Here is a 57,671-nt window from a genome sequence, read left to right as displayed (position 1 = left end):
AAAATCAGAGTGGATAGTGAAAGGGGAATCGTTGCCCATAAAAATCCTGTAAGAGTGAAAGTTATTCGAACTTTTTCTTTCTGTATGATAAATAACCTCTGCCATGTAGCACTATCGATTAAAGCTTGGCCTATCCCAATAAGGATAGCGGAAAGAAAAAACCAAATGGCATCATAATTTTTAAAATATAACAAATAGGGATGATATAGCTTAATCCCATCGTAGACAGGGTAGACACCCTCTTGGATGAAAAAATAGACGGGAATAACAATGACAGCGCCGAACACAAGGGTTATTGTCACACCGGAAAGCCGATGGAGCCACAGCATTCCACCTACACCGCTAAATAAAAAACAAATAAATAAAAAGATAAGCAGTCCGATGAAAATAGGAAAGGGAAAGAGAAGATTTAGGAGGATCCCTGCCCCCAATGCCTGGATAAAAATTGAATAGAGGCTTGTGATAAGTAATACTGCCATCATAATCCAAAAGCCGGTTGGAGATAGTTTCGATTGTAATACATCGCCAATCGTTTGATGTTCTCTATAATCGGCACAAATTTTGGGGGCAAGAAATCCGAAAAAAATAAGTGCAAAAGCACCCATTAACGAATAAACGATTACTCCGGAGAGCCCGTATTTCATCAATGATTCTGGTGAAGATAAAATCGTATTCCCTGTTACCCAACGAGCGAGCAGACTTACAATCCCAAAGCCAACACCAAGTTTGACTGTACCTGCAATATATATATGATATTTTACTTTATTCAATACTTAAATCTCCTTTAAACGATAATCACGTGGTGATTTCCCCGTCATTTTACGAAACATTTGGCTAAAGTAATGCTGACTATTAAATCCGCATTTCTCTGATATTCCATTAATACTCATATCAGGACAGTCAATTAACATTTTTTGTGCCGCTTTTAAACGAACTTCATTCAAATATTCTGAAAATCCCATTCCAACTTCTTCTTGAAACTTGCGGCTTAAATAGGCAGGATTTATATGGATTTTTGAAGCTAAATAATTTAACGTCAGTTTCTCATTAAATTCGCTTTGAATAATTTGAACAGCTTGATAAATAGGGTCGGAATAACTGCCAATTCTCTCGTATTTTATAAGAATTTTATAAAGCTCATCCTCAATTACAGGTTTTGTAATATAATCAACGACACCGAGTCTAATAGATGTCCGGGCATATTCGAAATCTTGGAAAGCCGTTACGATGATAATATCGAGCGTATAAGTTTTGGATAATTCTTCTGCTAACTCCAACCCATTTTTCCCTGGCAGGTGAATATCCAGAAATGCAAGGGTTATATTATTTGAATGCATAATTTGGATGGCTTGAGATGCATCTTGTGCTTTGAATAGATTCCATGAGGGAAACTTATTACTAATTAAATATTCTAATTGCTCTAATTCCAACGGTTCATCGTCTACGAGTAAAACATTCATGGGATTTTCCTCCGTTTTCTTACGTTTCCTCCAGGGTCTTAAAAGGGAATAAGGCAGTAACGGTTGTACCGTCGCCAGTATTTGATAACTGAATTGCTGTATGTTCGTTAGGAAATAACAAATTTATCCTTTTTTCAATATTCCCTAATCCCAATCCACCTTCATTTTTCTGAAATTGTTGAGCAAGGTTAGTGGAGTTGTTCCATACTGATACGAGAACATTCTGTTCCTTTTGAACAATATCGATTTTTAAAATAGCTTCTCCGGGAATTTTCTCGAAAGAGTGTTTAAATGCATTTTCCACAAAGGTTTGAATCATAAAAGGAATCATTACTGCCTGTTTTACATTCGGTTCAATGGAAATATGAAATTTTAATCTGTCTCTGAAACGGACTTTTTGAATTTCCAAATAATATCCTGTATAAATTAATTCCTCTTCGATTGTAATGATTGATTCATTCTTTTGGTATTTGTATTTTAGTAATTTTGAAAGGGTTTCAATCGAGTTGATTAATTCCGTCTTTCGATCAAGCCTTGCTAAACTTAAAATGGAATTCAGTGTATTAAAAAAGAAATGCGGCTGTATTTCTTGATTTAATTGATTATAGAGCGCAGTTTGCAGCTCTCGTTCAAGAGCAATTTCTCTTGTTTGTTTTTCTAAAAGATCAATTCGTTTTTCAAAAATAATTAAAAAGAGTAATGTGAAGGCACCTAATAATGGTGCTAATATACACAACATAATATAGATGGAGAAAGCATCTATGGTTAGCATTTACAACATTCTCCTTTAGAGAATACAAAAAGAGAGCAAGAACTCTCTTTTTTAATTTTAATATTATTTTATAAAATAAAAACCTTCTTGCAAATAAGGTGAATCTATTTAATGATGGAATTCCTCCGCGAAATGACAGCTGACGTAATGGTTTTTTTTCATTTCCCTAAGGGCTGGTTCCTCTGTTTTACATTTACTTGTAGCAAACGGACAGCGTGTATGAAAACGGCACCCTGTTGGAGGGTTAATAGGTGACGGAACATCTCCCTTTAGAAAAATCCTTTCCTTTTTGATCACCGGGTTTGGGACAGGAATAGCTGATAATAATGCATTTGTGTAGGGGTGCAGTGGTGAATCGAATAAATCTTTTTTCTCTGCAATTTCTACGACTTTTCCTAAATACATAACCATTACCCGGTCCGAAATATGTCTTACAACACTTAAATCGTGTGAAATAAACAAAAAGGTAAGATGGAATTCCTTTTGCAATTTTTTTAACAAATTTAGAATTTGCGCCTGGATAGAAACATCTAGAGCTGAAACTGCTTCATCACAAATGATTAATTTAGGGTTTACCGCAAGGGCTCTTGCTATGCCAATCCGCTGGCGCTGTCCACCGCTGAATTCATGCGGATAACGATCAAGTGCTTCAGGAGGCAGTCCGACATAATTTAACAATTCGAGCATCCGTTCCATTCTTTTTTCTTTAGGCACTACTTGTTGAATCGCCATTGCTTCATTCAGTATTTGCTTGATGGTTTGGCGCGGGTTAAGCGATGCGAACGGATCTTGGAAAATAACCTGCAGATCGCCGCGTAATTTTCGCATTTGGCTTTTATTTAACTCCAGGACGTTACGGTCTTCAAAGTAGACTTTTCCCGCTGTTGGTTCATCCAATCGAAGGATCGCCCTGCCAGTAGTCGATTTGCCGCATCCAGATTCACCGACAATACTTAAAGTTTCCCCTTCAAATAAATGAAAGGAGATATCATCAACAGCCTTTACATAAGATTTTGGTTTGAACAGTGAGTCTGTTTTAACCGGAAAATATTGCTTTAAATGCTCCACTTGTAAAAGAAGTTTTTTGTCCGCAGTTGCCGCCATTATTACATAACCTCCTCTTCTTGGGGCTGATCGATCCATTGATCTGTAAATTTCCAGCAACGAACTTTCACATTGTCTTCCAGTTCAATCAAATCAGGAAGTTTTGTTTCACAAAGGGGCTGCCTGAATGGACAACGTGATGCAAAACGGCAGCCTTCCGGCATATTGTATGGACTTGGTACCGTACCCTCAATGGTTTTCAATTCATCCCGATCCTCATGAATTTTTGGCAGGGAGTCCAGTAATCCCTGTGTATATGGATGTTGTGGACTAGAAAAAATCTTTTCCGTTGGCGCATGTTCGACAATATTCCCTGCATACATGACGGCAACTGTATCACATGTTTCCGCGACAACACCCAAATCGTGTGTAATCATAATAACACCCATACCGAGTTTTGTTTGAAGTTCCTTTATTAGCTCCAAAATTTGCGCTTGAATGGTTACATCCAATGCAGTTGTCGGCTCGTCAGCGATTAAAACTTCTGGTGTACAGGCAAGCGCCATCGCGATCATGACCCGCTGACGCATTCCTCCACTTAGTTGAAACGGTTCTTGTTTTGCGCGTTTTTCGGGAGAGGGGATACCAACCAATTTAAGCATCTCAACAGCCTTATTCCAGGCCTCTTTTTTCCCCATTTTTTGATGAACCCTGATTGCTTCGGCTATTTGTTCCCCAACACTAATGACCGGATTAAGGGATGTCATTGGTTCCTGGAAAATCATCGAAATTTCGTTGCCGCGAATCTTACGCATTTCCGATTCTGAAATACTTACTAAATCTTTTCCTTTAAAAAGGATAGAGCCGCCGGCAATTTTTCCTGGAGGAGAGGGAATAAGCCTTAATAGTGAAAGGGAGGTCATACTTTTTCCGCATCCAGATTCACCGACTATTCCTAATGTCTCTCCTTTATGAAGGGTAAAATCAATTCCATTCACAGCTTTACTTATTCCTCGTTTTGTATGGAAATGAGTTTTAAGCCCTTTAACTTCTAAAATTACATCCTTTTTTCCTTTCAAATCGATTCACCACCTATTAATTTAGTTCAATCCGTTTATTAAAAAAGCGATAGAAAACATCGACGAATAAATTGACAATTACAAAGATCATAGAGGCAAATAGGACTCCGCCCTGAACCATTGGTAAATCTCTCATTCTGATCGCATCCACAATCATTCTTCCCAGGCCGTTTATGGCAAAAATGGATTCTACTAGGACTGTCCCTCCCAGTAATGAACCAAACTGCAGACCAACAACGGTGATGACGGGAATGAGTGCATTTCTTAATGCATGTTTATAAATAATGACTCGTTCCCGTAAGCCTTTGGCACGAGCAGTTCTGACATAATCTTGACGGATAACCTCAAGCATACTGGATCTTGTCATCCTTGCTACGATAGCAGCTCCGCCTGCTCCTAGAGTAACAGCTGGGAGGATAATATTTTGCCAGCTTTCCCAGCCGGCAACGGGCAAGATTTGCAGCTTAACAGAAAAGAAATACATGAGCATTAACCCTAACCAGAAGCTGGGTAATGATATTCCAAGTAAAGCAACAATCATTACACTGACATCTGTCAGCGTATATTGTTTAATAGCAGAAATAATTCCGGAAATCATTCCTAAAACGATCGTAATGACGATACTATAAAAAGCAAGTTCCATTGTAATAGGTAGTCTTACTAAAATTTCATCCAGCACTGGACGGCTGTTTTTTAATGAAACACCAAAGTCTCCATGGAAAATATTAATCAAGTAATCAAAATATTGAATATATAAAGGCCTATTTAAACCTAGTGATTCACGAATCCCCGCAATAGTTGCTTTGGAAGCACCCTCTCCTGCGAGTAATACGGCAGGATCTCCTGGAACCATCTGCATGATTAAAAAGACAACAAGGGTTACTCCGATCATGACAGGTATGGTCTGAAATAATCGGCGGATTATAAACATTAACATGTATTTGTCAGTCCCCTCTTAAAGGATTTTTTATTTTTTCATCCGTGGATCAAATGCGTCTCGTAATCCATCTCCAAAAATATTAAAGCCCATTACTAGAATTGAAATAGCGAGGCCAGGGAAAAGAGCCATAAAAGGTGCAGAAAAAATGAAATCTCGTCCATTACTGAGCATTGTTCCCCATTCGGGTGAAGGAGGCTGAGCGCCAAGTCCTAAGAAAGATAGACCTGCAGCTGAAAGAATAGCTGTTGCAAGCCTTAAAGTTCCTTGAACAATAATTGGCGACAAAATATTCGGGAAAATGTGTTTGGTGATAATGGTAAAATCATTTGCTCCTAAGGAACGGATCGCATCAATATACTCTAAGCGTTTAACTTCAAGTGTCGAACCACGAACGATTCTTGCAAATAGAGGTACAGAGAAAACTCCAACTGCGATTGTAACATTGATTAAACTAGGTCCGAGGGCACTAATGATGGCAAGAGCGAGTAAGATTCCAGGGAATGCTAGCATTACGTCCATGATGCGCATAATAATCGTATCCACCCACTTGCCATAATACCCTGCAATAAGTCCAAGAATAATTCCAAAGAATGCACCGAAAAGAACAGCAGCAAAACCCACACCCATTGATAAACGAGAGCCATAAATAATTCTGCTTAATATATCTCTGCCTTTATCATCTGTTCCCATCCAGTGATGCTCGGAAGGAGGTAGAAGCTTATGTGGTAAATCAACTTTATATGGATCAAACGGTGCAAGTAATGGAGCAAACAAAGCTACCAAAATATAGAAGATAATAATGAATGCTCCGACCATAGCCGCTTTATTATCCATTAACAAGGAAAGTGAGTCCTTCCATTTCGATGATTTCTGATAGGCAACGGTTTGTTTCAAGTTAACGGTTTGTCCGGTTTTAACTTCAACTGACATAAAATTCCCCCCTGAAATTCATTTTTATATTAATAATGTGTTTTACCACTGATTGCCTCCTCTCAGCCTCCTTCTTTTTTGTAAAAGAATTATTTTCAAATTATCAAAGTTTTAACGAATGTAAAATATTTTTTAAAACAGTTGTCAAAATATTTTAAAAACAAGTAAAAATTCTGTAAATATTCAATTTATTATTCTTCTATAATTCAGTTAAGCGCTAAGAAGGATTGGTAGAAAAGTTACTTGCATGAAACATTCAGATTCTTACAAAAAGGGGAGAAGGAAATGGAGAAGAAAAAATCTATTTTTAAAAGTGGTATGTTACTCGTTTTAATAGGATTAGTCCTATTGTTTACACAGGCATGTTCAACAAAATCAAACACTGAGAATAAGGCCGGAAATAAGTCCGAAGCAGCAAAAGAAGGAGGGACTTTAACGATTGTTCGTCTTTCCGATGCGACAAAGCTGGATCCGCAGTTTATTACCGATATCCCATCGAATAATGTTATCTATCAAAAGGTGTATGAAACATTGGTTGTACCCGATAAGGACATGAACATTCAGCCATTACTGGCGGAATCTTGGAAAGTTATAAATGATAAGACGTGGGAGTTCAAGCTGAGAAAAGGCGTAAACTTTCATGATGGTACACCATTTAATGCAGAGGCAGTAAAGGCAACTTTTGATCGATTGCTTGATCCAAAGGTTGGATCGCCTTCCCGTGCAAAATTCGAAATGATTAAAGAAGTAAAGATTGTAGATGATTATACCGTTCAGTTAGTGCTTAAGTATCCATACGCACCATTATTGCCCATTCTTGCAAGTAGTGAGGGAAGTATTATCAGTCCGAAAGCGATAAAAGAAAATCCGGAAAAGCTGTCAGAACACCCAGTGGGTACAGGTCCATTTGTTTTTGAAGATTGGAAATCCGGTCAGGAAATATCTCTAAAGAAAAATGATAAATATTGGGGTACAAAACCAAAGATTGATCGTGTAGTCTTTAAGGTTGTTCCTGAAGATTCAACACGTTTAGCGATGATTGAGACAGGTGAGGCGCAAATTAATGACCAAGTTCCTGTTACGGAGATTGAACGAATCGAAGCGTCTAATACAATGGGCTTGTATCGTACAGATGGACTTGCAGTTGAATATCTTGGTTTTAACGTAAAGAAAAAACCGCTAGACAATGTCAAGGTTCGTAAGGCGATCAGTCATGCGATTGAGAGAGAAGCGATCATTAAAGGGGTTTACAACAATGTAGGGACCCTTGCCAACTCCGCAATGAGCCCAAAAGTGTTCGGGTATAGTAAGAATGTAAAGCCATATGATTATGATATTAATGAAGCGAAAAAATTATTGAAGGAAGCTGGATATGAAAAAGGGTTAAAGTTAACCTTGCTAACAAGTGACCGGAAAGAGCGGATTAATATGGCAGAGGTCATTCAATCCCAGTTAAAAGGAATTGGGGTTGATGTAAAAATTCAGGTTATGGAATATGGTGCTTATATTGACGTTATAGAAAAAGGTACATTTGATATGGCGATTGGCGGCTGGGGAAATGCTACCGGCGATGGAGACTATAATCAGTACAATCTATTCCATTCTTCATCGCAAGGCCCTGCTGGAAATACTTTTTATTATAGCAATCCCGAAGCAGACAAGCTTATCGTAGCAGCGCGCCAAGAAATGAATGAAACAAAACGGAAGGCTCTTTACGAGAAAGTTATGAAAATAGAATTAGATGACGCAGTCTATGTACCAATCCGCAACTATGAGCACATTGCTGCTTATAGCAAAAATATCAATGGTTTCTGGATGAATCCAGCAAGCTATTTAATGATTAATGATGTGACCGTGAAGTAATCTATCATCTGAGGCACTTACCATATTGATAAGTGCCTCTATTAGTATTTTTAAGAGAAGATATAAAAATAGGAGGAATGGAAATGAAGGCTTATTGGTTAAAGAATGTTCGTCTCGAAAAAGGATTTATTTTTGAAGAAGGACGAATTGCTGGAACAGAAACGGAAATTTGTCACTTGAAAATTGAAGACGGAAAAATAGCTGAAATCAGCTATACAGCGCCTCTCCCTGAGGAAAATCAGGTTGATGCTAAAGAAAATCTTCTATTACCCTCATTAAGGGATATGCATATTCACATCGATAAGACTTATTATGGCGGCCCTTGGAAGGCTTGTACCCCGTTAACGAAAGGAATTTTTACGAGATTAGAAGAAGAGAAGGAACTGCTGCCGAAATTATTGCCAACTGCCGGGGAGCGGGCCGAAAAAATGATTGAGCTGCTCCTTCAAAACGGTCATACACATATCCGAACGCACTGCAATGTAGACCCGGTCATAGGGTTGAAAAACTTAGAGGCAACTGTCAATGCCCTTGAAAAATATAAAGATGTTTTAACCTATGAAATTGTTGCCTTTCCTCAGCACGGATTGTTAAAGAGTAATTCTGTTCAATTAATTCGTGATGCCATGCGAAATGGTGCTACCCTAGTTGGCGGAGTTGATCCTGCAACGGTAGACAGAAATATTGAAAAATCACTTGAAACTATTTTTGATATTGCTGTAGAAGCGGATGCAGGTGTGGATATTCATTTGCATGATCCTAATAGTTTAGGCGCGTTTACCTTTGAAAGAATGGCTCATTATACGAAGGAAGCTGGAAAGAAAGGAAGAGCGACCATCAGTCACGGTATCGCCTTAGGTGATTTACAGGGAAATGCACTTGAAGAAATGAATGCAATGTTAAAAGAACAGGAAATAGATGTAACCACAACAGTTCCCGTAAATCGTCCGACGATTCCGATTCCAACTCTAGATAAATTAGGTATAAAGGTTTCTGTCGGACATGACAGCATTACCGATCACTGGTCGCCATTTGGAACAGGGAATACCATTCAAAAAATTAGTATCCTCGCAGAAAGATTCCGAATGATTGAAGAGTATTCATTATCATCTTCCTTAAAATATGCAACAGGAGGAGTTACTCCATTAAACGAAAAAGGCGAACGGGTTTGGCCAAAAATTGGGGATGATGCAACGATGATGTTGGTAAAGGCATCCTGTTCAGCTGAGGCCGTTGCACGAAGAGCGGAAGTTGAATCTTTATTTTTTAAAGGGAAAAAGGTGGAAAGTAAACTAGAAAAATCAAAATCTGTATTAGCTTAATGGACTGAGGAGGGTGAAAAATGGCATTACCATATTGGTTAACCAATGTTAGGCTTGAAACCGGTTTTGTTAAAGATGAAAAGGGAGCTGACGAAACAAGGACAGAGCTTTTTCATTTAAAAATAGAGAATGGAAAGATCGTAGAAAAGCAGAAGCATAGCTTTAAAATACCTGCCGAAGAAAAAGTAGTGGATGGAAAAGAGCTTCTAGCGATTCCGACATTTAAAGAAATGCATAACCATTTAGATAAAACCTATCTTTCTCTTGATTGGAAGGCATGTAAACCGTCAAAAAATTTAGCTGACCGCTTGCGTTTGGAAGCATTGGAACTTGAAAAATTAGAACCAACAACAAAACAACGGGCAAGCAAAATGATTGAATTACTTTTATCAAATGGGGCAACGCATATCCGTACGCATGTGAATATTGATCCATATATCGGGTTGAAAAACTTGGAGGGGGTAAAAGCAGCGCTTGAAGAGTACTCGGATAAATTGACTTATGAAATTGTTGCTTTTCCACAGCACGGTTTGTTACGAGAAAATGTCATTCCGCTGATGAAAGAAGCTATGAGATCTGGGGCTCAGCTTGTCGGTGGGCTTGACCCAGCGGGTATTGACCATAATATCGAAAAATCTCTGTTTGAGGTAATGAATTTAGCTACCGAATTCGATGCCGATGTAGATATTCATTTACATGATGGGGGACATGTTGGATATTATACTGTTGACAAATTAACTGAGTTGGTATCGGAAGCAAATTGGCATAATCGTGTGGCAGTTAGCCATGCATTTAGCTTAGGGGATGTACCAATCCCTCAACAAGAGGAGATTGCTGATAAATTAAGTGCATTAGGAATGTCCATTATGTCGACCATCCCAATTACCAGAACATTGCCTCCAATTGATATTCTGGATCAAAAAGGAGTAAATGTGTTTTTAGGGTGTGATGGATTTTATGACTCTTGGGGGCCATTTGGAACAGGGGATGTATTAGAAAAGGTTACAAACTTCTGTGAACTTTATAGAAAAAGCGATGAAAAATCTCTTGCTTCATCTTTAAAATGGGCCACAGGTGGAACGACATCACTATCAAAAGATGGTAAGGTTACTTGGCCGCTGGAAGGTGATGAGGCCAATCTCATTTTAGTAAATGCCTCTTGTTCAGCAGAAACAGTTGCTAGGAGGCCAAAGCGCGAGGCTGTTATTTTTAAGGGGAAAGTAGTATCCGGAGAAATTTAATCTTCCAATAATGAAAAGAAGAGACAATCGTGTCTCCTCTTTTTGTTTTATTATTGTTGCTGTTCCTGTTGCTTCACCTTTAACCTTTCCTCTAATACACGCACCATATGAAGGAAATGGTCCGCCTCTCTAACGACATGGTCGGCCAATAACGGATCAATTACATTTCTGATTTGACAATTTTTAATAAAATCTAATCCTGCCTGCTTAAAATTGCGAATTTCTTGTGCAGCGTTTTCGCTGTCTTTATTCAACTTTCCGATAATCGGGTAGGTTGGTTGTTTCTTATAGAGCATTGATTCAACATCTCTTGCCTGATTGAGAAGAACTTCAAAGTCATCCCCAAATTTCAATGCCGCTCTTACTAAATTTCGTTCCGATTGATCTAATAGTGAAGCAATAAACCGGGAATGCTCCATCATAATCCGTAACCAAAACACATTTTCCTTAATAATCGCATCTTGAATGGGATCTAGAATTCCTTCATTGAATTTTTTTAACGTCCGCATAAAATATTCAGCTTCCCTGGCAATATGGTCGACCAGAAGTGGAAAGTTAAATCCCATTACCTTACAATTGATGATTAAGATTAGAAGATTTCTTTTAAAATTCCGTAAACCTAAAACTAAGTTAATCGTGTCTTCGTTTAATTTACGGACAGCGGTAACGTTATTGGGAGTATTATAGGCCCTTTTTTCCTGTTCCTGAAAATAATGATAAAAGCGGTCTGTCTGTTGAATCAGATGTTTGTCATGGCGGCTAAAACCTTCGCCCAAAAAATAAGAATGCTCTTTCATAATGCGCAACCAAAATTTATTTTCTTCTAAGGAGCGTTCGATAAATAGTTGTTCCGTTAATGATTCTGGCTGTGCGGCAAATGTTTCCGGGGCAATTAACATTTGATTGTTTGAATCTATAAATCCCTGATTTACCATCATTAGTCCCCCTTCTAAAAACACACATACATTCTATATGTATTAGCGTTCAATTCTAGTTATGTTTCATTGAAAAATAAATTTGGGTAAAAATAGATGTAAGAAAGATAACTGGAGGAAAAAGATGAAAGCTTCGGATTTATTGGTAAATTGCTTAGAAAACGAAGATGTTGAATATATTTTTGGAATTATTGGTAGTGAAGTCATTGATTTGGCCGATTCTTTATCAAAATCAGAAAAAATAAAATACATACCAGTCCGACATGAGCAGGGAGCCGCCTTTATGGCCGATGTATACGGCCGTCTTAGTGGAAAGCCTGGTGTATGTCTGGCAACACTCGGACCAGGAGCGACAAATCTATTAACCGGTATTGCAAGTGCCAATCTAGATCACTCTCCGGTTGTAGCAATAACAGGTCAAAAAAACCTTAATGTCCAACATAAAAATGCGCATCAGTACGTTGAAATCGTTAAAGTTTTTGAACCGGCAGCAAAGTGGTCGGTACAAATAAAGGATGCCAATACAATGCCGGAAATCATCAGAAAATCTTTTCGGGTTGCTACTAGCGAAAAACCGGGTGCTGTCGCAATTGAATTACCGGAGAATATCGCAAAAGCCAATACTACAACCAAACCTTTATCCACTACGCAATTGCCAATGAGTGTGCCTGCAGAAGAATTTTTAAGAGAAGGCGCTCGATTGCTAAATCAATGTAAAAAGCCGTTTATTATTTTGGGAAACGGGGTAATTCGGCAAAATGCTGTAAAGGAAGTGCAAACATTTATTGAGCGGTTAGGTTGCCCGGCTACCAATAGTTTTATGGCAAAAGGGATTTTATCAAAAGAGCATTCACAAAATTATTATTCATTTGGTTTCAATGAAAAGGATTATGTACTCCGGGGGATGGAGGAATCCGATTTACTTGTGGTAATTGGTTTTGATTTTAATGAAAAACTACCATCGGAATGGAATAAGAAAAAAGTATCGGTTCTCCATATCGACCCTTTACCTGCTGAGGTGGAGGAGGGCTATCCGGTTGTGGGAGAATTAGTAGGCAATTTAAAGGAAACGCTTCGTTTATTCTTAAAGGAAAAGATTATGTCCAAACCTTGGGTGCCGATTGGGGAACTAAAGAAACGAATAGAAGACGCCTGCTTTATTAGTAAAAATGCGTCAACACCTACACATTTAACTATCGAGAACCTTCTACATGTAATCGAAAGACTTTCATCTGAACAAACTGTGGTTATTTCTGATGTCGGAGCACATAAGGTAGCGGTAGCAAGAACCCTTCAACCGATACATGGAAACCAACTAGTGATTTCCAATGGATTAGCTTCAATGGGAATATCGATACCAGGTGCGATTGGGGCGAAATTGGCGGCACCTGAAAAAACGGTAATTGTGTTAACGGGGGATGGGGGAGCATTAATGAATTTCGCCGAGCTTGAAACGGCCAAACGTTTAAGGCTGACTTTTATCATTATTTTATTAAATGATTCTATGTTAAAGCTTGAAGTAGAGGCCATGAACAAAGCGTTTGGTGAAAATTATGGGGTAACTTTTTCAAACCCTGATTTCGTACAATTGGCGCAAAGTTTCGGGGCAAAAGGCATGAGAGCAACTCAAATTACCGAGTTTGAAGAAATACTGGCAGCGGCAATGAATAATTCGCAAGAGATTTTTTTAATAGATACGATTTTGCAGGAATAAGTTTAAGTGATTGACGCCAAGACGGATTTAAAATTGTCTCCAAAAAAGAGGGGGCAGTGAACAAAAGTTCACCGCCCTTCTTTAACCCTAAAATCCAATCATCATCAGTACATCATAAAGGATGCACCAACAATGATTAAGAGGATGAATAGAACAACAATTAGCGCAAAGTTGTTTCCGTGTCCATCAGACATTGTAGAATCACCTCCTACTTCTATTCATAATAATTTATGCTTGTTTTTCTCCCGCGTAATGGACAAAGGTTGATTTTTTGAAAAATGTTGAAAAATATCTAACTATGAGGAAAAATAAAAAACGGACCCAGAACATCTGAGTCCGTAAAGTTTTATAAAAAATTAACTATATTGCGGACGAAGTTTAGTCCGTTTATTAACGTGCTGTTCCGCCCCTAATGCCGCAATCGCGCCATCCGCTGCCGAAATGACCGCTTGTTTGATCGGAGTTCTTCTCGCATCGCCACCGGCAAAGACACCATCCGCACTTGTCTGAAGAAGTTCATCAACACTCACATAGCCTTCCTCGTCTCTCATTACGGCGCCTTTTAAGAAATCAGTTCCCGGTTTCATCCCGCCAAGATATAAGAAGACACCATCAACCTCCCATACTTCTTCTTCTTTTTTATCATTTAAAATCACAATTTTCTCTACACTATCGGTTCCAATAATTTCCCTTAAACGATGACGGCGATAAATTTCAACCTTTGGATTGTTTTCAAGCCCGGAAAGGTCTGCATCCCCTTTTAAATTCTCAATTGGAATTAACAATTTGACCGTTTTACAATATTTTGCAAGTGTTGCAGCCTCATGAATAGCTTCTTCGTTATCTCCAACAACTGCAACAACCTGGTCCTGATAGAAAGCGGCATCGCAAGTTGAACAGTAGCTGACACCGCGTCCGGTAAATTCCTCTTCTCCCTGTATCTTATTTGATGGAGCCTTTGCACCAACCGCAATAAAGACACTTCTCGCTTGAACCGTTCCCTCTGCCAATTTAATCTTCTTAATTTCATTCGTGAAATCCACAGATAATACAGTAGAACGAACAAATTCCGCCCCAAAATCCTTTGCTTGAGCCTGCATTCTAGTTAAAAGCTCGAGACCAGTCAGTTCTTCACGTACTCCTGGATAGTTCGCGATTTTATGGGTAATAGCTAAGGTTCCCGCCTTAGGCGCCTTATCAATGACAAGAGTTTTTAATTTTCCGCGTGCTGCATAAACAGCTGCAGATGCTCCGGCAGGTCCTCCTCCGATTGTAACAAAATCATAAATTTCTTCGAGAACTTGAGGGGTTACAGGTTGAAAAATAGAAGTTTCCTCACTCTTCACTTGTTCCGTAGTTGGTTTTTCTTTGTTGGACGAACCATCAGCATCTTCAGGAATATCAAGAAGCTTCCTAAACTTTTTCTCTTGAAAACCTAATACAAGCTTGCCATTAATAAAGGTTGCAGGTGTACCAAAAATTTTCCGTTCCTTTAGCTGATCGAAATACTCTTTATGTATGGAAGCATTCCGTTCTTCGAATTCAATTCCCCAATCCTTTAAAGCAGATTTAACCTTTTCGCAATAAGGGCAGCCAGTACTGCTGTAAACAATTACTTCTAATTTTTCTGTCATAATTGCAGCCTCCTAAATAAATCCTTTTCTGTTACTATTATAATAATATTAATATTAGTTAAAAGTCAATCCTTTTTAATAATTATTATAATTTAAATGAATGCAAAAAACAGAGCCCAATCATCATGCTGGACTCTATAACAGGTTTAAATTGTTTTTCCAAGGAAGGCTTGGAGCATCCAAATATGTTTTTCTAAGCCAGAGTGGATGGCTAGAAGCATATCGCCGGTCGTTTCATCATTCAGTTCCCCGGCTAAGTTCATTCCCTCTTTTAATTCCCCGGTGATAATTGAGAAATCGTTAATAATGGATTGAACCATGGCCTCAGCGGCTTCGTTGCCGCTTGCTTCTTGGATGGATGAAAGCTCCAAACATTCTTTCATGGTTGCGACAGGGTTTCCACCAATGGATAAGAGTCGTTCGGCAAGTTCGTCCACGTGAACACCTGCTTCATTATAAAATTCCTCGAATTTAGTATGTAACGTAAAAAATTGGTTTCCCTTTACATACCAATGATAATTATGAAGCTTCATATACAGTACAGACCAATTGGCAATTTGCTTATTTAATACATTCACTAGTTGATTATCCATTAATAAAACCTCCTCATTTTCTATTTCTTCTATATTATTTCTAAAAAGGTAGGAAAGATTCCTTTTTGATTGTCAGTTGAATGATGTCAATTTGGTGAAGATTTCCGATTTATGTTACAGGAGCGAAACATCTTGTAAAAAAACATCCTAAACCATCCAATTTAGCTGAAGTTTGGAAAAAAATGATTTTTGGTTAGTAATTCCATTTGCTGAATAAATGCTTTTATAGCAGTGGCTAAATGAGTTTATTTATACCTTCCACTTTTTGGGTGCTGAATAAGAATGTTACAACTGATAGCCTTATAGATAGACAAACGAGCGAAATGATTAGGAGGTTTTAAGATATGAAATTAAATAAACTTAAGAAACTAGTAATTGCTGCGGGTATGATGGTATCTTTATCAGCATTTACTTTAACAACAAAATCAGAAGCGGCAACAGGAACAGCACATAAAGTACAATATGGTGAAAGCTATTGGAAAATTGCAAAAGGATTCGGAATACCTGTAAATAGCTTAATGGCAGCAAACCATAATGCGCCTCTTTATGCAGGTGAAACTATAACATTACCATATTCTTCAATCTCAATGTCTGATAAAGATCTTATGGCAAGACTTGTTCATGCAGAAGCAATTGGAGAACCATATGCGGGAAAAGTGGCAGTCGCTACTGTAATCCTGAACAGAGTTTCAAGTCCTGATTTTCCTAATTCTATTAGAAAAGTGATTTATCAAATCTCAAACGGACACTATGCATTCACTCCTGTCCAAGATGGGCGAATTAACCAACCTGCCGATGCAGCTTCAAAGAGGGCTGTTAATGAAGCTATAGCCTTCAAAGGCCAAGGTAATGGCTCACTATTTTTCTACAATCCAAGAACAGCTCAAAGTAAATGGATTTTCTCACGACCGGTTACGGTTACAATCGGAAATCATCGATTTGCAAAATAGGTGCCTGGCACCACCCGAATTTTCTTGTTTCACATAATTGTTTCACATCCATAAAAAGCAGTGGATTCCGTTTTTTGGAATGCCACTGCTTTTTATTATCTTTAATTAGTGAAGAAAGTACTCAAAGAATGTCGAAATTTCTGGTGACAAATTTTATTTACTATGGAATAATGTATGCGTGGATGCATAATTCTGAAAATTATAAATCAACTGCATCATTGAACTAACTACCGATAGTAAGCAATCTTTTTTATTATTATGATAGTGAAATGATTGGCATAAAAATTGCAGTTAAGTATATTGAATTTTCTAAAAGAAGAGGAGGAGTGAAAAATTAGTATTAATAAAAGAGGTATTTACCCATTGCAAGCGGTTTAATTATTTAATTTTTGGGGGAATGATATGTGGAAAATACTGTACATTTAAAAAGGTCGCTCAAGTTATGGCAAATTGTCGTTATGGGGCTCTCTTATATGGCTCCCATGGCTGTTTTTGACACCTTTGGAATTGTATCTGGGGAAACAAATGGGCATGTTCCAACAGCTTATATCATTGCATTACTTGGAATGCTATTTACAGCGATAAGTTACGGAAAACTCGTTCGGGTCTTTCCAGAAGCTGGATCGGCATATACCTACACACAAAAAGCGATTAACAGCCACTTGGGATTTCTTGTAGGCTGGTCATCTCTGCTGGATTACTTGTTCTTGCCCATGGTCAATGCACTTTTAACAAAACTTTATTTAAATTCTTTATTCCCTTCCGTTCCTGATTTCATTTGGGTATTGATTTTTGTTGGAATCGTTACTTTTTTAAACTTGCGAAGTGTTAATATTCTTGCAAACTTCAATGCATTTTTTGTATTTGTTCAAATAGCGATTATTATTGTATTTATCGTCCTTGTTATAAATGGATTAAATCACGGTGAGGGCCAGGGGACTGTGTTTAATTTACAGCCGTTTTTTAAAGAAGGAATGAATGCCTCCCTTCTAATTACAGGTGCAACGATTCTTTGCTTTTCTTTTTTGGGGTTTGATGCGGTTACGACTCTTTCGGAGGAAACACCCGACCCGAAAAAAACAATCCCTAAAGCCATTTTGCTTACTGCATTATGTGGTGGCATAATCTTTATCGTCACTTCCTTTTTTATTCAATTATTTTTCCCAGATATTTCGAGGTTCAAAAATCCGGATGCAGCACTTCCGGAAATTGCCCTTTATGTTGGTGGGAAACTGTTCCAATCGATTTTCTTGTGCACCACTTTGGTAAATACTCTCGCTTCCGGCCTTGCATCTCAAGCTAGTATTTCACGGTTATTGTACGTAATGGGGCGTGACAATGTATTTCCTGAAAAGTGGTTTGGATATATTCATCCAAAATATAGGACACCGGTCTTTAACGTGATCCTGGTAGGAATCATTTCTCTTTCAGCGTGGTTCTTCGATTTAGTAACGGCTACCTCTTTAATTAATTTTGGTGCGTTAATGGCCTTTACATTTGTTAACCTTTCCGTCATAAGCCATTATGCATTCCGGAAGAAAATGCATCGAACACCGAAAGGATTTTTCAATTATGTGATCATGCCATTAATCGGTGCCGGGACGGTCGGGGTTCTTTGGTTCAATCTTGAAGCAAGCTCTCTGATTATGGGACTTGCGTGGTTTGCCATTGGGTTTACATATCTACTCTATTTAACGAAAGCTTTCCGTAATGCTCCGCCACAATTTAAGGCTGAAGAAGCCTAATATATGGTAGCTGAAAACGCATTCTAGTTGATTAGAATGCGTTTTTTTATTTTTCTGAAAAAATTATGCGAATTTGCATAACTTCAATCATTTTTTCATAATTTTCAAAAGCTCATAGCTCCTATGTATTAAAAAAACTCAATAAAACAGCGGTTTTTTCAAGTTGGCACGGAACTTGCTAATACCATTTATAAGAATAAAAAATGAGGTGTTAAAATGACAGTCAGTACACAGAAAAATGATACTAATTTAAAGGAACAGGATAATTCGCTTAATGAATTTCAAGAAACATTAAAGGAAGCGGCAAGCGTCCTAAATTATCCATCTCAAGTATTTGAATTCTTAAGTAGACCAATGCGATTTTTAGAGGTTAGTATTCCAATAACCATGGATAATGGGCAAACAAAGATATTCCAAGGATACCGCGCTCAGCATAATGATGCACCAGGACCAACTAAAGGCGGGATTCGTTTTCATCCAGATGTTACCCCTGAGGAGGTAAAGGCATTGGCCGGATGGATGAGTTTAAAATGCGGAATCACCGATCTTCCTTATGGAGGGGCAAAAGGTGGAATTATTTGCGATCCGCGTGAGATGAGTTTAAATGAGTTGGAAAAATTGAGCCGAGGCTATGTAAGAGCAGTAAGTCAACTTGTCGGGCCAACAAAAGATATTCCGGCACCTGATATGTATACAAACTCTCAAATTATGGCCTGGATGCTGGACGAATATGACCATATCCGTGAATTTGACTCACCAGGATTTATTACCGGTAAGCCAATTGCCTTGGGCGGGTCCAAAGGCCGCGAAACAGCTACCTCTAAAGGTGTTTTATATACTTTACAAATGGTAAGTGAATTGAAAAATATGCCGTTAAAAGACATGCGCGTTATTATTCAAGGTTTTGGTAATGTCGGAAGCTATCTAGCTAACTATTTATATGAATTGGGAGCAAAGGTAATCGGGATTGGAGACCTGCTTGGCGGGGTATATGATGAGAATGGTTTAGATATCCCTCATTTAATTGACAGTCGGGATTCATTTGGAATCGTCAGCAACCGTTTTAATCAAGCGATTACAAACCAAGAATTATTAGAAAAAGAGTGCGATGTTTTAATTCCGGCAGCGATTTCTGGTGTCATTAATAAACAAAATGCCCACAAGATTAATTGTAATATTGTCATTGAAGCAGCGAACGGACCGACTACAAAAGAAGCGTTGAACATTCTTGATGAACGGGATATTCTTGTTGTCCCTGATATCCTTGCAAATTCCGGCGGAGTCATTGTTTCCTATTTTGAATGGTGTCAAAACAATCAAGGCTACTACTGGAAAGAGGAAGAGGTAGACAGCCGTCTTAAGGAGAAAATCACTGATAGTTTTAAAAATGTATATAACACTTCAAAAAGATACAACGTCAATATGAAAATTGCTGCCTATATCGAAGGAATTCAACGATTAGCAGAGGCTTCAAGATTAAGAGGCTGGCTTAAATATTAAGAGGCTGGCTTAAATATTAAGCAATCTTAAAGAACAAGGTTGATTGGAGCGGAAGGCACGAAGACTCCTGTGGGAGTACGGGACAGGGGAGACCCCACAGGAGCGAAGCGACGAGGAGGCTCCCCGAACCGCCCACGAACCGCTTGTGCCTGGAGTGGAAATCAACAACTAGTTTCACAGGTCAAATATTAAAAAAGGGGGATTTTTTGAATGAAATTAGAATTCTTATCTGAACAAAAAGAACAGCAGCTTCTCCATTATTTTTGTCTTATATCCAATAACCATCGTTACGATTTAACGATTGGGTATTCCGAGCATTTTTTCGGAAAAGCAATGGTCACCTCCTTGCAGACTGGAAACATGGTATTACTTTGCCAGGAAGATACCCCTAACGATGAATTTTGGGCAAACAAATTAGGAATTGAACAAGAAGACATTCCTGAATTCTATGAATTTTTTGATCTTGTCTTACACACGCAATCTTTTCAGGAGCAATATGAACATTAGGAGGTTAGAAGGCATGGATTTTGATGTGGTTCTTAGCCCTGTATACGGAAAGATTGAAAAAGTTTCCATAAAGGGAGAATCCAGAATTTATGAGTGGGAACCATTATTTACAATCAAAACTGCAGATGGTATCGTCGAAACGATTCAAACGGGAATAAGCGGAGAAATTCATTCATTGGAGGTTCAAGAAGGGGATCAAGTCATTCCCGGAATGGTCCTGGCATATGTTAAAGAAGATTTGTTCTTTACAGGAAGCGACTAACTTTTTAAAAAAGGAAGATGGAGATTACATCTTCCTTTTAAGCATTTTTTTCTATTTGAAATTTTCTGTATTACGTGTAGTATAAGATTGACAAGGCTTTAAGGGGGATGTAATAGATGTTTTCCGTGGCAAAGGAAAAAATTAAGCCAATAATAGCAGTTGAAATCAGCGAGAATCAAGAAATAGTTGGATCTTCCATTAAAAACATCAAGGAACCCTTTTTATTCCTGAAAAAACAGGACAAATTATTTGCCTATGCGATAATGAATACACCATTACTTGAAAAGCTGGAAAGGCAAAATTTCGAGTTAGCGGTTTTACTTGAGCATACAAAGTCAATTGAAAATGTCTGTTATTTAGGGGAACATATTTCATTACCCGTCCTATTTCAAATTGTCGGGGAACCATTTGCAATCATAAGAGGAGAGGATGGAATTCCGAGCGGCTACATTCTCAGGGAAGACATCCTGGCAGAGCTTTTTAAACAAGAAAATAAAAGTGTGGATTTATTAAAAATCATGCTTACCTCGATACCAATGGGGATGTTTGTTTTAGATAAAGAAAAACGAATCATCAATTGTAATGATGCTGGCTTAAAAATGATTAAATCAACCTCCGATCAGGTTTTAAATCTTCCGGCAGAAAATATTTTTAGCGGAGAGCACATTCAGAATGTTTTTGAAACCGGAAAAACGCTTCTAAATCATCTCGAAATTACCAACGGAACAGGGGTCCTCGTTGATTATAGTCCTATATTAAACTATGACCATGAAGTAGATGGAATCATCATCGTGGTACAAGATTTACCAATGGTTGAAGAAATGGCGATGGAAATTGAGCATATCAAGGATTTAAATAAAGACTTAAATGCCATTCTTTCGAGCATTTATGATGAGATACTAGTAGTAAATGCGAAAGGTGAATTAATCAGGTACAGCGAAAACATCATCCAGGACTTTTGGAAGGTAGATTTAAAAGAGTTGATTGGGAAAAATATGTTCCAGCTTGAGGACCAAGGGTTGTTCACACCTTCTGTGACAAGGCTGGTTATGGAACGAAAGAAAAAGGTTTCTGTTGTTCAGGAAACGAAAAATGGAAGACGGATTCTTGCGGTTGGAAATCCTATTTTTAATGATAAAAATGAACTAGACCGTATCATTATTGCTTCCCGGGATATTACAGAAACAACGAAGCTAAAAAGCGAATTAAAAGAAATGAAGAAAATCTCAGAGCAGTATAAGAAGGAATTGGATACGTTTAAAAGTAAGGACCGCTTTTTAAAAAAGTTAATTTATTGCAGCCCGAAAATGGAAAAGATTATGAGTCAAGTAAAGAAAATTGCTGATTTTTCTTCCACTGTCCTGCTCAATGGGGAGTCCGGTGTCGGAAAGGAAGTTATTGCTCAAGCAATTCATCAGCTAGGAAAACGAGCGGAATATCCATTTCTAAAATTGAATTGTGGTGCCATCCCGGAAAATTTATTGGAAAGTGAATTATTTGGATACGTGAAGGGTGCTTTTACTGGTGCCGATAAGAACGGAAAAGACGGATATTTCAAACAAGCGGATGGGGGAATCCTGTTTCTAGATGAAATTGGTGAGATGCCGATGCATCTACAAGTAAAACTGCTGCGAGTTCTACAGGAGCAGGAAGTTATTCCTGTCGGCAGTACCACTCCGTTTAAGATCAATGTCCAAATCATTGCCGCTACAAATAAGAAATTAGAGAAGATGGTGGAGGAAGGCACTTTCCGAGAGGATTTATTTTACCGCCTGAATGTCATTCCAATTCATATTCCGCCTTTAAGAGAACGGGTTGAGGACATTTCACTGCTTGCATTTCATTTTCTTCAGCAGTTAAATGAAAAATATGAGCGGAACTATCATTTAACACCAGATGCGATTAATGTGATGGAGTTTTATCCATGGCCCGGTAATGTAAGGGAATTGCAAAATATTATTGAAAGATTAGTTGTTTCTGCGGATGAGCAGGCTATTGATGCGGAATTTGTCAGCCAGTTTTTATCATTAGGCTATGAATATAAAAAAATGAAGCCTGTAATTACGAGAGTCATTCCTCTGCAGGAGGCAATCGATCAGGTGGAGGAACAGTTGATTGTCCTCGCTATGAAGCAATATAAAACAACAACCAAAGCAGCAAAGGCATTAGGAATCAGCCAGTCCTCCGTCAGCAGGAAATATCAAAAAATTGTAAGTGAGAAAAATCTAAATACCGAAAAATTATCCACATAATCACCAAAAGCTGCATCAGACCTAAAATCTGATGCAGCTTTTTTTATATTCATAATGATTTATGCAAAAAATAATAGGTTTATGCAAAAATGAATAGCTTTCTATAAAGTAACTCGATAAATCCTTTTATTAATAGCTTTTTAGAGTTGGCACGCTTCTTGCATTAATAGATAGTGAGGATTAATTAAGGAGGAAATTTCACATGGTCGAAATAAAAAACCGAGTTGCAAATCTAAAAATGTTTATTGATGGCGAATGGAAAGATTCTGAAAATCAAGAAACACGCCCAGTCATTAATCCAGCCAATGGGGAAGTGATTACCCATGCACCTGAGGGAACAGTCGCAGATGCACGCGCGGCAATCTTTGCTGCCCGCAGAGCCTTTGAAGAGGGAGTATGGTCCGGTTTATCAGCACAGGAAAGAGCCTCCTATTTATTTAAAATTGCTGACAAAATTGATGAGTATGCGGACGAATTAACTCAGCTTGAAACAATGGACAACGGTAAAACCTTAAGAGAAGCTGGGGGCGATATTGGTGACGCAGCTGCTTGTTTCCGTTACTATGCAGGGTTGATTACTAAACCTGATGGCTTTACCTACCATGTAGCAGATCCAATGCAGGCGATGGTAGTCCGTGAACCTGTCGGCGTTTGCGGATTAATAGTTCCGTGGAATTATCCATTACTAATGAGTGTTTGGAAAATTGCCCCAGCATTAGCTGCAGGAAATACAATCGTCTTTAAACCATCTGAAGTGACTCCGGTAACACCGAAAAAATTATTTGAAATTTTTGAAGAAATCGGATTGCCTAAAGGTGTTGCCAATATGGTCATGGGTGCCGGCGCAGTTGTAGGAAATGAAATAGCCTCTCATCCTGAAGTAGACATGGTTTCGTTTACCGGCGGCACGAAAACAGGAAAACATATCATGAAAACTGCGGCAGATACCATGAAAAAGGTTTCTTTGGAGCTAGGCGGTAAATCACCAAATATTATTTTTGCAGATGCTGACTTTGAAACCGCGGTAGATTGGGCATTATTTGGAATTTATTGTGGTACAGGTCAGGTGTGTTCATCTGGATCAAGAATTCTTGTCGAAGAAAGCATTTATGATAAGTTTGTTGACCGTTTTGTCGAAAGAGCGAAGCAAATTAAAGTTGGTCCAGGGAATAATCCTGAATCAGAAATGGGACCACTTGTCAGCCAGCAACACATGGAAAAAGTTCTTCATTATATTGACCTTGGAAAACAAGAAGGTGCCAAGATTGCATGTGGCGGTAACAGAATTGTAGATAATGGTCTAGAAAATGGCTATTTTGTTGAACCAACTGTTTTTGTTGATGTAAACAATGATATGAGAATTGTTCAAGAGGAAATCTTTGGTCCCGTTGTTTGTATTCAAAAATTCAAGGATGAAGCTGAAGCGATCCAACTTGCTAATAGCACTGTTTACGGCCTTGCTGGTGCTGTATTCTCAACCGATGGAGCAAAGGCTTTACGAGTGATTAAAAAGGTTCGTTCCGGAATTACCTGGATTAACGCTTACCACCCAACTTACAACGAAGCACCGTGGGGCGGTTATAAACAAAGCGGTATCGGAAGAAGTCTTGGAACTTTCGGTCTTGAAGAATTCCAAGAGATTAAACAAATTAATATTAACCTCCAGGTTGAACCAATCGGCTGGTTCTCAAACTAATTTCTAAAAGTGAAAGCGCCCGATTAAGGGCGCCGGAACTTGAAATATATATAAACAAAATTCAAATATTTATAACTAACAAGGAGAGATAAACATGAGTATCGATTTTAAAAGTGAAGTAAAAAGTGAAAAGAATCAAAATGTAACCGAATATATTAACAAGGTTTTAAATTTAATAGAAAAAGAAGATATTACGAAAGAAGATGCAGCTTGGATTACAAAAGAAACCCTTGATGGTTTCCGTGAAAATGTTAACCCTGGATTCCTTGAATACCGCAAAACCGTTACTGAAGGCGGTCAATTCGCTGCAGTAGAATGGTCTGATAGCGGTGCAGGCTTTAAAGATGTTAATGGTAAAGAATATATTGACTGTCTTGGCGGTTTTGGAATTTATAATGTTGGTCACCGTAATCCAAAGGTTGTCAAGGCTGTTACGGACCAATTAAAACGCCAAGCTCTTCATAGCCAGGACCTTCTTGATCCGCTTCGTGCGATGCTGGCAAAAATTTTAGGCGAAATCACACCAGGTGATTTGAAATATGCATTCTTTACAAATAGTGGTACTGAAAGTGTCGAAGCAGCTCTTAAACTTGCAAAAATGTACGGTGAAAGAACAACCTTCATCTCTACCACTCGTGCTTTCCATGGTAAAAGTCTTGGGTCATTATCCGGAACGGCAAAAGGAATGTTCCGTAAACCATTCCTTCCATTAATTCCAGGTTTCCGCCATGTTCCATTTGGCGATATCGACATGATGAGAAAAACGTTTGAAGTTTGTGCTTCAGTCGGTGAAGATGTTGCAGCGGTTATTCTTGAACCAATCCAAGGTGAAGGCGGAATTATCCTTCCTCCAGAAGGCTATTTAAAACAAGTAAGAGAGCTTTGTGACCAATATGGTGCCTTACTCATTTTTGATGAAGTACAAACAGGTATGGGTCGTACAGGTAAAATGTTTGCTGCAGAATTATATGATGTAGTACCGGATATCATCTGTCTTGCAAAAGCGTTTGGCGGCGGTGTAATGCCTGCTGGTGCTATTGTGGCTAAAGAAGAAGTATTTAAAAGCTGGTTCGAAAATCCATTTATGCATACAACAACATTTGGAGGAAACCCACTTGCTTGTGCAGCAGCCATTGCAACTATTGGTGTGTTAATTGAGGAGAATTTGCCACAGCGTGCTGCCGAGGCTGGGGAATATTTCCTTGCAGAGTTGAAGAAAGCAGCGGAAGGTCACGAAGATAAAGTTCAAGAAATCCGTGGTCAAGGTCTAATGATCGGAATCGAATTCCATAAGGATGAAATCGGTTATGAGGTATCCAAAGGTATGTTCGATAATGGAATCCTTGTTGCAGGAACATTGATTAACTCAAAAACCATTCGTATTGAGCCTGCTTTAACAATCAGCTACGAAGAAATTGATAAAGTAGTCAGCACCTTTAAGCAAGTGCTAGCTCAAGTGAAAGAATAACATCTATTAGATAGAGGTATATGCAAATAAGGGGGAGCAAAAAGACGTGGAAAAGAAATATGTAAAGCTCCAAACATCCATTCCAGGCCCAAAATCGCAGGAACTATTAGAGCGCCGAAACCAATATGTTCCTAAAGCAATCAGCAACAATATTCAATCCTTTGTGAAAAAAGCGCAGGGCGCAATCGTGGAGGATGTTGATGGAAATATTTATATTGATTTTGCCGGGGCAATCGGAACCTTGAATGTTGGTCATTCCCATCCCAGGGTGGTAAGAGCCCTTCAGGAACAAGCCAGTCAATTTATTCATACAGGCTTTAATGTCATGATGTACGAATCCTATATCAAGCTTGCGGAGAGACTCTGCAAGCTTGCCCCTGGCAATTTTGCGAAGCAAGCAGCCTTTTTTAACAGCGGTGCAGAAGCCGTTGAAAATGCGGTTAAAATTGCAAGAAAATACACGAAACGCCAAGGAATTATCTCTTTTACAAGGGGTTTCCATGGTAGAACGTTAATGACGATGACCATGACAAGTAAGGTGAAGCCGTATAAATTTGGGTTTGGCCCATTTGCACCGGAGGTTTACAAGGCACCATATCCATATGTTTACCGCCGCCCTGATGGGATGAACGAAGAACAATACAGCAAAATGATTATTGAACAATTTGAACAGTTTTTAGTTTCTGAGGTGGCACCTGAAACCATTGCAGCAGTCGTGATGGAACCGGTCCAAGGTGAAGGTGGATTTATCGTTCCGGACATTGCCTTTGTCGGGCGTGTCCGAGAGATTTGCGATCAATATGGCATTTTATTTGTAGCTGACGAAATACAAACCGGTTTTGCCCGAACAGGTAAATATTTTGCCATTGAACACTTTGGCGTTGAACCGGATCTAATTACCATCTCTAAATCGATGGGAGCAGGGGTGCCAATCAGTGGTGTGATCGGTCGTGCAGAAATTATGGATGCTGCTGAAGTTGGTGAAATTGGCGGTACATATTCAGGCAGTCCGCTTGGATGCCGTGCTGCACTAACCGTTTTAGATATTATTGAAAGTGAAAATCTTAATGAACGTGCGGAGAAGCTAGGAAATAGAGTTGTAGAGAAAATGCAAATCCTTGCTGAGCGCTTTGACTGTATTGGCGATGTCCGGGGTCTTGGTGCCATGTGTGCAATGGAAATTGTGAAGGACAAGCAGCTAAAAACTCCTGATAAGGAAACGGTTGGGAAAATCGTCAAAGCTGCAGGAGAAAGAGGGCTTTTATTATTAAGCGCGGGAATTTTTTCTAACGTTATTCGTATCCTAATGCCGTTAACCATTACGGATGAACAGCTTGAAGAGGGTCTCAAAATTCTTGAGGAATCCATGGAATCGGTGTTTGCCATTGATCCGGCCCTGTAAAAATCGGAGGTAAATGAATGGAAAGAGTAGAAAAGAAGTATCAAATCTATCCGATGTATATAGATGGAAATTGGATCGGTAATGATTCTGAGATTTTTACTGAAATCGTGAATCCGGCAACAAAGGAAGTTGTCGGTGCTGTCCCAACAGGCGGAGCCTATGAAGCAATTAAAGCAGTTGATGCAGCTCATACCGCGTTTCAAACCTGGTCAAAAAAGACAGCCGATGAGCGTTATCAGATATTAATGAAATGGCATTATTTAATCGAAGAAAATAAACATGAGATTGCTAGAATTATGACAATTGAGCAAGGAAAACCTCTTAAAGAAGCTTTGGGAGAAGTGGTTTACGCCAATGGATTTATCTCTTGGTATGCTGAAGAGGGAAAAAGAATTTACGGGGAAACGATTCCTGCCTCACATCCAAATAAGCGGATCCTTGTTCGAAAAGAACCTGTTGGGGTCATAGCGGCCATTACGCCTTGGAATTTCCCGGCTGCGATGATTACCAGAAAAGTCGGTCCTGCGCTAGCTGCAGGCTGTACAGCCGTTGTAAAACCGGCCAATCAAACACCGCTTACAGCATTAAAACTGGCTGAGCTCGCCCATGAAGCAGGGGTGCCTAAGGGAGTTATAAATGTCGTAACCGGAAGATCTTCAGAGATTGGTGATGTTTGGTTAAAGGATTCCCGCGTAACGAAAATTACCTTTACCGGTTCGACAGAGGTTGGGAAAACATTGATGCGTGGGGCTGCAGACACCGTTAAAAAGGTGTCACTTGAACTTGGCGGAAATGCTCCATTTATCGTTATGGATGATGCCGACTTAAGAAAAGCGGCTGCGGGTCTCGTGCAATCCAAATTCCGTAATGCCGGACAAACCTGTATATGTACGAACCGTGTCTATGTTCAAGAATCAGTCGCAAATCAATTTGTTGATTTGTTCCAAAATGAATTAGAAAAATTAAAGGTCGGTAATGGTTTAAATGAAGGAATCGATGTTGGTCCATTAATTGATCAAGCTGCTTTATCAAAGGTGGAAACACTTGTTGAGGACGCAGTAAATAAGGGTGGAAAAATTGCGTTTAGCGGTGTAAAGCCAGCTGAAGTAAACGGATATTTCTACGCTCCAACCATCATAACGAATATTAATGATGAAATGGAATGTATGCGGGATGAAATTTTTGGGCCGCTTGCCCCTATTGCAACCTTCAAAACGGAAGAGGAAGTTATTTCTCGTGCAAATGATTCCATTTATGGGCTGGCTGCGTATGTCTATACACAAAATTTAAGCCGTTCCTTTAGAATAACGGAACAGCTTGAATATGGAATTATTGGTTTGAATGATGCCTTACCATCGACGGTCCAAGCGCCATTTGGCGGATTTAAGGAAAGCGGCCTTGGCCGAGAAGGCGGTCATTACGGGATTGATGAGTATTTAGAAGTTAAATATATATCAATTGGCATAGATTAAGTTTATTATAGTTTAATATTTTATAGGAACTGCCTAATTTATTTAAACCTCCTTTTCAAAGGACTCCAAATAAAAGCCAGTAAAACCTTCAGTGATGATTTTGTCATTGATTGTTTTGTTGGCTTTTTTTATCGAATTTAGGAGGAAAATGCCGAAGTTTTGTTTAATATAATAGGAAAAGAAATAAAGAGATGGGTGAAATTATGGCGGGCTTAAATACTTATTTTTTAGCAGGGCACTCTCGTTTGCCTCAAGGAATGGCGGCACAAAATGTGTTTGAATCTTTAACGATCACGGTGGAAATCGATAAAAAATACGGAGTGATTATTGAAGCCTCCTGTACGCTAGCTACAGAACATGGCAGGCATTATGTCCAGCAAATATTAAAAGGGCATAGTCTTCAGGACGGAATTGAGGAAATAGTTGAGATTTTCAAGAATGATTATCGCGGAAAAGCTGCAAATGCGTTAATTGCTGCTATTAAAGATTTGTATAATCAATATATTAGTCATGATAACTCATTGCCTATTTAAATGGGCAAAGTCCATGCTGCTTAATTTAGCACATGGCTTTTTTTTGCTTTAAAAAATATGGACTGCTGTGGTACGATAAAGGGTAAAAGCAGAGGAAGAAGAGGGACAGTAAATGGTAAAAACAATTCTTTTTGATGTCGATGGGGTTCTATTAAGCGAGGAGCATTATTTTGATGCCTCAGCACTGACGGTTTGGGAACTGTTAATCAGCAAAAATTATTTAGCTTTAGCACCTGAGTTGTTTAAAACAAGCTATACTGAATCTGAGATTCAACATATTCGCACACAGGTGTTTGAGAATGATCAAGTATTAAAGCTTCAAAAATCACGAGGTCTAAATGCAAACTGGGATATGATTTATTTAACCTTTTGCTGCCAGCTCATTCATCTGTTTGAACAAATTATCGATAGTGAACGTGAAAAAATTAATCAGTGGCTCAAATCCCCAATTTCAAGGGATGCTTTAGTAGAAATGGGACAGGTTTTAAGCCAATACCAGGTTCAAATGAATTTCCCTTTATTTATTGAAGAGTTTGAACGCTCACATGCCGTTAAACAAGAGCTTTTAGGTTACCTAAATGTACTAGCAAAAGAAAAGCTAGGGATCGAAACGTCTATATTTGATAAGGACCGGACGCTTTGGTCCGTTTGTGAACATGTATCCCAGGAATGGTACGTTGGTGATGAAAATGTATTAGAATCTACGGGGAGACCATCCGTTCAGCTAGGTAAAGAAGGATTTTTAGCAAATGAAACAACGTTGGCACCAAAAGAGGATATTGCCGAGTTTTTTAGTCTCCTAAAAAATTCTGGATACAAGATTGGAATTGGGACTGGCAGGCCTGCCCTAGAAACGATATTGCCTTTTCAGCATTTAGATTGGCTAAAATCCTTTGATGAAAAGCATATTGTTACAGCCGATGACGTGTTGATCGCGGAGAAGGAGTTCCCTCAAGAAGGGTCCTTGTCTAAGCCGCATCCATACACCTATATATTGGCTGAACAGGGGAAAGGGGCTTCTCTAATTGATTATTTGAATACCCCGCTGCCACTTGAAAACAGGGAAGAGCTTTTGGTTGTGGGCGATTCGTTAGCAGATCTTTTAGCGGCAAGAACCATCGGCTGCAAATTCGCTGCCGTTTTAACAGGATTATCTGGAAAAGATGCCAGAAGTGAATTTGAAAAGCATGAGGCAGATTATATTTTAGATTCGGTGCTGGATGTAAGGAGTATATTATAATAAAAAAGGGATGGCAGCTATGCCATCCCTATTCTAATATTACAATAAGCTTTCTACTTTCTGCGGGTCTACCTGCCCTGGTTCAGATGGAACGAAATTCTCTAACTCTAGCAATTGCACCTCTTCAATGCCCACGGTTAGGTTCAAGGCTTGCAGAACATTAGTATTCAGGGTTTTATCAAGGGTTAGGACCATGATGGCCTCGCCTCCAACGGCAGCTCTACCTACCTGCATCGTGCCGATATTGATTTCATAGTCGCCAAGAAGAGAACCTACTTTACCAATCATACCAGGAACGTCCTTATGTTTAATATATAATAGATGTTCCTCCGGCTTCACATCAATCCGATATTGGTTAATCTTCACAATTCTTGCACCGTAGCCATTTAGGACCGTTGCACCAATTTTAGCCGTTTCATCACCTTGAGAAATTGTCAGCTCCATATAATTAGCGAACCCTTTATTAGTAGCATTTTTTTGCACATTATAGGAAACACCTTGTTCCTTTAGAAGGTGTAGGGCATTAATTAGATTGACAGAATCGCTTAAATGATAGGAAAGAATTCCTTTTATCATGATACGATTTAATAATTCTGTATCTTCTTCAATTAGGTCCCCGTAATAATTGATTTCAATTTTAGCAGGAGCTTTTTTTAATAATTGAACAACAAGCTGGCCAATTTGATCCCCAAGCGCTAAATATGGCTGCATTTTTGCCTGAGTTTCCCCTGACATTTGCGGCATGTTTACGGCATGATGGATCGACTGCGATTCAAAAATTTCAATGATTTCAGCGCTGACCTCTTGAGCAACCTTTTCCTGTGCTTCTACTGTAGAAGCTCCTAAATGCGGTGTCACGATAATATTTGGATTTTGCAATAATTCAGGGTCTGCCACTGGTTCTTTTTCAAAAACATCCAGTGCCGCTCCCGCCACATGACCTGATTGAACCGCACGAACCAGCGCCTTTTCATCAATAATTCCACCGCGAGCGCAATTGATCAAGCGGACGCCTTTTTTGGTCTTTTGTAAATATTCCTCATTAATAAGTCCTTTTGTATCGTTTGTCAAAGGGGTATGGATGGTAATAAAGTCTGATTCCCTTGCAATTAGGTCAAGGCTGGCTTTCGTAATCCCTAATTTTTTCGCTCGATCATCAGTTAAATAGGGATCAAAACCCAAAATGTTCATTCCAAAGCTTTTAGCCCGTTTTGCCACTTCTGCTCCGATTTTACCCATTCCGATTACACCAAGGGTTTTCTTATACAATTCAACCCCTTTAAACGAGTTGCGATCCCATTCACCGGAAGATGTTTTCTTGTGAGCCTGAGGGATTTTTCTTGCTAAAGAAAGCATCATCGCTAAGGTATGTTCTGTAGCGGCAATGGTATTGGCGCCGGGTGCGTTAATAACAATAATCCCTTTGCGGGTGGCGGCATTCACATCGATATTATCTACACCGACACCTGCCCTTGCTATAACCCGTAGCCCGCTAGCTTCTTGAAGCAATTCTTCGGTAACCTTTGTTTGACTGCGGACAATCAAGGCATCATACATACCAATAATCTTTTTTAATTCTTCCGTTGGCAGTGTTGGCTGTCTGTCCACAATAAAATGGGGATGATCAAATAATGCCTTTAAGCCTGTATCGCTAATTCCATCGGTAACCAGTACTTTATACATTTCCATTCATTCCTCCCAGTTTAAAATAAAAAATCCCTCATAACAGACAGTTGTGTCGTGTTATGAGGGACGTGATCAACCGTGGTGCCACCCTCTTTTGCTGCATAGATTCCATACAGCCTCAACATGTTAACGGTTTTTACCGGGCAGGCCTACATACTATTTCGGCGTGCCAGTTCAGAAGTGCTGGGTATGTTAAGTAAGGACACCGGTTCACAGCAGCCACCGGCTCTCTGAAGTCCCTTATTAATACCGTCTTCATCATTACTATTTTAAATTGAATGCAATTTTTTTGTATGAATTTATTGAATATTCTACATCCATATGTTTAGAATTGTAAAGGGCTAATGAAATTATTTTCTGAATAATCTTATTAAAATTTTTCCAAGGAGTTGCTATGCCTTGTGGGATAAGGCGGAGAGCGATTACAATTATATTTAAACAGAATACATCTATTGTAAAAAGATTTAGAGAATTATATAATGTCTACTATACAAATACATTTGTGCATTTAGGGTGGACTTTTAGGAGGGAAAGATAATGAAAGCTATCTCAATTGGATTATTAGGTTTAGGAACAGTGGGATCTGGCGTGGTACAAATCATCAAAAATCATCAAGACAAATTAATGCATCAGGTTGGATGTCCTGTTGAAATAAAAAAAATACTTGTAAACGACTTACATAAAACGAGGTCTGCGGAGATTAATACGCAAGTTTTAACAAATAACCCTGACGATATCCTACAAGATCCGGAAATTGATGTGGTAATTGAGGTAATGGGTGGAGTAGAAGAAACGAAAAAATATTTGCAAAGTGCACTTCAAAGTGGAAAGCATGTGGTCACTGCAAATAAAGATTTGATGGCTCTTCACGGTTCTGAATTATTAAAGCTAGCCTCGGAAAATGGCTGCGATTTGTTTTACGAAGCCAGTGTTGCAGGGGGAATCCCAATTTTAAGAGGTTTAGTTGACGGGCTTGCTTCCGACCGAATTACTCAATTAATGGGGATTGTTAATGGTACAACGAATTTTATTTTAACAAAAATGAGCTCTGAAGGACTTGCCTATGAAGATGTCTTAAAAGAAGCCCAAGAGCTTGGATTTGCGGAAGCAGATCCAACTTCAGATGTTGAAGGATTAGATGCTGCACGTAAAATGACCATCCTTGCAACATTAGGTTTCTCTATGCATATTGACCTTGAGGATGTAAAAGTCAGCGGAATTACTCAAATTACTGAAGAAGATCTACGGTATGGTAAGCAGATGGGCTATACAATGAAACTAATTGGGAATGCTCATCGCGAGGGTGAAAAAGTAGAAGTGAGCGTTCAGCCAACCTTTTTATCTAATAATCATCCGCTTGCATCTGTGCAAAATGAGTACAATGCGGTATATGTTTACGGAGAGGCTGTCGGTGAGACGATGTTCTACGGACCTGGGGCAGGAAGCTTGCCAACAGCAACAGCGGTTGTTTCCGATTTAGTGGGTGTAATTAAAAACTTAAGACTTGGTGTTAACGGAAGAAGTGCGGTGGCACCACAATATCCGAAACGACTGAAGGATGACTCGGAAAAGTATTCGAAATACTTCCTACGTATTCATGTGCAGGACGAAGTTGGCGTATTTGCTGAGATTACCTCGATTTTTGCTAAATATGGTGTTAGTTTTGAAAAAATCCTTCAGATGCCGGTAACAAAAAATGAAACCGCAGAAATTGTTTTAGTAACGCATCAGGCTTCTTTAACCGATATTGAGGATATTTTAGTAGAGTTAAAGGATTTATCCGCAGTTAAGGAAGTTAAGAGTTCGTATAAAGTGGTTAGAAAATAGAGATTAAGGAGCTGTCTGTGGATGACCCTCGATAACAGAGTACAAATCAAAGTTCCAGCAAGTTCTGCCAACTTGGGTCCAGGATTTGATTCCATTGGAATTGCTGTCGATTTATATTTAACATTAGAAGTAGAACAAAGTAATCATTGGGAATTTATTGCGGAAACTGAGGAATTAAGTCAATTCCCCAATAATGAGGAGAATATCATGTGTCAAGTGGCTCTTAAGGTTGCTTCGAAATATGGAAAGACCCTGACGCCATGTAAAGTGAAAATTAATAGCGAAATTCCATTAGCCCGTGGACTTGGTTCAAGTGCTTCGGCGATTGTTGCAGCGATTGAATTAGCTGACTTTGTTGGAAATCTTGGGTTGAGTATCTGTGAGAAGCTATTGCTTGCAACTGAGATGGAGGGGCATCCAGATAATGTTGGAGCATCGCTATATGGGGGATTGGTTGTGGGATGCTATCACCATAATGAAGTGGACCTTGTGTCATTTCCCAATCTGGCGTTTGAGATGATCGCTGTTATTCCAAATGAGGAATTATTAACAGTGGATTCGCGTGGAGTTTTACCGGAAGTGCTTCCTTATTCGGAGGCAGTTCAAGCCTCTGCTACCGCAAATGTATTAGTTGGTGCCCTTCTTAGTCAAAATTGGGAGCTAGCGGGAAAAATGATGGATTCCGATTTATTCCATCAGCCATACCGAAAACAGCTGATTCCTTTTTATACTGAGATTGAGGTAGCAGCCAAAGCAAATGGTGCCTTTGGAGTGGCTTTAAGTGGCGCAGGCCCAACAATGCTTTGTTTTGCAGAAAAAGGGAAAGGCAGAAAAGTTGCCGAATCACTTCAACAAACCTTTTCAGCCATGTCCGTGAAACTTTTAAACATCGATGATACCGGGAGCAGTGTTTATAATTTAGAATGTGCAAAATAAAAGGGCAGCCTAGCTGCCCTTTTTATTTGCTCTCTTTAATAATTCACCGTGTTAATTTGTAATATTATTAGAGTTTAGTCTGTGCAACAGGCCCTTTGGCAAGGACAATCAATATATTGGCATTTAGAATGTGCAAAATAAAGGGCAGCCCTAGCTGCCCTTTTCTAGTTATTCAGAAAATCCTCGAATGCTTCTTTACTAAGTGGTTTACTAAACAAATACCCCTGCATCTGAATACAGTCTTTTGATCGTAAAAATTCCTTTTGGTAATCCGTTTCTACACCTTCGGCAATTACATCAAGATGAAGCCCTCGGGCCATATTAATAATCGCCTCCGGAATCTCTGTATTGGCAAGATTCTCGGTAATATTTTGAATAAAAGATTTATCAATTTTTAACGTGTTAATCGGCAAGTTTTTTAAATAACTTAGGGATGAGTACCCTGTACCAAAATCATCAATGGAAACAGAAATACCCATGTTTTGGAGTGATTGCAGCGATTGAACAAGTTCCTTTGAATTTGTAAGAAGAATACTTTCCGTAATTTCGATTTCGAAATTCTTTGGATCTAATTTACTGTCCTGCAAGATTTCCTTTACCTGTTTCACCATATTACAAGGCTCTTGAAACTGCCTTGCTGAGAAATTTACTGAAATGTTTAATGACTGATGATATTTCGTATTCCATTCACTTACTTGGTGACATGCTTTCTTCATGACGATTTCCCACAAAGGTTGAATTAATCCCGTTTCCTCTGCAATCGGAATAAAAACTTCCGGAGAGACAAAGCCCAATTCTTCATCCGTCCATCTTAATAATGCTTCTGCACCGTAAATAGTTTCGGTATTAACATTCATTTTTGGCTGATAGTGAACATCTATTTTTTGATTCTCGATTGCTTTTCTTAGCCGTGACTCCAATCTTGGCCGTTCCTGACTTAATTTACTAATACGCTCATTATAGATAACGACTCGATTGCCGCCCATATTTTTTGCAGAGTACATTGCCATATCTGCATAGATGATTAATGTGTCCAGGTTACTTGTGTGCTCTGGGTACATACTGATTCCACAGCTGGCACTTAGGTAAAGTTCAATTCCGTCAATTGAGTATGGTTTTTTTAAGGTATTAATGATAGTCTCTGCAACTGCTTTTGAAGCCTTCACATCTAGATTATTCATCAAAATGATAAATTCATCGCCGCCTTGTCTTGTAATGATGTGATTATCCTCGGGCAGGCATTTTTGGATTCGATTTGCTACGATTTTCAGTAACTCATCACCTTTGTTATGTCCGAAGGAGTCATTAACATGTTTGAAACGATCCAAATCAATAAATAAAACCGATACGGTTTCGCCTTTTTCATTTGCTTGATCAATAATAGGTTGCAGCTTTTCTTGAAAGTATCTTCGATTGGTCAAACCAGTAAGCGGATCGTGATACGCTTGGTATTCAATTAGTTTTTTACTCTGGTTTAAATCATTTACATAATGTTGTAAATGATTTGATAAAGCGTTCACGTTTTCTGTCAGAAATCCAAGCTCATCTTTACGATTTAGATGTAATTTTTTTCCGAAATTACCTTGGGCAATTTCATTCACTTGCTCAACGATGTAACCAATTGGCTTGGTAATGGACCTGGAAAAAATAAAACTAAAAATTAAAACGACAATCATAATTACAATGGAGAGCATAATATGAACTTTTAGCTCGTGTAACAATTCATTCTGGATAAGGCCATAATCATAAACAAGGCAAATTACATAGAGTTGATCATGTTTGCTTTTCACTGGAACGAATGTTTTCATGATGTATTTGTCTTTGATCGTGTCTTTATAGGATTGGAGTTTATTGGTTTCTGCCGCCTTTTTTACTAGTTTAGAATCCACGGCAATATTTGAATATTCTTTATAGGAACCATACCAAATAGGCTCGGCGGAAATACGGGTATAATAATTACCGTTTAAATGGACAACTTCCTCTTTTTTGCCAAAGCTTTTAGGATTCAATACAGACATTTCCAGAACACCGGGTTCCTTTGTAAAGTTCTTAATTACTTTCCCGGGACCAAATCGATCTTCATATCCAAGAACTGTATTGTCACGAAAATAGGGATCAATTATATAATTGGTTGAGCCATCGTAGTAATAGCCCCATTTATCAATGTGATCTGGATTGGATGAGGCTTTTTCCATTGGTCCGGACCAATAGAAGGGCAAAGCTAAACCTTTTTTTACAGTGACAGGCTTTAATGCTAAAAGCTGAAGGTAGGCATCATACCAATAGCCCCAACCCTTTGTTCCCATATTTATTTCTTTTGGATCAGAGGAGCGGACTCCTACTACGTCATCCTTTGTCTTGGCTAAAAGTGTAATATGGGAAACTCTTAATTCTTTTGCAAGTACTTTTAGCTGTTCATTTGTTACATCCTGGTATCGAGGGGGAAGTGCTTTTTTTATAGCAATTGAGGCAATTCGTAACTCTCTTGCAAGGATGTTTTCCACATATTCTGATCCCTGTTTAGTATTTTCAACCTGAACAGAAACCTCTTTGGTAATCATGGCGATTTCCTTTTCATTATAGTCAAGTAGTTGATTTTTTGACCGAATATAATGAAAGGCATTATTCGCAACTAAGATCATAAATACAATGAGACAAAATATTAATGGAAGTTTCTTTTTAATCGACAATGAAGCAACACTCCAATTATATAAACATTTTGAAGGATTTTGGAATTTAGTATTTTCCCCGTGGGAAACATATTTTAATTTTGCTTAAAGAATATCATAATCACATCGTAAAAGTAATGAGAAAAAACTGGAGAATGAGGCTGGGGAACATAATGGGGGAGCAACTTACAAAATAATAATTCAGCAGCGAGGCTGCTGAATTATTAACCATTTAATCCTTGTAACCACTCTTGGTAGCATTCATGACAAAGTTTTTCATCCCGTTCAACATTGGAGGTCACGAAGGTTACGTTGTGGTGCTGATTTTGATCAATATCATTTGTACAATAAAAACATTTTTCACTCATTTTTTCCACCTCTTTAATTTTGAATGAGTTTAGTTTTTACATTTTTTACGTTTTCTTACGTTGAAAATTTCACCAGGTTTTTCGTTCGAGTTTCGTTTGAAAGATTCCCTCAATTCTTACTATTTTTGATATGATTGATTAGAGCATAAATCTACTATGACTGGTGAGCCAAATGAAATTTACTTTTAGGAATAAAGCAGCAGGAATTAAATTTCTTTTTTATCGCAGTATCCGCACGAAAATGGTTGTATTTTTTCTAATGGTAGCGCTCATTCCATTGGCCATCTTTGGTCTGTTGTCCTATCAAAAGTCCTCGACGATTGTGAATAAACAATACAATGATTATGAACGATTTGCTGTTTCACAATTGGATAAACAAATTGAAAATACGATACAGCAGATGTATGTGGTTTCAAAGGATATTAATCACTATCTATCGGATCCAACTTTAATTATTTTAAAAGAAGAAATACCACGGACCTATTCGGCATTTATTGAAAATAAAAACTTTGAACGCTATTTAGAAGCACATAAAACCTATAATACAAAAGGAATCTACCTCATTACAAATACAGGCTACTATTATGGAAATAATCAAGTGAATATCCACCGGCTTTTCCAGAAGCCTTTTTGGAAGGAAATTAATAATTTACAGGAAGGGCAGCTTTGGATTGGTTTCTATAATGCTGACCATTACTATACAGGGAATAAAAAGGAAAAATTAATTGGGATGGTTCTTCCAATTGAAAGCCAATTTGGGGTATTAAAAGGCAGTAAGCTTTTGATTGAAACAAACGCTGATGAATTGCTCTCGCATATTAAGTTTTTAGAGAAATCGTTGCATTCTTCGATTACACTAAGAAATGGAAACCATCAGATTGTATATAAAACAAATTATGCTCCTGAAAATTTATCATCCGATATTGTCTTTAATAATCATATCGAAACCTATGGATGGGATATTATTGTTCGGATCCCGCAAAAGTATTTTTATAAATCATCCAATGTAATTTTTCATTATACTGTTTTGGCTATTTTATTTTCTATCATCCTTGCCTGCATTTTAGCAGTTGTATTTTCGGTTCCGCTCTCAAAACGAATTAAGAGCCTTAAAGCCTCCATGGAAAGTGTAAGTAAAGGGGATTTAAATACCCAGATAGCGGTTACTTCGGAAGATGAATTAGCAATCTTGGGGCGAAGCTTTAATGATATGGTCAATCAAATTAAGGGATTAATTGAAAAAATTAGTCAAACAGAACGTTTAAAAAGACAAGCAGAGTTAAAGGCATTTCACTATCAAATTAACCCACACTTATTATTTAACACGTTAAACTCAATCCAATGGAAGGCAAGACTTTTAGGGGCAAAAGAAGTTCAAGAAATGATCTATCATCTAACAGAGGTTCTTCATGAGAACTTAAATTTTGCCGATGAATTAATTCCTTTGAAAAAAGAACTACAAACCATCCAGCATTATTTAAAGGTTCAGGAGGTACGTTTCGGCCATACTTTTGAATATGTTGAAACCCTACAAGAAAATTGTTTAGAATGTTTAATTCCAAGGATGACACTTCAGCCTTTATTCGAAAATATCTTTTTTCATGCATTTGAAGATGGACAAGGGAGAATTGAGCTCAACGTGGAAGAAAAAAATGATTATATTGAGCTTACATTAGAGGATAACGGAAAAGGAATGAATGAAGGTACCATTAGGAAACTGCTTGAACCGAGGCAACATGATGAAGGAGGAAAAGGGATTGGTGTATATAATGTTGACCAACGCATTAAACTTCATTTTGGAACGGAGTATGGTTTATCAATCGAATCAGTTGTAGGTTTAAAGACAATTTTTAGAATGAGATGGCCGAGAAGGAGAAAACTCAAATGATAAAGGTACTGATTGCAGACGATGAACTAATTGTACGAAAAGGATTAATGGCAACCGTCGAATGGGAAAAATATAATATGAAGGTGATTGCTGATGCCCCTAACGGACAAAAGGCCTGGGAGTTGTTCGAGGAGCACCGTCCTGAAATTGTGATAACGGATATTGTTATGCCGGAAGTGAACGGGATTGAATTGGCCAGAAAAATTAAACAATCATCCCCTGCTACAAAAATATTATTATTAAGCTGTCATCGGGATTTTACCTATGCGCAAGAAGGCATGAATATTGGAGCCTCAGGTTATATATTGAAAACAGCTTTTCAGGATCAGCAATTTGAAGAATATCTAAAGCGTTTTGAAGGGGAAATTAATTCGGTTCGTCATGACAAAAAAACTTTTGATTCGTCATCATTGGCAAAGGAGTTTTATGAGTGGTTATGTGACTTCGATAATTCATTTCCAATAATTTTGGAAGAGTTATTTTTAAATGAGTGGAATTGGATGCAGAAGCCCTATTATATTTATTTATTAAATCGATTAAAAGATAGTGAGTTTCTGCTTACCAAGTTACAATCTGAGGAAAAACTAGTTGCAAAAATTTCTTGCGGTCAGGATCAAGCATTTATTTTTATTCCCGAAAATTCACAGCGGCAATTTGAGCGATTGCTTGTGGAGGCTAGAGGGGGTGAGCCAGCCGTTCGTTGGAAGATAAATGGTCCAAATCAAGGAATCAAGGAATGGATGGACGGGGTTTCCACCCTATATAGACAGCTGCAATTTGAAAAACAATTTAATTATTCGATGGAAAATTGGCCATTACCAATTCAAAAGGCGGTACAAAAGATTATTTTACATTTGGACGAACCTCTTTCTTCTACAGATATTGCAAGTGATGTTGGTTTAAGCCGCAGCCATTTTAGTACAATGTTTAAAAAGGCAGTTGGTGAAAGCTTTATTGCCTTTACGGAAAGAATAAGAGTACAAATTGCATGTGATCTTCTTGAAAAAACATCCTTAACATCACAGGAAATTAGTGAAAAAGTAGGGATTCAGGATGGTAAATACTTCAGTAAATGGTTTAAAAAATGCATCGGGGTCACACCTTCAGATTACCGGCAAAACAAAAAGAAGAATATCATCTAACAAAATTCCTAATCATTCTGTATTTTGGGAAATTTCAAACAATATTACAAAAAGAATAAGATGAATTTAAGTTTAAGACCGCTTTCATTAAGGTTACAATGAAAGCGGTTTCTGTTATGTATAAGGAAAAAAAGGGGGAATTAAATATGAAGAAAATTACAGTTGCTTTTTTAGTATTCCTTTTGCTTTTTGCAATGGCCGCATGTTCAAACAGTAAATCAAGTGGTACAGAAGACGCAAAAGGTAATGACAGCAGCGGAAAAACCACGCTTCGATTTGCAACATGGGATTCTGGGGAAACATTAAAAATTCAACAATTGATTGCGGAAAAGTTTGAAGAAAAAAACCCAAATGTAAAGGTTCAAGTAGAAGCTTACGGAGATGGATTTGACCAAAAACTGGCTGCGGCGTTTGGTGCAAAAAACCCGCCAGATGTTATGTATATGTGGAATTTCCCAGCTTACTTTCAATCGTTAGAGCCGCTGGATAATTTGATTAAAAATGATTCTGAAATGGATATGAATGATTATTATCAGGGGTTATTTAATTACTCCAGCATGTACGGCAAAGTATACGGAATGCCAGCCGGGTTCACCACAAGGGTTGTTTATTTTAACAAGGATTTATTTGATGCAGCAAAGATTCCTTATCCAAAGGATGGCTGGACATGGGATGACTTTAAAAATATCGCCAAGAAATTATCAGACCCATCCAAAAAACAGTATGGATTTGGGGTAAGGCCTGAACCCGATACTTATGATCTACAAGGCTTTGTTTGGAGCAACGGCTCAAGCTTCATTAGTGAAGACGGAAAGAAAATCAAAGGATATATGAACAGTCCTGAAACCGTTCAATCACTGCAAATGTTTGCCGATATGGTTAAGGATAAAAGTGCTGTTCTTGTCGGTGGAAAAAATCAACAGAGCGGTGATGATATTTTCAAGGCAGGCAAGCTTGCCATGTGGGAAAGCGGTATCTGGCCATTGGAGGGCTTTAAGGAAGCTAAGGTGAACTTTGGAACAGTGGAAATGCCTTCATTTGGCAGCAAGCCAGTAAAAGGAGTGATCGCATCGTCTGCGGTCTCGATTGCAAAAGATTCAAAACATAAAGATCTTGCTTGGAAGTTTGTAAAATTTTACTCTTCAGCGGAAGCAATCAAAATGAGAACAGCTGATTTACCTGTACGTATTAGCGTTGTAAAGGAAATGAAAACGGATCAAGACCCGATGATTAAGCCATTTTACAAAATGCTTGAAAGATCAAATGATACTCCTGCTTTCTTATTAAATAAAAATTGGGATGAAATTAATCGCAACTTATCAGCAGCTGTCAATGCGATTATGCTCGGACAAGATGGAGAACAGTTATTGAATAAGGCTGTGAAGGATTCCGAGAAGTATGTTGGACAGTAAAAACTAAAAAGAGGTGTTTTTGTTGAAACCCATATATACCTCACCTGCACCTATTGTAAAGATCAAAAAACAAACTAATCGGTGGGACAAAATTGTCCCCCTCCTTTTTATCGCACCATGGGTGATTGGATTTTTAGCTTTTACATTAGGTCCATTGCTCTATTCGCTGTTTATTAGTTTCTTTGATTGGCCGATTGTAGGTGAACATAAATTTATTGGTCTTGATAATTATAAAACGATGTTTACCGACGACCCGTTATTTTGGGAATCATTATGGGTGACTGTAAAATTTGCTGGTTTATTTGTCCCTCTTAATCTCATAACCGCTCTCTTTCTAGCGATTTTATTGAACCAAAAGATAAAAGGACACTCAATATTTCGAACCCTTTTCTATTTACCGTCGGTTATCTCCGGAGTCGCGCTTGCGATGATTTGGGCTTGGGTTTATAACGGTGAATATGGAATCCTGAACTACTTTTTGTCACTAGTAGGAGTAAATGGACCGGATTGGTTAAACAATCCCCATTCAGCATTGATTGCAATGGTTATTGCAAGTCTTTGGGGGCAAGGAACAATGATGCTGATTTTCCTAGCTGGCTTAAAGGCTATTCCCAATGATTTATATGAAGCAGCCTCCATTGATGGAGCAAATAAAATCCAACAGTTTTTCAAAATCACGATTCCGATGTTAACACCGACGATTTTATTTAATTTAATCACAACGATTATCAGCGCATTTCAACAATTAACCCTTGCTCTTATTCTGACTGGGGGAGGCCCGCTGAGATCCACATATTTCTATGCAATGTATGTTTACGAAAACGCCTTTAAGTATTTTAAAATGGGTTATTCCTCTGCTAATGCCTGGTTTATGTTTGTCATTGTCTTAATTTTAACTCTATTAGTCTTTAAATCATCATCAGCCTGGGTTTATTACGAAGGGGAAGTTAAAAATAAATCGTAATATAGGATACCGGGGTAGGGGAGTGCTTCATGAAAACAAAAAGAAGAATTGAGAAAACAACCGTTTATATCCTACTTATCTTTTTTTCATTGCTGTTTTTGGCACCCTTTTTCTGGATGCTGACGACTTCATTGAAATCACAGCATGAGCTTTACCTTTTTCCGCCTAAATGGATTCCATCAAAATTTGAATGGGGAAATTTTAAAGAGGCGTGGATGTCCCAGCCATTTAATCAATTTTTTGTTAATACCGTTACAGTAACCATCATGTCGACTATTGGCCAGTTGATTTCATCTTCTCTGGTCGCCTATGGCTTTGCACGATTTAGGTTTAAAGGAAGAGACTTTTTGTTTATTGTTCTGCTTGCTTCGATGATGATTCCATGGGAGGTAACGATGATTCCACAGTATATGGAATTTAACTTCCTTGGCTGGATTAATACATTAAAGCCGCTGTTTGTACCTTCTTGGTTTGGGGCACCATTTTATATTTTCTTAATGCGGCAATTTATTATGTCTATACCAAAGGAACTCGATGAGGCGGCACGTATGGATGGTGCGAATCCATTTCAAATCTACTATAAAATTTATCTTCCTTTAATGAAGCCATCATTGATTCTAGTTGCCGTATTTAATATTTTAACCTGCTGGAATGATTACTTAGGCCCGCTTGTTTTCTTAAATGACCAAAGTAAGTACACATTAACACTGGGCTTAGCACAATTTAAGGGAATGTTTGGGGTTGATATGGAGAGCATTATGGCAGTAACCTTCTTAATCAGTCTGCCGCCGCTAGTCTTATTCTTTTTTGCCCAGCGCTATATTGTGGAGGATTCCTCTAGGTCAGGAGTTAAAGGCTAAAAGAATCGTAATGAGGATAAAGAAGAGGTGGATAGAATGTTTGATATTAAAAAGGTTCCTTTTAGCCGCAATGGTTCCTATATGGTCATCTCACCCTTTTATGGAAAGGATGAACAACATCTTTACCTGAGAAACATCCGAAACGGGGACAATGATTTAGGTGAGGTTTTTCGAATCGAGGTTCTAGCTGATGGTCAGGCGGTACAGTATGCTCCGTTATTAAGACCAAATTTTCTTCGGCTTGAGACCGACAGGGGATTTGCTGACTTCGTTATCAGTGAAGCAAAGGTATTGCAAATTCGAAGTGTTGGGGTTGGGGTCCGCCTAACTGGTATAACAGGGGCTTATGATTATGCGGTTCCGGTTAGTAATGACCATTTTGAGGTCAATCATTCAAAACAGGAAATCCGTTATATGTTGACTCCTATAAAAGGCCAACTTTTGATGGATGCACCCTTTCAAGAACAAAGATGCCTTAAGATCGTAGCTGATTTTTTGCCTGAAACTCAGTCGTCGGAAATGGAATGTGCAATTGAAGAGTTTTTTACCGTGTGGAAAGAGCGGAAGTATTTAGACTTTTCAAACGGGTTGGAATTGGTTCGAAATGAATTTCAAACTTGGCTGAATCACTCTCTGGAGTGTGATGCCCAATTTACTAATGGGCGGGAACTTGCAGCATATATCACGTGGTCTTGTTTGGTTCATCCTGAAGGGAAATTAACAAGACCGGCTATGTACATGTCAAAGAATTGGATGACGAATATTTGGAGCTGGGATCATTGCTTTAATGCATTGGCATTAGCAAAAAATCAACCCGAATTAGCATGGGATCAATTTATGATCTTTTTTGAAAATCAGGATGAGTCGGGAATGCTACCAGATTTTCTTAACAATCGCTTTGCTTTATGGAATTTTACAAAACCGCCGATCCATGGCTGGGCATTAAAACAGCTAATGGAAAACCGTGACTTAGTGACAAAGGAAAAATTGCAAGAAGTATACGAACCATTATGTAAATGGACAGAATGGTGGTTTAAATACAGGGATGATGATCATGACGGAATTCCCCAATATAATCACGGAAATGACAGCGGCTGGGATAATAGCACTATTTTTCATCAAGGAACACCGATTGAAAGCCCTGATCTATCTTCCTTCTTGATTTTACAAATGGAGACACTCTCTGAAATCGCAGAGAAATTAGGGAAAAAAGAAGAGGCTCGGGAGTGGGCTAAGAAATCGAACGATTTACTTGACCGAATGGTCCGTCACTTTTGGATTAATGAACGGTTTACGGCAGTGAAGTCCGGAGACCATTCAATCATTGAATCAGAAAGTCTTGTACTTTATATACCTATTATTCTAGGAAACCGTCTTCCTGATTCGATTCGGAAAAAATTAGTGGAAGGAATCATATCCAACGATTTTTTAACGCCGTTCGGGCTTGCTACTGAAAAGCCAACTAGTGCTTATTTCCGAGAGGATGGATATTGGCGAGGGCCAATCTGGGCTCCGACTACATTATTAATTTATAAAGGATTGGCTGATTCTGGGGAAACAGAATTAGCGCAGGTAGTGGCACATAGGTTTTGCAATATGGCAAACCAATCAGGAATGGCTGAAAACTTTCATGCCCTAACGGGAGAAAGCTTACGCGATCCAGCTTTTACATGGACTTCAAGTGTGTTCCTTATTTTGGCTAATACTTTAAAAGGTTTTTAAAATTTAGTGTCATAGGAGGTTTTACAATGTTAACTCAAGATTATTTTGGTTTGGAAAATAAGGTGTGTGTTGTAACGGGGGGCGCTTCAGGAATCGGACTTGCAACTGCCACACTTTTGGCGGAAGTAGGAGCAAAGGTGATTCTTTTAGACATTAATGCGGAAAACGGTGAGAAAGCAGCATCTGATCTTAAAAATAAAGAATATCAGGCAGAGTTTGTCCAATGTGATGTAACGAAATCAAGTGATTGTGAAACGGTACGTAATCATATTGAAGCAAGCTACGGGAAAATTGATGTTCTTTTCAACAATGCCGGGGTGATTAGAAGAAAGTCAGTGGTCGAATTGGAAGAGTCCGATTGGGATTTAGTATTAGACGTTTCCTTAAAAGGAATTTATCTTCTCTCAAAATATTTAATTCCGCTTATGGCGTCCGGCGGCGGAGGCAGCATTATTAATACCGGTTCAGGATGGGGAATTAAGGGTGGAGATCAAGCGGCTGCCTATTGCGCAGCGAAGGCTGGAGTCGTGAATTTAACAAAAGCAATGGCAATCGACCATGGACCACAAAATATTCGTGTGAATTGCATCTGCCCTGGTGATACAGATACACCGTTATTAAGGGACGAAGCCAAGCAGCTCAATCTAAAAGAAGATGCCTTCCTCGTATCGTCTGCTAAGGGACGGCCATTAGAAAGGCTGGGCACACCAAGAGATATAGCAAAGGGAGTACTTTTCCTTGCAAGCGACCTATCATCTTGGGTGACGGGTACAGACTTAATAGTAGATGGCGGAGGATTAGCATAACTTTTTTGAAAGATTAAAAATTAATAGATTTAAGATTACAGGGAGGTAAAGGTTATGGCGCAAAAAGTACATCCTTATATACCGAATATGGTGCCAGAAGTACAAGCAGAGATGTTAAAGGTAATAGGAGCCAATTCCATCATGGAATTGTACTCCTGTATCCCGGAAGAACTTCAGCTCAAAGAAGATTTAAAGCTGCCGACAGCATTAACAGAATATGAACTGCGGCGGCATATTGAAGGAATTCTTAATAAGAATACCAGTACAAAAGAATATTTAAATTTCTTAGGGGCCGGCTGCTGGCAGCATTTTGTTCCTGCTGTATGTGATGAAATCAATCAGCGCTCTGAATTTTTAACCGCATATGCGGGGGAACCCTATGAAGATCATGGACGATTCCAAGCCCTTTTTGAATATCAGAGTCTAGTAGCAGAATTAGTAGATATGGACGTTGTCAATGTACCGACATTTGATTGGGGACAGGCGGCAGCTACATCGATTCGAATGGCTGCGCGCATTACCGGAAGGAAAAAAGTATTATTGGCAAAGACCGTTGCTCCGGAACGAAGCAAAATTATCGTCAATTATGGAACACCGGAATTGGAATTTGAGTTTGTTCAATTTGATACCAAATCCGGAGCATTGGATTTATCGGATTTAAACGCAAAATTAACGGATGAGGTAGCTGCCCTTTATTTTGAAAATCCTTCCTACCTTGGATTTATTGAGGCACAAGGGTCGGAGATTTCTACTTTATTAAAAGAAAATCAAACCTTGATGGTTGTTGGGGTGGACCCAATTTCTCTAGGAGTCCTCGCACCACCAAGTCATTATGGTGCGGATATTGTTTGTGGAGACCTTCAGCCACTCGGCATGCATATGAATTTCAGCGGTGGTCAAGCAGGTTTTATTGCAACTCATAATGATGTGAAATTTGTAAATGAATATCCATCCCGTTTATTTGGAATTGTTCCAACCGTAAAAGAGGGCGAATACGGTTTTGGCGATGTAGCATATGACAGAACTTCTTTTGCCTTAAGGGAAAAAGGGAAGGAATCCGTTGGTACCCAGACAGCCTTATGGGGAATCACCGCAGGTGTCTACCTTGCATTACTTGGGCCTGATGGAATACAGGAAATAGGCCAAACGATTATGCAGAACAGTCAATATACTGTACAGCAGTTAAATCAAATTCCTAGTTTATCAGGATCGAGATTAGATTCGCCATTTTTTAAAGAATTTATCGTTGATTTTAATCAGACGGGCGTCACTGTTGAAGAGATTAATCAAAGATTAGTAGAACGGAAAATTTTTGGAGGGAAGGACCTCTCAAAAGAATTTCCGGAGTTTGGCCAATCAGCCTTATTTTGTGTAACGGAGGTTCATACGAAAGAGGATATTGATTATCTTGTTCAATCCCTAAACGAAATCTTAACGAAACAATAGAGAGGAGCTTTTATTCATGCGAAGGATAGAGCGTATAAGCAAAACTCGTGATTTTCATCAGGCAAAATGGAATGAGCCCATTATTTTTGAACTTCATCAGCCAGGAGAAAAAGGAGTCGAATTACCTCCGGTAAATGAAAAAATTGTTGCAGCAGTTGGGGATGGAATATCGGCAATACCTAAGTCCATGCAAAGAAATCAAAAAGCGAGTCTTCCTGAAATTGGGCAAGCAAGGGTATTGAGACATTATTTAAGATTATCGCAAGAAACCCTAGGCTCTGATTTTAATGTGGAAATTGGTCAGGGAACTTGTACGATGAAATACATTCCGAAAATTAACGAATTGTTAATTCGTGACCCGAAAATCATGGAGCTTCATCCCTTACAGAATGTAGATACAGTTCAAGGAATGCTGGAGATTTTTTATAAATTAGATCTTTGTATGAGAGAAATTTCTGGGATGGACCATTTTTCATTCCAGCCAAGCAGTGGAACCCAGGCGCTTTTTACTATGGCATCCATTGTTCAAAAATATCATGAACAAAGGGGCGAGGGGGACCAGCGTGATGAAATTATCACCACCATTTTTTCTCATCCATCCCAAGCTGCAACGGCAGCCGTAAAAGGCTATAAAATTATTACCCTTCATCCGGATGAAAATGGTTTCCCAGATATTGAAAAATTAAAAGCAGCTGTTTCAGAAAGAACTGCCGGGTTTGTTGTTGCCAACCCGGAAGATACCGGCATTTTCAACCCTAGGATTAAAGAATTTACCGACATCGTTCATCAAGCGGGCGGGCTTTGTTTTTACGACCAGGCGAATGCAAACGGGCTTTTAGGTATTACGAGAGCGAAAGAAGCAGGTTTTGATATGTGTTTCTTTAATCTTCATAAAACTTTTGCTGCACCGCATATGTGCGGCGGGCCTGCAACGGGTGCATTGGGAGTAAAAGCTGAATTAAAAGAATTCTTGCCGGCACCAATTGTGGAAATGGTAGATGGAAAATACCTGCTTAATGAAGATTTGAAGCATTCAATTGGAAAGGTACGCTCCTTCCATGGTGTAGCGCAAACGGTTTTACGTGCCTATGCATGGATACGGGCACTTGGTGCTGAAGGTCTTAAGGAAGTCGCGAAAATTGCCGTTTTAAACAATAACTATATGTATCATAGGGTATTGGCAATCCGCGGTGCAGGTGCACCATATGTTAAGGGGCACCGTCTTGAACAGGTTCGTTACAGCTGGGAACAGCTTACAAAGGAAACGGGTGTGACTACAGAGGATGTAACGTTAAGAATGACTGATTTTGGCCTCCATTACTGGACTAGTCACCATCCATATATAGTGAAACAGCCATTCACACTTGAGCCTACAGAGTCTTATTCAAAAGAGGATTTAGATGAATATATACATGCCTTAGAGCAAATTTCAAAAGAAGCATATGAAAATCCGGAAATCGTCAAATCTGCCCCGCATAATAGCACTATTCACAAAATTGACGAACAAGACTATTTGGATAACCCGGAAAAATGGTGTATTACTTGGCGCACGTATTTAAAAAAGACAAAAGAATTTGACTCAGTTAGATAAGTGGTTTTAAAGGTTCAGTAATGAATGACAATTGGGGGACTAAAAATGAGAAGGTACCTTTCTATTATGTTAGCAATTGCACTGCTTTTACTTGCTGCGTGTTCAAATTCGGCCAGTAATGAGGGAACAACCGGTGATGCGAAACACCCATCAGGGACGATAACGATATGGGGATGGGACGTTGCAGCAGCAACGATGAAAGCTGCAGTAGAAAAGTTTCAAAAGAAATACCCTGATGTAAAAGTGAAGGTAGAGGATTTCAATAGCTCGGATCTTTACGATAAACTGACGGTTGGTCTTGCAGCTAGAGGATCAGGGCTTCCGGATGTGGTCTTAATGGAGGATGAACGAATTCCTGGTTATGTCCATCAATTCCCTCAAGGATTCTTGAACTTAAGTAAACTTGGTTATGGAAAGTACAAAGATTCTTTTAATCCGGCAAAGGTTGCTGCAGATCAAGATAAGGAAGGAAACTTCATTGCTGCACCATGGGATATCGGTCCAGCAGGAGTTTTCTATCGTGTCGACTATTTTAAAAAGGCGAATGTGGATCCAAATTCTATCAAAACATGGAATGACTATATTGCTGCAGGAAAGAAAATTAAAGCGGCAACTGGTGCGAAAATGCTTCCGATCGATATTCCAAATTATGATGGCGTCTTCCAAATGATGATGCAGGAACAAGGACTTTCTTATTTTGATAAGGATGGAAAAATCACGCTTCAATCTATGGAAGCCATCCGGGCAATGGATGTCATCAAGAAGCTTCATGATGAGGATTTAATCCTTAACAACAAAGGCTGGGACGGAATTGTAACGGCCACTGTAAACGGCAGTGTTGCGACCGTTCCTTATGGAGTTTGGTATGCAGGCTCGATTATGGATCAGGCGCCAAAATTAAAGGGAAAATGGGATGTATTTTATTTACCAAGCTTTGAGGAGGGCGGAAACAGGTATGCAAACGTTGGCGGATCTTCCTTATTGATTCCGGCGACAAGTAAAAATCAATCCGCTGCCTATGCCTTTGTTGACTTCTTTACAACAGATACAGACTCTCAATTATTGGGCTTTGAAAAATATGGACTTTTCCCTTCGTTAAAGGAAACCTATAGTGCGCCGCAATTTACCGAAAACAGCGAGTACTTTAATAATAACCCGATTTTCAAAAAATTTGCCGATATTGTCGATCAAGTTCCACAAATTAATGTAAATGAGTACTTATCAAAAGCAAGTACTCTAACAAGCAATGCTCAAGCTGCGATATTACTTGAAAATAAATCGGTTGAATCCGCATTAAAAGATGCCGAGAATCAGTTGAAAAATGAAGTAAAATAGAAACTATTTCTAGGGATGAGAGGGGGGAGTTCACTCCGCTCATCCCTTCATATTCTCGAAGGCAGGGGGGCGATTCAATGGCTCAAACAGAAAAAGTACAAAGAACTGCGGCAACGTATCGGGTCAATATGAAAAAAAATATTGTTACACCTAAAAATGCTCCATACTTTTTTATTGGTCCAGCACTGCTTTTACTAATCGTTTTCACTGTGTATCCCGTGATTTCTTCGTTAATTTTAAGCTTTCAAGAGGTACGCGGTGTAGAAAAAACGTTTGTAGGATTTGCAAATTATTCGCGATTATTTCATGATCCGATTTTTTATAAATCATTATTAAACACGTTTGAAATTTTGATCGTTCAAGTTCCGATCATGTTGTTCCTTTCCTTATTAATTGCTGTTGGACTTCAATCATCCATGGTAAAAGCAAAGGCATTTTTTCGAATTTCTTTTTTTATGCCGGCAATCACAGCATTAGTCGCGGCATCGATTGTATTTATGATTCTATTGGATGAACATTTTGGACTTGTAAACTATTTTTTATCCTTTTTTGGAGTCAAGCCAGTTCATTGGTTAACTAGTCCTTTTTGGGCAAAAGCTTCTGTGATTCTAGTCATGACATGGAGATGGACAGGATACAATATGGTTATTTTTTTAGCTGGTTTACAAAATATCCCTTCCGAATTATATGAAGCTGCCAGTATAGATGGAGCCGGAAAGGTAAAGCAATTCTTTATGATTACCATTCCACAGTTAAAACCAGTGTTTATATTTACAGTGGTGATGTCAACGATTGGGACACTTCAGCTCTTTGATGAACCGTTTATTTTAACCCAAGGGGGACCAAATAGTGCAACCATGACCATTACTCTTTATTTATATGAAACTGGCTTTAAATTCTTTGATTTTGGCTATGCATCAGCCATTGCCTATGTCCTAGTGTTGATCACGGCCGTCATTTCCTGGATTCAAATGAAATTGGTAGGTGAGTAGAATACATGAATACTTCAAATAAGATTTCTTCAAAAATCGGAATATATGGGTTGTTGTTCATTGGGGTCATTTTTTCGATTGCTCCCTTTTATTGGATGCTTGTGGGCGCTACTCATCCATCCGGAGAAATTTTTAGCCTGCCGCCAAAGATTTTACCGGGAGATTACTTAGCGAAAAATTTTCACTCCCTTGGTGAATCATTAGGGATTGCAAAAATCTTTTGGAATTCATTGTTTATTGCTCTTGTGTATACCTTTTTCAGTACCCTTATTTCTGCAATGGCCGGTTATGCATTCGCTAAATATCGTTTCAAAGGAAAAAAATTGTTTTTTTTCATGATTTTATGTTCGTTAATGATTCCATCTCAAGTTACCCTGATTCCATTGTTTGAAATGATGGTTTCGTTTAACTGGCTAAATACGTATCAAGCGATTATATTACCAGGCCTTGCTTCCCCTTTTGCCATTTATTTAATGAGGCAGAATATGCAGGCTGTTCCGGACTCGATTATTGAGGCTTCAAGGGTAGATGGCGCAGGGGAAATGAAAATTTTCTTTTCGGTCATTTTACCTGTGGTTCGACCGGCTTTGGCGGCCGTAGCGATTTTTCTATTTATGTCACAATGGAATAGCTTAATCTGGCCGCTTATTACACTAAATTCAAAAGAGATGTTTACTTTGCCTGTTGCCTTATCAAGCTTAATCGGAATGGCACGGATTGATTATGGCCAGCTAATGTTAGGCACCACTTTATCAACCATCCCGATCATGATTTTCTTCTTGTTGCTGCAAAAGCATTTTATATCAGGGATTTTAGGTGGATCGGTAAAAGAATAGAGTTAAATTTTGAGGTGACAGATATGAAAAACATAAAAAGATGGGAAGATATTTATACTGATGGGATTAATCGGCTTGCTGCACGTGCTCACTTTATTAGCTTTCCATCTCGTGAAGCAGCGAAAACAGGAGATGCAGGCAATGCCCATTATTATCAAAATCTAAATGGGACGTGGAAGTTTACTTTTCTCGATGCCCCTGAATATTGGCCAGATGGTTTTTACGAAGATGATTTAGATACAACAGGATGGGACAATATCGTTGTCCCGGGAAATTGGCAGATGCAGGGTTATGGTAAAATGCATTATTCAGATTTGTGGTATAACTTTCCGATCATTCCACCACGAGTACCTACAGATAATCCAACGGGCATTTATCGCCGAGAATTTGGTATTGACCGTGATTTTGACGATGAACAATTAATCCTACGTTTCAATGGGGTGGATTCGGCATTTGAATTGTATATCAACGGTGAATTTGCTGGATATAGTAAAGGTGCACGGATTCAATCGGAATTTGATATTACAGGGCTTTACCGGCAGGGTATTAATACGATGACTGTTCGGGTTTTTCAGTGGTCAGATGGCACGTATTTAGAAGATCAGGATATGTGGTGGCTTAGTGGAATTTTCCGTGATGTTGAATTGTATTCCAAGCCACAGTTAGGCCTTTATGATTACTCAGTAAATACGACGTTTGATGATGATTGGAATGACGCAGTATTTACGGTTCATGTGAAACTGTCCGAAAAGCGGCAACAAACAATTGTTTATGAATTGATCGACCCGCATGGAAACCAGGTTTTTATCGAGGAACAAGAGGCAGATGAGTTTTTTTCTCAAAAGATTTCATCCCCATTAAAATGGAGTGCAGAACAGCCGAATTTATATCACCTTTATATGACTGTTTTAGAAGAGGGTAGAGTCATCGAGGTAATTCACCAGTCTGTTGGATTCCGTTCCATTGTTCTGGCAGGTAATCAGTTCCTTGTAAATGGTGTCGCGATTAAACTTAAAGGTGTTAATCGTCATGATTACAATCCAAAAACAGGTCGAGTGGTTACAAGAGAAGAAATGGAGCAGGACATTAAAACAATGAAGCAAAACAATATTAATGCGATACGGACTGCCCATTACCCTAATGCCCATTCTCTTTATGACCTTTGTGATTATTACGGGATGTATGTCATTGATGAAACGGATTTAGAATGTCACGGCTTTGAACTGACAGCGAAATATGATTGGATTAGCAATGATCCTGAGTGGGAAACGGCCTATGTTTCGCGGCTTGAACGAATGATTGAACGAGACAAGAATCATCCTTGTATTATCATGTGGTCGCTTGGAAACGAGTCATCCTTTGGTGATAACTTCCGTGCAATGGCAAAACGGGCCAAACAACTGGACCCGACTCGTCTTGTTCATTATGAAGGTGATTTTAAAGCAGAAGTGACCGATGTTTACAGTACGATGTATACATGGCTGGAACATAATGAAAAATTGACAATGCAAAAAGTAATTGAAAAAACACAAAAGCCGCATATTCTTTGTGAATATGCACATGCCATGGGAAATGGACCGGGTAATTTAAAGGAGTATCAGGATTTATTTTATAAATATGATCAACTTCAGGGTGGATTTATTTGGGAATGGTTTGATCACGGGATTGAAGCCACTTCGGAAAGTGGTGAGGTTTACTACCGTTATGGCGGTGACTTTGGTGATGACCCGACGAATGGAAACTTTTGTATTGATGGATTAATCATGCCTGACGGGACACTTTCCCCAAGTCTATTTGAATATAAAAAGGTTATTGAACCAGTTCAAACGGAATGTTTGGATATTGAAAATGGGAGTTTCCGTTTGACCAACCGATATGATTTTCTATTGTTGGATCATTTAGAACTAACGTGCTCACTCTATGAGGATCATAAATTACTAGGATTATTTCATGTGGAAATTCCCAAAGTCAAGGCGCGAGAAGAAGTAGAAATCCAGCTTCCTGTAATACATGATTATGAGCGGGTTAACGGTGCCAATTATTATTTTCTCTTTTCATATAAACTAAAACAGGATACACCATGGGCACCAAAAGGTCATGAATTAGCAAATGCCTCTTTTGTATTGCCTGGAAAGACTAAGCTTTCTAAGAAACATGCTGCCGGGGAACTTGGAGTATCCAAGAAAGGTGCGTTCGTATTCGTTAGCGGATCTGATTTCATTGCCACTTTCGATAGTGTAAAAGGAAGGTTAAAACAGATCAGTCGGAACGGTGAAATTTATCTTCAAAATGGACCGCAATTTCATTTTTGGCGTGCACCTATCGATAATGATATGTACTTGCTGAATGATTATCGAACGAAATACTTTATGCACTTAGGTCATGAAATCGTGGAAGAGGTCCGCTATGAACTAAAAGACGGCGTGTTTCAGTGGTATGTGGATGCCCTTTACGGTACAACAAACAGTTCCTGGTATTATCAACTTCAGTATAATTATAAAATTTATCCTGATGGAGATATTGTATTTACGATTAATGGGACTGCATCTGGTATAAAGGAAAATGCTCCTGTCATGATTCCTCGTTTAGGTGTTAATCTTCAGCTCAATAAAAGTTTTTCACAAACCATATGGCGTGGAAGGGGACCCGGAGAAAGCTATCCCGATTCAAAACAAGCTAATCATTTAGGGGTTTACACTCAAACGGTAGAAGGGTTATTTACTAATTATGTTAAACCCCAAGAGAATGGCAATCGTTCAGATTGCGATTGGGTCAGCTTTACAGATAAAAGTAAAAACAGTCTAATTTTTATCGCTGACGAAACATTTAATTTCAGTGCTTCACACTATGAGGTAGGTGACTTGGAGAAAGCAAAGCATACGATAGACTTAAAGCCACGCGACTATATTATTTTAAATATTGATTACAAGCAAAATGGACTTGGCAGTAATTCCTGTGGGCAAGACCAGTTGGAAAAATATCGTTGCAAGTTTGAAGACTTCTCGTTGAAATTCCGAATTTCCTTTTTTAATGGTAATCAAGTAACTGCAGTAGAGCTTGGACGCGAACATTGCGAATAGCCAGAGGATTCCCAACATCAACTGTCGATGTTGGGTTTTTTATTTAATTTAACTAATTGGAATAAAAAGATTAATTGCTTTATTTTTGATAAACAATCATTATGAATAGATAATCATTTGAATTGAAAGTAGGGATTTTTTTGCCTGATTTTTTATCATTAGGTATTTCAAAAGAATTAACAGAAACATTACGCGGCTTCGGTATCGCTACACCGACCCCTATTCAGACACAATCGATACCGGTTGTCATGAAGAGGAAAGATGTGATTGCGCAAGCTCAGACCGGAACAGGGAAGACATTTGCATTTATTTTGCCAATCCTTGAAAAACTTGAGGCAAATGCTCTTCACGTTCAAGCACTCATCGTAACGCCAACAAGAGAATTAGCGTTACAAATTACCGATGAAATTAATAAGATGATTCAGAATTTAGATAATGTGAATGTTTTAGCCGTTTATGGAGGACAGGATGTTGAAAAACAGTTAAAAAGGTTAGAAAAAAATGTCCAGATTGTCGTTGGAACTCCAGGCAGGCTTTTAGATCATATTCGAAGAGGAACACTTGATTTATCCAGAGTTCATTTCCTTGTTTTAGATGAAGCAGACCAAATGCTCCATATTGGGTTTCTGGGAGAAGTAGAGGATATTATTAAAGAAACGCCAAAGAGTAGACAAACAATGCTTTTTTCAGCAACGATTCCGGATGAGGTTCGGAACCTTGCGAAAAAGCATATGAAGGAGCCGGAATATATTCAGGTGGAAAAAAGCCAAGGGCCTGCTGCGAATGTAAAACAAATTGCCATCCACACAACTGATCGGGCAAAACAGGCAACGCTTATAGAATTAGTGGAAACCCACCGGCCATTTCTAGCGGTTATTTTTTGCAGAACTAAACGTAGAGTCAGCAAATTGTTCGGAATTCTTAAAGCACATGGATTTTCTTGTGATGAATTGCATGGGGATTTGTCGCAAGCCAAAAGAGAGCAAGTCATGAAAAGATTTAGGGATGCTGAAATTCAATTGTTAATCGCGACGGATGTGGCTGCAAGGGGGCTGGATGTTGAGGGAGTGACCCATGTATTTAACTACGATATTCCTCAGGATGCAGAAAGCTATGTCCACCGAATTGGCAGAACGGGTAGAGCGGGAATGAAGGGGTTAGCCATCACGTTTTATTCCTCAGCTGATCGCCCGACTCTTGATATGATTGAAAAAGAATTAAATATTCGGATTCAAAAACAAGTTCAAGAGCGAGAGAAAAACCAGGATCCTAACAAAAATTCAGATAGGAAGTCTGGTCCTTCTAATACTAAGCAGGAGAAAGGAAATCAACGGAATCGTAAACCAATGAATTCAAAGCCTATAAAAGGTAAAAGGAATAACAGTAACAGACAAACGGTACAATCAAGCAAGGGAAACTCTGAGGCTAATTTTGGAAAAAGGAAAAGAATGAAATAATTAGAAAAGGGGCTGAAAAAATGAACTGCACCCCAATTGTTAGACACAAATAACAATTGGAGGTGCAGTTTTTAATTATGACCAAATATAGTTTAGAAAC

Annotated in this window: 46 protein-coding genes and 1 other annotated feature (1 of these 47 running past the window's edge); of the genes, 32 read left to right on the top strand and 14 right to left on the bottom strand. The window is 38.7% G+C overall.

Going from position 1 to position 57,671, the window contains the following annotated elements; translation table 11 throughout:
• The 7 genes from ACFQZ9_RS29855 to ACFQZ9_RS29825 all read right to left on the bottom strand — a co-directional run.
• On the bottom strand, nt 1–770 hold the 5' portion of the coding sequence (locus ACFQZ9_RS29855) for an SLC5/6 family protein (RefSeq protein ID WP_498946959.1). The gene continues 544 nt to the left of window position 1, outside the view; the window shows 770 of its 1,314 coding nt (coding positions 1–770); it begins with the start codon at nt 768–770; its stop codon lies beyond the left edge, outside the window.
• Nucleotides 771–773: 3 nt separating this feature from the next.
• A complete protein-coding gene (locus ACFQZ9_RS29850; protein ID WP_498946958.1) occupies nt 774–1,460 on the bottom strand; it encodes a response regulator transcription factor in 687 nt (228 codons plus the stop codon).
• Between the two features lie 19 nt (nt 1,461–1,479).
• Nucleotides 1,480–2,232: a sensor histidine kinase gene (locus tag ACFQZ9_RS29845; protein WP_498946957.1), complete on the bottom strand. Its 753-nt coding sequence runs from the start codon at nt 2,230–2,232 to the stop codon at nt 1,480–1,482.
• 108 nt (nt 2,233–2,340) lie between these two features.
• Entirely contained in the window at nt 2,341–3,336 is a 996-nt protein-coding gene (locus tag ACFQZ9_RS29840) for an ABC transporter ATP-binding protein (protein WP_498946956.1), read from the bottom strand.
• 2 nt (nt 3,337–3,338) lie between these two features.
• Nucleotides 3,339–4,355 (bottom strand): ABC transporter ATP-binding protein, encoded by a 1,017-nt coding sequence (locus ACFQZ9_RS29835; RefSeq protein ID WP_498946954.1) that lies wholly within the window; start codon nt 4,353–4,355, stop codon nt 3,339–3,341.
• 16 nt (nt 4,356–4,371) lie between these two features.
• Nucleotides 4,372–5,292, bottom strand: a complete 921-nt coding sequence (gene nikB, locus ACFQZ9_RS29830) for an ABC transporter permease (RefSeq protein ID WP_498946953.1) — start codon at nt 5,290–5,292, stop codon at nt 4,372–4,374.
• Nucleotides 5,293–5,322: 30 nt separating this feature from the next.
• Nucleotides 5,323–6,225, bottom strand: coding sequence for an ABC transporter permease (locus ACFQZ9_RS29825; protein ID WP_198310243.1), 903 nt, complete (start codon nt 6,223–6,225; stop codon nt 5,323–5,325).
• A gap of 285 nt (nt 6,226–6,510) precedes the next feature.
• Between ACFQZ9_RS29825 and ACFQZ9_RS29820 the strand changes: the two genes are divergently transcribed.
• The 3 genes from ACFQZ9_RS29820 to ACFQZ9_RS29810 all read left to right on the top strand — a co-directional run bounded on the left by ACFQZ9_RS29820 (nt 6,511) and on the right by ACFQZ9_RS29810 (nt 10,651).
• Nucleotides 6,511–8,088 (top strand): glutathione ABC transporter substrate-binding protein, encoded by a 1,578-nt coding sequence (locus ACFQZ9_RS29820; RefSeq protein ID WP_498946951.1) that lies wholly within the window; start codon nt 6,511–6,513, stop codon nt 8,086–8,088.
• A gap of 83 nt (nt 8,089–8,171) precedes the next feature.
• Entirely contained in the window at nt 8,172–9,410 is a 1,239-nt protein-coding gene (locus ACFQZ9_RS29815; RefSeq protein WP_498946949.1) for an amidohydrolase family protein, read from the top strand.
• 20 nt (nt 9,411–9,430) lie between these two features.
• Complete coding sequence (locus ACFQZ9_RS29810) at nt 9,431–10,651, top strand: amidohydrolase family protein (protein WP_498946948.1); 1,221 nt, start codon at nt 9,431–9,433, stop codon at nt 10,649–10,651.
• A gap of 50 nt (nt 10,652–10,701) precedes the next feature.
• Here ACFQZ9_RS29810 and ACFQZ9_RS29805 read toward each other — a convergent pair whose 3' ends face one another.
• Nucleotides 10,702–11,586, bottom strand: a complete 885-nt coding sequence (locus ACFQZ9_RS29805) for a DUF2935 domain-containing protein (RefSeq protein WP_198310671.1) — start codon at nt 11,584–11,586, stop codon at nt 10,702–10,704.
• 124 nt (nt 11,587–11,710) lie between these two features.
• Between ACFQZ9_RS29805 and ACFQZ9_RS29800 the strand changes: the two genes are divergently transcribed.
• Complete coding sequence (locus ACFQZ9_RS29800) at nt 11,711–13,300, top strand: acetolactate synthase large subunit (RefSeq protein ID WP_498946947.1); 1,590 nt, start codon at nt 11,711–11,713, stop codon at nt 13,298–13,300.
• 104 nt (nt 13,301–13,404) lie between these two features.
• On the opposite strand, the gene ACFQZ9_RS29795 is transcribed toward ACFQZ9_RS29800, so the two are convergent.
• The 3 genes from ACFQZ9_RS29795 to ACFQZ9_RS29785 form a co-directional block, all read right to left on the bottom strand.
• Nucleotides 13,405–13,494, bottom strand: coding sequence for a YjcZ family sporulation protein (locus ACFQZ9_RS29795; RefSeq protein ID WP_133334168.1), 90 nt, complete (start codon nt 13,492–13,494; stop codon nt 13,405–13,407).
• A gap of 162 nt (nt 13,495–13,656) precedes the next feature.
• Nucleotides 13,657–14,934: an FAD-dependent oxidoreductase gene (locus ACFQZ9_RS29790; RefSeq protein ID WP_498946945.1), complete on the bottom strand. Its 1,278-nt coding sequence runs from the start codon at nt 14,932–14,934 to the stop codon at nt 13,657–13,659.
• A gap of 146 nt (nt 14,935–15,080) precedes the next feature.
• Nucleotides 15,081–15,527, bottom strand: coding sequence for a Dps family protein (locus ACFQZ9_RS29785; RefSeq protein WP_498946944.1), 447 nt, complete (start codon nt 15,525–15,527; stop codon nt 15,081–15,083).
• Between the two features lie 386 nt (nt 15,528–15,913).
• Here ACFQZ9_RS29785 and ACFQZ9_RS29780 point away from each other — a divergent pair, with 386 nt between their 5' ends.
• The 12 genes from ACFQZ9_RS29780 to ACFQZ9_RS29725 all read left to right on the top strand — a co-directional run bounded on the left by ACFQZ9_RS29780 (nt 15,914) and on the right by ACFQZ9_RS29725 (nt 30,554).
• Entirely contained in the window at nt 15,914–16,477 is a 564-nt protein-coding gene (locus ACFQZ9_RS29780) for a cell wall hydrolase (RefSeq protein WP_498947146.1), read from the top strand.
• Nucleotides 16,478–16,881: 404 nt separating this feature from the next.
• Nucleotides 16,882–18,222: an APC family permease gene (locus ACFQZ9_RS29775; protein WP_498946942.1), complete on the top strand. Its 1,341-nt coding sequence runs from the start codon at nt 16,882–16,884 to the stop codon at nt 18,220–18,222.
• 216 nt (nt 18,223–18,438) lie between these two features.
• Nucleotides 18,439–19,722, top strand: coding sequence for a Glu/Leu/Phe/Val family dehydrogenase (locus tag ACFQZ9_RS29770; protein ID WP_498946940.1), 1,284 nt, complete (start codon nt 18,439–18,441; stop codon nt 19,720–19,722).
• Nucleotides 19,723–19,932: 210 nt separating this feature from the next.
• Nucleotides 19,933–20,229, top strand: a complete 297-nt coding sequence (locus ACFQZ9_RS29765; protein ID WP_327835174.1) for an SAV0927 family protein — start codon at nt 19,933–19,935, stop codon at nt 20,227–20,229.
• Nucleotides 20,230–20,242: 13 nt separating this feature from the next.
• Nucleotides 20,243–20,491, top strand: a complete 249-nt coding sequence (locus ACFQZ9_RS29760) for a biotin/lipoyl attachment domain-containing protein (protein WP_498946937.1) — start codon at nt 20,243–20,245, stop codon at nt 20,489–20,491.
• Between the two features lie 116 nt (nt 20,492–20,607).
• Complete coding sequence (locus ACFQZ9_RS29755; RefSeq protein ID WP_498946935.1) at nt 20,608–22,743, top strand: sigma-54 interaction domain-containing protein; 2,136 nt, start codon at nt 20,608–20,610, stop codon at nt 22,741–22,743.
• Between the two features lie 202 nt (nt 22,744–22,945).
• Nucleotides 22,946–24,439 (top strand): aldehyde dehydrogenase family protein, encoded by a 1,494-nt coding sequence (locus ACFQZ9_RS29750; RefSeq protein WP_498946934.1) that lies wholly within the window; start codon nt 22,946–22,948, stop codon nt 24,437–24,439.
• A 94-nt stretch (nt 24,440–24,533) separates the two neighbouring features.
• Nucleotides 24,534–25,907 carry a putrescine aminotransferase gene (locus ACFQZ9_RS29745; protein ID WP_498946932.1) on the top strand — a complete coding sequence of 458 codons (1,374 nt, stop codon included), beginning with the start codon at nt 24,534–24,536 and terminating at the stop codon, nt 25,905–25,907.
• A gap of 46 nt (nt 25,908–25,953) precedes the next feature.
• Nucleotides 25,954–27,309, top strand: a complete 1,356-nt coding sequence (gene gabT / locus ACFQZ9_RS29740; RefSeq protein WP_498946931.1) for a PLP-dependent aminotransferase family protein — start codon at nt 25,954–25,956, stop codon at nt 27,307–27,309.
• A gap of 53 nt (nt 27,310–27,362) precedes the next feature.
• Nucleotides 27,363–28,781, top strand: coding sequence for an NAD-dependent succinate-semialdehyde dehydrogenase (locus ACFQZ9_RS29735; RefSeq protein WP_498947145.1), 1,419 nt, complete (start codon nt 27,363–27,365; stop codon nt 28,779–28,781).
• Nucleotides 28,782–28,984: 203 nt separating this feature from the next.
• Nucleotides 28,985–29,314 (top strand): DUF3870 domain-containing protein, encoded by a 330-nt coding sequence (locus ACFQZ9_RS29730; protein WP_198310669.1) that lies wholly within the window; start codon nt 28,985–28,987, stop codon nt 29,312–29,314.
• 112 nt (nt 29,315–29,426) lie between these two features.
• Nucleotides 29,427–30,554, top strand: a complete 1,128-nt coding sequence (locus tag ACFQZ9_RS29725) for an HAD family hydrolase (RefSeq protein ID WP_498946930.1) — start codon at nt 29,427–29,429, stop codon at nt 30,552–30,554.
• A 39-nt stretch (nt 30,555–30,593) separates the two neighbouring features.
• On the opposite strand, the gene serA is transcribed toward ACFQZ9_RS29725, so the two are convergent.
• Nucleotides 30,594–32,237, bottom strand: coding sequence for a phosphoglycerate dehydrogenase (gene serA / locus ACFQZ9_RS29720; RefSeq protein ID WP_498947144.1), 1,644 nt, complete (start codon nt 32,235–32,237; stop codon nt 30,594–30,596).
• Nucleotides 32,238–32,299: 62 nt separating this feature from the next.
• Nucleotides 32,300–32,511, bottom strand: a binding site (T-box leader).
• 266 nt (nt 32,512–32,777) lie between these two features.
• Between serA and ACFQZ9_RS29715 the strand changes: the two genes are divergently transcribed.
• Both ACFQZ9_RS29715 and thrB read left to right on the top strand, forming a co-directional pair.
• Nucleotides 32,778–34,067 carry a homoserine dehydrogenase gene (locus tag ACFQZ9_RS29715; RefSeq protein ID WP_308913963.1) on the top strand — a complete coding sequence of 430 codons (1,290 nt, stop codon included), beginning with the start codon at nt 32,778–32,780 and terminating at the stop codon, nt 34,065–34,067.
• Between the two features lie 21 nt (nt 34,068–34,088).
• Nucleotides 34,089–35,003 (top strand): homoserine kinase, encoded by a 915-nt coding sequence (gene thrB / locus ACFQZ9_RS29710; protein ID WP_498946928.1) that lies wholly within the window; start codon nt 34,089–34,091, stop codon nt 35,001–35,003.
• 164 nt (nt 35,004–35,167) lie between these two features.
• Here the strand turns inward: thrB and ACFQZ9_RS29705 are convergent, their stop codons facing one another.
• Nucleotides 35,168–37,693 carry a putative bifunctional diguanylate cyclase/phosphodiesterase gene (locus ACFQZ9_RS29705; RefSeq protein ID WP_498946926.1) on the bottom strand — a complete coding sequence of 842 codons (2,526 nt, stop codon included), beginning with the start codon at nt 37,691–37,693 and terminating at the stop codon, nt 35,168–35,170.
• A gap of 203 nt (nt 37,694–37,896) precedes the next feature.
• Nucleotides 37,897–38,040: a hypothetical protein gene (locus ACFQZ9_RS29700; RefSeq protein ID WP_498946924.1), complete on the bottom strand. Its 144-nt coding sequence runs from the start codon at nt 38,038–38,040 to the stop codon at nt 37,897–37,899.
• A gap of 172 nt (nt 38,041–38,212) precedes the next feature.
• Between ACFQZ9_RS29700 and ACFQZ9_RS29695 the strand changes: the two genes are divergently transcribed.
• The 14 genes from ACFQZ9_RS29695 (at nt 38,213) to ACFQZ9_RS29630 (ending at nt 57,571) form a co-directional block, all read left to right on the top strand.
• Nucleotides 38,213–39,928 carry a sensor histidine kinase gene (locus ACFQZ9_RS29695; RefSeq protein WP_498946923.1) on the top strand — a complete coding sequence of 572 codons (1,716 nt, stop codon included), beginning with the start codon at nt 38,213–38,215 and terminating at the stop codon, nt 39,926–39,928.
• Nucleotides 39,925–41,070 (top strand): response regulator, encoded by a 1,146-nt coding sequence (locus ACFQZ9_RS29690; protein WP_498946922.1) that lies wholly within the window; start codon nt 39,925–39,927, stop codon nt 41,068–41,070. The genes ACFQZ9_RS29695 and ACFQZ9_RS29690 overlap by 4 nt, the downstream gene beginning before the upstream one ends.
• Nucleotides 41,071–41,216: 146 nt before the next feature.
• Nucleotides 41,217–42,482, top strand: a complete 1,266-nt coding sequence (locus ACFQZ9_RS29685; RefSeq protein WP_498946920.1) for an ABC transporter substrate-binding protein — start codon at nt 41,217–41,219, stop codon at nt 42,480–42,482.
• 52 nt (nt 42,483–42,534) lie between these two features.
• Nucleotides 42,535–43,446, top strand: a complete 912-nt coding sequence (locus tag ACFQZ9_RS29680) for a carbohydrate ABC transporter permease (protein WP_232490074.1) — start codon at nt 42,535–42,537, stop codon at nt 43,444–43,446.
• A 29-nt stretch (nt 43,447–43,475) separates the two neighbouring features.
• Entirely contained in the window at nt 43,476–44,306 is an 831-nt protein-coding gene (locus tag ACFQZ9_RS29675) for a carbohydrate ABC transporter permease (protein WP_198310218.1), read from the top strand.
• A gap of 36 nt (nt 44,307–44,342) precedes the next feature.
• Nucleotides 44,343–46,028 (top strand): amylo-alpha-1,6-glucosidase, encoded by a 1,686-nt coding sequence (locus ACFQZ9_RS29670; RefSeq protein WP_498946918.1) that lies wholly within the window; start codon nt 44,343–44,345, stop codon nt 46,026–46,028.
• A gap of 26 nt (nt 46,029–46,054) precedes the next feature.
• Nucleotides 46,055–46,834, top strand: coding sequence for an SDR family NAD(P)-dependent oxidoreductase (locus ACFQZ9_RS29665; protein WP_498946916.1), 780 nt, complete (start codon nt 46,055–46,057; stop codon nt 46,832–46,834).
• Between the two features lie 54 nt (nt 46,835–46,888).
• Nucleotides 46,889–48,280 carry an aminomethyl-transferring glycine dehydrogenase subunit GcvPA gene (gene gcvPA, locus ACFQZ9_RS29660; RefSeq protein WP_498946915.1) on the top strand — a complete coding sequence of 464 codons (1,392 nt, stop codon included), beginning with the start codon at nt 46,889–46,891 and terminating at the stop codon, nt 48,278–48,280.
• A gap of 16 nt (nt 48,281–48,296) precedes the next feature.
• Nucleotides 48,297–49,871, top strand: coding sequence for an aminomethyl-transferring glycine dehydrogenase subunit GcvPB (gene gcvPB, locus ACFQZ9_RS29655; protein ID WP_198310214.1), 1,575 nt, complete (start codon nt 48,297–48,299; stop codon nt 49,869–49,871).
• Nucleotides 49,872–49,916: 45 nt separating this feature from the next.
• Nucleotides 49,917–51,206, top strand: a complete 1,290-nt coding sequence (locus tag ACFQZ9_RS29650; protein ID WP_498946913.1) for an ABC transporter substrate-binding protein — start codon at nt 49,917–49,919, stop codon at nt 51,204–51,206.
• Nucleotides 51,207–51,283: 77 nt separating this feature from the next.
• Nucleotides 51,284–52,198 carry a carbohydrate ABC transporter permease gene (locus tag ACFQZ9_RS29645; protein ID WP_232490053.1) on the top strand — a complete coding sequence of 305 codons (915 nt, stop codon included), beginning with the start codon at nt 51,284–51,286 and terminating at the stop codon, nt 52,196–52,198.
• A gap of 5 nt (nt 52,199–52,203) precedes the next feature.
• Complete coding sequence (locus ACFQZ9_RS29640) at nt 52,204–53,034, top strand: carbohydrate ABC transporter permease (protein ID WP_198310212.1); 831 nt, start codon at nt 52,204–52,206, stop codon at nt 53,032–53,034.
• Between the two features lie 23 nt (nt 53,035–53,057).
• Nucleotides 53,058–56,114 carry a beta-galactosidase subunit alpha gene (gene ebgA, locus ACFQZ9_RS29635; protein ID WP_498946910.1) on the top strand — a complete coding sequence of 1,019 codons (3,057 nt, stop codon included), beginning with the start codon at nt 53,058–53,060 and terminating at the stop codon, nt 56,112–56,114.
• A gap of 140 nt (nt 56,115–56,254) precedes the next feature.
• A complete protein-coding gene (locus ACFQZ9_RS29630; protein WP_498946908.1) occupies nt 56,255–57,571 on the top strand; it encodes a DEAD/DEAH box helicase in 1,317 nt (438 codons plus the stop codon).
• Nucleotides 57,572–57,671: the final 100 nt, after the last annotated feature.

It is taken from the genome of Neobacillus sp. GCM10027624 (genome assembly GCF_042675345.1).
Classification (GTDB): Bacteria; Bacillota; Bacilli; order Bacillales; family Cytobacillaceae; genus Neobacillus; species Neobacillus cucumis_D.
Note: the sequence above shows the minus strand (reverse complement) of the source record. Positions and strands in the feature narration are given on the sequence as shown.

Bases quoted from the DNA above. Each gene is read 5' to 3' on its own strand.
- ACFQZ9_RS29850 (WP_498946958.1), bottom strand. From the start codon at position 1,460: ATGAATGTTTTACTCGTAGACGATGAACCGTTGGAATTAGAGCAATTA.
- ACFQZ9_RS29845 (WP_498946957.1), bottom strand. From the start codon at position 2,232: ATGCTAACCATAGATGCTTTCTCCATCTATATTATGTTGTGTATATTA.
- ACFQZ9_RS29840 (WP_498946956.1), bottom strand. From the start codon at position 3,336: ATGGCGGCAACTGCGGACAAAAAACTTCTTTTACAAGTGGAGCATTTA.
- nikB (WP_498946953.1), bottom strand. From the start codon at position 5,292: ATGTTAATGTTTATAATCCGCCGATTATTTCAGACCATACCTGTCATG.
- ACFQZ9_RS29825 (WP_198310243.1), bottom strand. From the start codon at position 6,225: ATGTCAGTTGAAGTTAAAACCGGACAAACCGTTAACTTGAAACAAACC.
- ACFQZ9_RS29820 (WP_498946951.1), top strand. From the start codon at position 6,511: ATGGAGAAGAAAAAATCTATTTTTAAAAGTGGTATGTTACTCGTTTTA.
- ACFQZ9_RS29815 (WP_498946949.1), top strand. From the start codon at position 8,172: ATGAAGGCTTATTGGTTAAAGAATGTTCGTCTCGAAAAAGGATTTATT.
- ACFQZ9_RS29810 (WP_498946948.1), top strand. From the start codon at position 9,431: ATGGCATTACCATATTGGTTAACCAATGTTAGGCTTGAAACCGGTTTT.
- ACFQZ9_RS29805 (WP_198310671.1), bottom strand. From the start codon at position 11,586: ATGGTAAATCAGGGATTTATAGATTCAAACAATCAAATGTTAATTGCC.
- ACFQZ9_RS29800 (WP_498946947.1), top strand. From the start codon at position 11,711: ATGAAAGCTTCGGATTTATTGGTAAATTGCTTAGAAAACGAAGATGTT.
- ACFQZ9_RS29795 (WP_133334168.1), bottom strand. From the start codon at position 13,494: ATGTCTGATGGACACGGAAACAACTTTGCGCTAATTGTTGTTCTATTC.
- ACFQZ9_RS29790 (WP_498946945.1), bottom strand. From the start codon at position 14,934: ATGACAGAAAAATTAGAAGTAATTGTTTACAGCAGTACTGGCTGCCCT.
- ACFQZ9_RS29785 (WP_498946944.1), bottom strand. From the start codon at position 15,527: ATGGATAATCAACTAGTGAATGTATTAAATAAGCAAATTGCCAATTGG.
- ACFQZ9_RS29780 (WP_498947146.1), top strand. From the start codon at position 15,914: ATGATGGTATCTTTATCAGCATTTACTTTAACAACAAAATCAGAAGCG.
- ACFQZ9_RS29770 (WP_498946940.1), top strand. From the start codon at position 18,439: ATGACAGTCAGTACACAGAAAAATGATACTAATTTAAAGGAACAGGAT.
- ACFQZ9_RS29765 (WP_327835174.1), top strand. From the start codon at position 19,933: ATGAAATTAGAATTCTTATCTGAACAAAAAGAACAGCAGCTTCTCCAT.
- ACFQZ9_RS29760 (WP_498946937.1), top strand. From the start codon at position 20,243: ATGGATTTTGATGTGGTTCTTAGCCCTGTATACGGAAAGATTGAAAAA.
- ACFQZ9_RS29755 (WP_498946935.1), top strand. From the start codon at position 20,608: ATGTTTTCCGTGGCAAAGGAAAAAATTAAGCCAATAATAGCAGTTGAA.
- ACFQZ9_RS29750 (WP_498946934.1), top strand. From the start codon at position 22,946: ATGGTCGAAATAAAAAACCGAGTTGCAAATCTAAAAATGTTTATTGAT.
- ACFQZ9_RS29745 (WP_498946932.1), top strand. From the start codon at position 24,534: ATGAGTATCGATTTTAAAAGTGAAGTAAAAAGTGAAAAGAATCAAAAT.
- ACFQZ9_RS29735 (WP_498947145.1), top strand. From the start codon at position 27,363: ATGTATATAGATGGAAATTGGATCGGTAATGATTCTGAGATTTTTACT.
- ACFQZ9_RS29730 (WP_198310669.1), top strand. From the start codon at position 28,985: ATGGCGGGCTTAAATACTTATTTTTTAGCAGGGCACTCTCGTTTGCCT.
- ACFQZ9_RS29725 (WP_498946930.1), top strand. From the start codon at position 29,427: ATGGTAAAAACAATTCTTTTTGATGTCGATGGGGTTCTATTAAGCGAG.
- serA (WP_498947144.1), bottom strand. From the start codon at position 32,237: ATGTATAAAGTACTGGTTACCGATGGAATTAGCGATACAGGCTTAAAG.
- ACFQZ9_RS29715 (WP_308913963.1), top strand. From the start codon at position 32,778: ATGAAAGCTATCTCAATTGGATTATTAGGTTTAGGAACAGTGGGATCT.
- thrB (WP_498946928.1), top strand. From the start codon at position 34,089: ATGACCCTCGATAACAGAGTACAAATCAAAGTTCCAGCAAGTTCTGCC.
- ACFQZ9_RS29700 (WP_498946924.1), bottom strand. From the start codon at position 38,040: ATGAGTGAAAAATGTTTTTATTGTACAAATGATATTGATCAAAATCAG.
- ACFQZ9_RS29695 (WP_498946923.1), top strand. From the start codon at position 38,213: ATGAAATTTACTTTTAGGAATAAAGCAGCAGGAATTAAATTTCTTTTT.
- ACFQZ9_RS29690 (WP_498946922.1), top strand. From the start codon at position 39,925: ATGATAAAGGTACTGATTGCAGACGATGAACTAATTGTACGAAAAGGA.
- ACFQZ9_RS29685 (WP_498946920.1), top strand. From the start codon at position 41,217: ATGAAGAAAATTACAGTTGCTTTTTTAGTATTCCTTTTGCTTTTTGCA.
- ACFQZ9_RS29675 (WP_198310218.1), top strand. From the start codon at position 43,476: ATGAAAACAAAAAGAAGAATTGAGAAAACAACCGTTTATATCCTACTT.
- ACFQZ9_RS29670 (WP_498946918.1), top strand. From the start codon at position 44,343: ATGTTTGATATTAAAAAGGTTCCTTTTAGCCGCAATGGTTCCTATATG.
- ACFQZ9_RS29665 (WP_498946916.1), top strand. From the start codon at position 46,055: ATGTTAACTCAAGATTATTTTGGTTTGGAAAATAAGGTGTGTGTTGTA.
- gcvPA (WP_498946915.1), top strand. From the start codon at position 46,889: ATGGCGCAAAAAGTACATCCTTATATACCGAATATGGTGCCAGAAGTA.
- gcvPB (WP_198310214.1), top strand. From the start codon at position 48,297: ATGCGAAGGATAGAGCGTATAAGCAAAACTCGTGATTTTCATCAGGCA.
- ACFQZ9_RS29650 (WP_498946913.1), top strand. From the start codon at position 49,917: ATGAGAAGGTACCTTTCTATTATGTTAGCAATTGCACTGCTTTTACTT.
- ACFQZ9_RS29645 (WP_232490053.1), top strand. From the start codon at position 51,284: ATGGCTCAAACAGAAAAAGTACAAAGAACTGCGGCAACGTATCGGGTC.
- ACFQZ9_RS29640 (WP_198310212.1), top strand. From the start codon at position 52,204: ATGAATACTTCAAATAAGATTTCTTCAAAAATCGGAATATATGGGTTG.
- ebgA (WP_498946910.1), top strand. From the start codon at position 53,058: ATGAAAAACATAAAAAGATGGGAAGATATTTATACTGATGGGATTAAT.